The organism is Pseudomonas sp. P4_B3, assembly GCF_056402295.1.
This window is the reverse complement of the sequence record NZ_JBFUHR010000007.1, coordinates 464894-517691: the sequence shown is the minus strand read 5'-3', so window position 1 is coordinate 517691 and position 52798 is coordinate 464894. Positions and strand designations below refer to the sequence as shown.

The following is a 52798-nucleotide window of genomic DNA, read 5'->3' as shown; positions in this document are numbered from 1 at the left end:
GGCCTGCTGTTGTGCAGGGCTGCGTTGCTCGAAGCTTATTTGGAATGACCAAACCACGCTTCTCGCGCCTTGCCCTGCACAACAGCAGGCCCGGCGCGGCGTGAAAACTAATTGAGAACGCCCCCTAACTCAATAGCGGTTTGGCTCCATTTCCAGATCGACATGGAAACGCTCGAAAATGTCTTTCTGGATGCGCTGCGCCAGGTTCAGCAATTGCAGGCCCGTTGCGCCGCCATAGTTGACCAGCACCAGCGCCTGCAATTTATGCACGCCAGCGTCAGCCTCACGGAAACCCTTCCACCCTGCCCGCTCGATCAACCAACCGGCGGCCAGCTTCATCTGCCCGTCGGGTTGCGCATAGGCCACCAGGTCCGGGTATTCGCCCTTGAGCCGTGCAGCCAGCGCCGCCGACACCAGAGGGTTTTTGAAGAAGCTGCCGGCATTGCCGAGTACGGCCGGGTCCGGGAGTTTTTCATTGCGGATGCTGCAAATGGCCTGACTGACATCGCTGGCGGTTGGATGCTCGATGCCTTGTTCGGTCAGGCGTTGACGTACCGGACCGTACTCCAGATGCAAATGCGCAGCACGGTCGAGGGCGAAACGCACACGCAGGATCAACCAACGCCCCGGCTCCTGCTTGAACAGGCTGTCGCGGTAAGCGAAGTTGCACTCCGCCAGGCTGAAATCGCGCAGTTCGCCGCTCTGGCGATCGAGGGCGGTCAGGCCGGCGAACACGTCCTTGATCTCGACCCCATAGGCGCCGATGTTCTGCATCGGTGCCGCGCCGACGGTGCCGGGAATCAGGCTGAGGTTTTCCAGGCCGGACAACCCCAGGGACAGTGTGTGTTGCACAAAGGGATGCCAAGGCTCGCCCGCCTCGGCCTCAATCACCACTTTGCTGCCGTCATCGCTCAGCACGCGAATTCCGCGAGTGGCCATGCGCAGCACCAGCGAATCGATATCCGCCGTCAGCAGCAGGTTGCTGCCACCGCCGATCACCAGCACCGGAACCTCGTGTTCCAGACCATAGGCCAGGGCTTCGCGCACATCGGTGTCGCTATGGGCCTCGGCAAACAGCCGAGCCTCAACGTCCACACCAAAGCTGTTGAACGGCTTGAGCGAAACCTGCGATTGAACCTGCAAACTCATAACCGTCCCTTCAATTCGATCACCAGTAAATCACTGGCGTGCTCGATCAGGTCAAGCACCTGCTCGAAGCCTTGCTCGCCGTCGTAGTACGGGTCCGGCACTTCTTCGACTGGCGACTGGTAACGGCGCAGGAACAGGTCGAGTTCGGCCTTGCCCTTGGCCGGCTGCAAGGCCTTGAGGTTGCGCAGGTTGCTGTTGTCCATCGCCAGGATCAGGTCGTAGGTGGCGAAATCGGCGCGGCTGACTTGCCGGGCACGCTGGGTGGACAAGTCATAACCACGCAGCTTAGCCGCGGCCTGACTGCGCTTGTCCGGCGCCTTGCCGATATGCCAGTCACCGGTGCCGGCGGAAGCGACTTCGACCCGATCAGCCAGACCCGCTTCACGCAATTTGTGCCGCAGCACGCCTTCGGCCGTGGGTGAACGGCAGATGTTGCCCAGGCAGACAAACAGAACCCGCATCACGCCTCCAGCAGGCGACGAACGCGCTCGAGGTCTTCAACGGTATCGACACCGGCTGGCGGTGCGATCAGTGCGTCGGCCACATGGATCCGCACGCCGTGCCACAGGGCACGCAGCTGTTCCAGGCACTCGGTGTTTTCCAGCCAGCATGGACCCCAGCTGACGAAATCCTGCAGGAAACCGGCGCGGTAGGCGTAGATGCCGATATGACGGCGGTACGGCACACCTTCGGGCAACTGCTCACGGTTCACGGCGAACGCATCCCGCGCCCAGGGCAAGGTGGAGCGACTGAACGTCAGCGCCAGGCCATTGAGGTCGCTGACGACCTTGACCACGTTGGGATTGAACAAGGTGTCCGCGTCTTCGATCGGCTCGGCCAAGGTAGCCATGCGCGCTTCGGTATGAGCAGCCAGGTTGGCGGCGACCTGATCGATCACACTCGGCGGGATCAGCGGTTCGTCGCCCTGGACATTGACCACGATGGCGTCGGGCGCCAGGCCCAGCTTCGTCGCCACTTCGGCCAGGCGATCGGTACCGGAATTGTGATCTTCACGGGTCATCACCACTTCGGCGCCGAAGCCCTTGCAGGCCTCGATAATGCGCGCGTCGTCGGTGGCGACTACCACTCGCTCGGCACTGCTTTTGCTCGCCTGTTCCCAGACGTGCTGGATCATCGGCTTGCCGGCGATCAGCAACAGCGGCTTGCCCGGCAGGCGGGTGGAGGCAAAACGCGACGGAATGACGACGGTAAAGGCTGTGGTCATTTATCCAGGCGCTCGTCGGTGGTCAGGGTGCGCGCTTCGGATTCGAGCATCACCGGGATGCCGTCGCGAATCGGGTAGGCCAGGCCTGCGCCCTTGCTGATCAGCTCGGTCTTGTCGGCGCTGAGCTTGAGCGGGCCTTTGCAGACCGGGCAAGCGAGGATATCGAGCAATTTGGTGTCCATGAGCATTCCCTGGAAAAATGGAGTTAAGGCAACAAACGAGCCGGTAACAGGCGCATCAGCTGTGTGTCGAACCATGCCACGAAGGCCGGCGACGGCACGGCATCGACCGCCAGGTACCACCAGTCGGCGGCGGCAAAGGCACGGCATTTCACCGCGTCTTTTTCCGTCATCACCAACGGCAATGACGGCGTGAAATTCAAAGCCTCCACGCTGTATTCGGCGTGGTCGGCAAACGCATGTGGAACCGGCTGCCAGTGTAGCGTTTCGAGGGTCTTGAAGAAACGTTGCGGATTGCCGATGCCGGCCACCGCGTGCAGGGCCTGGCCGCCGGGGAAGTGGTCGAGGGGACGTCGTTCGCCGCTGCGCAGATTGACCAGCGCGGTGGATTGCAATTGAAAGGCAAATCCATCATCGCGGTCGGCCACAGCACCGTTGTAGAGCACCGCGTCGACGCTTTGCAGGCGCTCGACCGGTTCACGCAATGGCCCGGCAGGCAGGCAACGGCGGTTGCCCAGGCCGCGAGCGGCGTCGATCAACACCAGTTCCAGGTCGCGGGCCATGCGGTAGTGCTGCATGCCGTCGTCAGACAGGATCAGGTCCAGCGGCTCACTGGCCAGCAACGCTTTGACAGCGTTGCTGCGATTGGGATCGATCATCAGCGGCACACCCGTGCGCTGGACGATCAACAACGGCTCGTCACCCGCGATGTCGGCGCTTTGTTCGGCTTCAACTCGCCATGGCAATTGCGGCGGTTTGGCGCCGTAGCCGCGGCTGACCACGCCGACCCGCAGGCCGCTGCGCTGGCAATGCTCGATCATCCATAGAATCAGCGGCGTCTTGCCGGTGCCACCCACGGTGATGTTGCCGACCACGATCAGCGGCACCGGCGGCTGATAGATCTCGCCCTCACCCGCCAAAAAGCGCTTGCGCTTGTTCATGACCACGCGCCGGTACAGCCACTCCAGTGGCTGCAACAGCTTCAGGGCCGGATGACCTGCGTACCACGCGGCGAGCAATCGATCGGACATGGCCATCAGGACGCGGGGGGCGCCGCTTCGATGGTGGTCATGCGCAAGTGACTGAAACCGAGTTTGCCGGCCGCATCCATGGCAGTCACCACGGACTGATGCTGAGTCTTGCCGTCAGCGCTGATGGACAGCGGTCGGTTAGTGTCGCCGTTGGCTGCTTTTTGCAGCGCGTCCATCAACGAGGCCAGGTCACTTTTGGGCAGGATCTGGTTGTTCACCGAGTACACACCGTCGGCGCTGATGGCGATCTCCAAAGGCTTGCTCTGATCGTCGGCGGGTGTGCCGCTGACGGCTTCCGGCAGATCGACGCGCAACTGGGTTTCACGGGTAAAGGTGGTGGTCACCACGAAAAACAGCAGCAGGACAAACACCACGTCAATCAGCGACACGAGGTTGATGTCCACGTTCTCCCGTTGCTTGCGGCGGAATTTCACGCTTTGCCCTCAGCCAGATCAACGTCACGGTCGCCCTGCACCACTTCAACCAGCTTGATGGCTTCCTGCTCCATGCCCACGACGAGCTCATCAATGCGCCGTTGCAGAAACCGGTGGAAGAACACCGAGGGGATACCGACAATCAGGCCCGAAGCCGTGGTAATCAAGGCTTTGGAAATACCGCCGGCCAGCACTGCGGCGTTGGTCGTCATGCCCGTGCCCATGAACGAACTGAAGATATCGATCATGCCCAACACGGTACCCAGTAGACCCAGCAATGGCGCCATGGCGGCGATGGTGCCCAGCGCGTTGATGTAGTGCTCCAGCTCGTGGATCACCCGGGCAGCGGCCTCTTCGATGCACTCCTTCATGATCTCGCGACCATGTCTGGAGTTGGCCAGGCCGGCCGCCAGGATCTCGCCCAACGGGGAGTTGGCGCGCAGTTCCTTGAGTTTTTCCTTATTGAGCTGTTTGTCCTTGATCCAGACCCAGACCTGCCCGAGCAAATGCTCCGGGGTCACGCGGCTGGCGCGCAGGGTCCAGAGACGCTCGGCGACGATCGCCATGGCCGCGATGGAACTCAGAATGATCGGCAGCATCATCCAGCCGCCGGATTTGACCAATTCCCACACAGTGACAGTCCCCTCGAAAAAGTGCGCCACTCTAACATAGGGGGGGCAAGCACCGAAGACCGTGGTGACGCAACCGGTCGGGCTTTGATAATGCCCGGTCATTGGTCCGAGGGCGGCGGATCGCGCCAGAAACGCCGTTCCTGGCGCATTGACCACGGCGGCTCGGAGCGCCCCAGTTGCAGACGAATGGCACCCTGTTCGACGCTGTCGTAGATCGCCATTCCACGTTTTTGATAACGCGCGATGACCGTGGGATGCGGATGGCCAAACGAATTGCCCTGCCCGCGGGAGATCAGCGCACCTTTAGGTTGCAGGACATCCAGCAGGGCCCTGGACGACGAACTGCGACTGCCATGGTGTGGCGCCTGCAGCCAGTCGATAGGCAGGGCCAATGGACTGTCCAGCAGGGCTCTCTCGGCGGCGGCATCAATGTCGCCACTCAACAGCAACCGTTCGCCATTGGCCTCGATCAGCAAGACACAGGAGTTCTGGTTGCTGTCGCCGGCCAATGGCCAGTGCCAAAGCTGGAAATAGACGCCGTCCCAGGTCCATTGCCGACCGCTCTCACAACGCTCGGCCTGCAACTCCACCGGCAAGTCTGACGGTTCACCACTGACCACCTGTTTCACCGGCAAGCCCTTGGCAACTGCCCGGGCACCGCCGGCATGATCGGCATGGGCGTGGCTGATCAGCATCAGGTCGAGGCCCGTCACCCCCAGTTTGCGCAACGCCGGCAGCACCACCCGCTCCCCTTGGTCGAGTTCACCGAAACGCGGTCCGGCGTCATACAGCATCGTGTGATGCCGAGTGCGCACCAGGATCGCCAGGCCCTGACCGACATCCAGTTGCCAGACTTCGGCCATGCGTTCCTGCAACATCGGCCTGGGCGAAAAAACCAGCATCAACAGCATGGGCCACCCTAACGGGCGCATCGGTACGCCTCGCGGCAGCAATAGCAAGAAGGCGCCAATGGCACCGATTACCCAGGCCCATAGCGGGACTGTTGCGGGCACCCACGCGGGAACCTGACCGGAGACGAGTTCCAATCCCCTGAACCACCCGTCGATCAGGCCGCCCGCCAGCCACAGCAATTTCTCACCCACGTAAGGCACCGGCAGCAACAGCGTCCCGAGCAACGCCGGTGGCAGTACCACCAGACTGATCCAGGGTACCGCGAACAAATTGGCCAGCGGCCCACTGAGACTGATTGGCAACCCCAAAGCCAGTAACAACGGACAAAGGCCGATTGCAATCAGCCACTGGGCACGGGTCCAGGTCTGCCACCAGCGCCACGGTCCCAATCGGCCGCCGAAGGTCAATATCAAGACTGCCACGGCCGCGAAAGACAGCCAGAAACCAGGCTGAAGACTCGCCAGCGGCGCCAGCAGCAATATGCCGTTGAGTGCCAGCAACAGCGGCCACCATGCACCGAGATGTCGGAACCGTAGACGCCACAACAACACCAGACCAATCATCACGCAGGCCCGTCGCACCGGCACCCCGAAACCGGCCAGCATCCCGTAACCGAGCGCAGCGGCGAATGCCAGGCCACACGCCCAGGGCAACCATGGCAGACGGTTCGGCCATAGCCCAAAGCGGGCCAGGCCGGCGATCAGCAGATACACGACTCCCGCCAGCAATCCGATGTGCTGCCCGGAAATCACCAACAGATGCACCGTGCCGGTGTCCTGCAATACCTGCCAGTCTTCCCGACTCAGCCCGGCACCGTCCCCGAGCACCAACGCCGTCAACGCGCCGCTTCGCCCTTGGGCATCCACCGCCAGCAAACGCTGACGGATGGCATCGCGCCAGGCCCATCGGGCTGGCGCAAGGCGTTCGCCCTCCTTCACCGTCCCGGTCGCCCCGATGCGTTGTGCCAGCGACCAGGCCTGGTAGTCGAATGCCTGCGGGTTGAGGAGCCCGACCGGGCGCTTCAGCTTGACTGCCAGGCGCCAGCGTTCGCCACTGTTCACCGGCGCCCCGCCATACCAGGCCAGCCGCATTTGCCGCGGCAGCCGGGTACGTCGGGACTGGATGTCGGTCAATTCGAAACGCACGACACCGTCATCATGCCGGGGCAAGCCTGTGACCCGCCCTTCGACCCAGCGGGTTTCGCCGTCCAGGGCCGGCGGCAACCGGTCATCCAGCGCCCACTGCGCATTCGCGCAGGCCCAGCTCAAACCGAACAGGTAAAACGCCACCGGCCAGGTCCTGAACGGCAGCAACATCAAACCCGCCACCGGCATCGCCAGCCACAGCCAGACCGGCGGCAATGCCGGTAAAAAACGCAAGGTCAGCAGACCCAACGCCAGCGCCATCATCCCTGTGCGCATAAACCCGTCCTTGAGAGTATCCTCCAAGGCTTAGCCCGCCCGTCGCATGGGCGTCGTCAATAATTGTCACAAAGTCTGAATGGGCAGCTCATAGAATCCAGACATACTTGCCACCCTGACCGACCGAGAAGCCTTATGCCCCGGCGCTTATTCAAACGTTACATGCCAGACCCTATGAGCATCAGGGAACACAAGTCCTTACGCTTTCTCGGCACGCTGTTGCATGACCCGAACCTGTGGCACCTCAATCGCCACTCCGTTGCCCGCGCCATGGCCGTGGGTCTGTTCGCCGCGTTCCTGCCGATCCCGCTGCAGATGCTGCTGGCGGCCATCCTCGCCATCATCGTGCGCGGCAACATGCCGATTGCCGTGAGCCTGGTCTGGCTGACCAACCCGATCACCATGCCCGCCGTGTTCTTTTGCACCTACCAGACCGGCGCCTGGCTGATGGACGTCCCCGCCCGGCAGTTGCCGGACTCGCTGACCTGGGAATGGGTCAGGGGTGAAATCTCGACCTTGTGGCAACCGTTTCTGCTGGGTTCGGTGGTAACCGGGCTGGTACTCGGAGCACTGGCCTACTTCCTGGTAATGATGTATTGGCGCTGGTGGGTGGCCCGGCAATGGAAGCGGCGCAAGAAGAGCCGGATGTGAGAATGCAAAACGGCGCCCCAGGGCGCCGTTTTTCATATCTGCCATACAACCCCTGTAGGAGCTGGCGAAGCCTGCGATCTTTTCGCTTTTAACGGGCGTCTGACCAGTACCCAAATCAAGATCAAAAGATCGTCCGAACGCGGCCCGAGCCTGCGGCAGCTCCTACAGGGAAGGTCAGGTACGCATCCCGCGCCCGCTGACCAGCAACCGTGCACTGCCGAGATACAGCACCACGGTCGCGACCAGCATGAAGGCGATGGCCACGCTGATGCGGATATCCGACACGCCGAGAATGCCGTAGCGGAATGCGTTGACCATGTGCAGCACCGGGTTGGCCAGGGACACGGTCTGCCAGAACGGCGGCAGCAAGGTGATCGAGTAGAAGACCCCGCCCAGGTAGGTCAGTGGCGTCAGCACGAAGGTCGGAATGATCGAAATGTCATCGAAGTTGCGCGCAAACACGGCGTTGATGAAGCCCAGCAGCGAGAAAATCGTCGCGGTCAGCACCACCACCAGAATGGTCACGCTCAGGTGATGCACCTGCAAATGGGTGAAGAACAGCGACAGCAGGGTCACGATGATCCCCACCATCAAGCCACGCAGCACGCCGCCCAGGGTGTAGCCGATCAGAATGGTGTGCGGCGACAGCGGCGAGACCATCAGTTCCTCGATGGAACGCTGGAACTTGCTGCCGAAGAAACTCGACACCACGTTGCCGTAGGAGTTGGTGATCACCGACATCATGATCAGCCCCGGCACGATGTACTCCATGTAAGTGAAGCCACCCATGTCGCCGATTTGCCGACCGATCAGATTACCGAAGATCACGAAGTACAGGACCATGGTGATGGCCGGCGGCAGCAAGGTCTGCGGCCAGATCCGGGTGAAACGCCGGACTTCACGGTAAACGATGGTGTTGAGTGCTACGAGGTTGGGGCGCAGCTCGGAACTCATACCGCCACCTTCGACAGATTTTTCTCCACCAGGGACACGAACAACTCCTCGAGGCGATTGGTTTTGTTACGCAGGCTCAGCACTTCGATGTTCTGTTGCGCCAACTGGGTGAACAGCGCGGTGATGCCCATGGACTTGTCCACCTGGACTTCCAGGGTGTGACTATCGACCAGTCTGGCCGGGTAGCCGATCAACTGAGGCGCCACTTGCAACGTGTTCTTCATATCCAGCAGGAACGTTTCCACATGCAATTGGCTCAGCAACTGCTTCATGCTGGTGTTCTCGACGATGGTGCCGTGGTCGATGATGCCGATGTTACGGCACAACTGCTCAGCCTCTTCCAGGTAGTGGGTGGTGAGGATGATGGTGATGCCTTTCTGGTTCAGCTCGGTGAGGAAGCTCCACATCGAGCGACGCAGCTCGATGTCCACCCCGGCGGTCGGTTCGTCGAGGATCAGCAGACGCGGCTCATGAACCAGCGCGCGGGCGATCATCAGGCGCCGCTTCATGCCGCCGGACAGTGAACGCGACGGCACGTCCTTCTTGTCCCACAGGCCAAGCTGGGTCAGGTACTGTTCGGCGCGTTCCTTGGCGATTTTCGCCGGGATGCCGTAGTAGCCGGCCTGGGTCACGACGATGTCGAAGGTCTTTTCGAACTGGTTGAAGTTGAATTCCTGGGGCACCACGCCGATGCAGCGTTTGAGCTGCGCAGGATTTTTGTCCAGGTCGTGACCGAAGATATTCACCGTGCCGCTGGTCTTGTTCACCAGGGTCGAGAGAATCCCGATGGTCGTGGATTTGCCGGCGCCGTTCGGGCCGAGCAAAGCGAAAAAGTCACCTTCGGCGACATCCAGATCGATACCACTCAGGGCCTGGAAACCGTTGCCGTAGGTTTTGGTTAGCTGCCGGATGGACAGAGCGGAACTCATATCTGATTTACGCACCAAGAAGGGAAAAAAGGTCAGGTAAGGGCGGGCGGCGCGCATCGCAACCACGTCGCATCAGCGCAATGGTGCTTGTCGCCGCCACACAAGTACAGTCAAGTGTGTCGATAGTGAGTATTAAGTCAACGCGGTCATAACGGCTTTACGATACGCCGGACGCTGTTTCAACCGCGCATACCAGGCCTGCAGATGCGGCTGTGGCGCACGCTCGATCGGCATCTCGAACCAGGCATAAATGAAACTGCCCAGGGGAATATCGCCCATGCCGATTTCGTCTCCGGACAGGTAGGGCTTGTTCGTCAACGCCTGATCGGCCATCGCCAGCAGCGTGTCGCATTCCTTGATCGCCGCCTTGATGGCGGGCCAGTCCTGCTGGTCTGCCGGAGTACGCAGCACACCCCAGAACACGGTGCGGAACGGACCGGCAAAGCTCGAAGTGGTCCAGTCCATCCACTTATCGGCAGTGGCGCGGGCCTTAAGATTGTTCGGGTACCAGGCCGTGCCGTCGGCATGCAAGGCCATCAGGTAACGCACGATGGCGTTGGACTCCCACAGCACGAAGCCATCGTCTTCGATCACCGGCACCCGACCGTTGGGGTTCATCGCGCGGTACTCGGGCGTATCGACGACACCAAAGGCGCCACCGGCATCGATGGCCTCGTAGGCCAGTCCCAGTTCTTCGGCGGCCCACAATGGCTTTCTGACATTCGACGAGTTTTTCCGACCCCAGATCTTCAGCATGACCGCCTCTTTTTCGGTAAGTGGGCAGGCAGCATACGCCGGATCAGGCGCGACTCAAATCGCTCTGCATGTCGCCCAACAGCGGTTGCTGTTGCTCGCCGAACAGGTGCGGATAGCATTTTTCCAGGTGTTCGAAAAAGAACGTTTCAGGTACGTCGGCGAACTGGCCGTGATCGACGAGGTACTCCATCAGCTTCGCGCCATCGCGGTTGAAGGGATGAAAAACGCTGTCGTTGATCCCGTCGAATTCCAGCGGCGCCACATTGAACAGGTCGCAGAGTTTGCGGTTGAACGCTGGCGTCGCCTTGACCCAGCGATCCTGCAAATAGAACTCGGTGTAGCCGTGCATGGCGAACATATCGCTCTTGAGCAACTCAAGCAGCCGTGGCGTCGACAAATGATTGCGCACATCCGCCAGGCCGATCCGCGCGGGAATCGCGCAATGCCGCGCGGCACCTGCCAGCAGCGTGGCCTTGGGCACGCAGTAACTCTCTCCGGCCGCCAGCGCATAACTGCCGCGCAGGGTTTGCGGATCGCGACTGAACGTGTACGGGTTATAGCGCACCGCTTCGCGCACGGCGTAATAGAGACTGATCGCCTGCGCAAGCGGATCGCGACTGGCGCCACGGTGTTGTTCGGCGAACTCCACCACGGACGGGTGGTCACTATCGATGAAGCGGCCGGGACTCAGATACTCGTGCATGAGAATAATCTCCTGGGGAAGCCCCGAGTCTAGCGAGAGCTTCAGCACAGAGATAACGACGTTTCGGCCAAACATGGGCGCTTTGCCGCTCGCTCAATGAACGCTTTCCCACGATTCCAATCACATCGCTGTGACCTGCCTGTTTTGCGGATGCCGTCTAAGCTCTGTGGGCTGGTTCGCCCTGGTTTCACGGAGGAATGAATATGCTGCTGTTGTGGATACTGGTTCTGCTGGTCGGGATTGCTTATTTGGCCCACCGCCGCATCGCCCCGCTGCCCGCCCTGGTCATCGTGGCCGTCTATATCGTGGCAATGGGCGCGTTCAGCCGTGCGCCGGGCGGGTTGCTGCTGGTTTACTGGGTATTGATCGCCGCCGTCGCCGCGCCCTTGCTGCTGCCCGACCTGCGCCGCAAATTGCTCAGCGCGCCGATGTTCAACTGGTTCCAGAAAACCCTGCCGCCCATGTCGCAAACCGAACGCGACGCCATCGACGCCGGCACGGTCTGGTGGGACGGCGAACTGTTCAGTGGCCGTCCGGACTGGAGCAAACTGCTGTCCTATCCCAAAGCGCAATTGAATGAAGAGGAACAGGCTTTCATCGACGGGCCGACCGAAACACTCTGCACTATGGTCAATGAATGGCAGCTCGGTCAAACCATGGACCTGCCGCCCGAAGTCTGGACCTTCATCAAGGACAACGGCTTTTTCGCCCTGATCATCCCCAAGGAGTTTGGCGGCAAGGGCTTCTCCGCCTATGCCCACTCGCAAGTGGCGATGAAACTGGCGAGCCACAGTGGCGACCTCGTAACCACCGTAATGGTCCCCAACTCCCTCGGCCCGGCCGAACTGTTGCTGCATTACGGTACCGACGAACAACGCAATCATTACCTGCCACGCCTGGCACGCGGCGACGACATCCCGTGCTTTGCCCTGACCGGTCCGCTGGCCGGCTCCGACGCCGGCGGCATGCCGGACTCCGGAGTGATCTGCAAAGGTGATTGGCAGGGTCAGGAAGTCCTCGGCCTGCGCCTGAACTGGGAAAAGCGCTACATCACCCTCGGCCCGGTGGCCACCCTCCTCGGCCTGGCCTTCAAGGCCTACGACCCGGATCACCTGCTGGGCGACAAGGAAGACCTGGGTATCAGCCTGGCACTGATTCCGACCGACATCGCCGGTGTCGAGATCGGCCGCCGGCATCTGCCCTTGGGCGCCGCATTCATGAACGGCCCGAATTCAGGCAAGGACGTGTTCATCCCGCTGGAGTTCCTCATCGGCGGCCAGGAGATGCTCGGCAAAGGCTGGATGATGCTGATGAATTGCCTGTCGGTCGGGCGTTCGATTTCCCTGCCGGCGGTGGGCACCGGCATGGCCAAGTTCACCAGTCTGGTGACGGGCCAATACGCTCAGGTTCGCGAGCAGTTCAATGTGCCGATTGCCGCGTTCGAAGGCATTCAGGAAGCCATGGCGCGCATTGGCGGCAACACCTGGATGATGGACGCCGCCCGCATGCTGACCGCCAACGCGGTCGACCTGGGCGAGAAACCGTCGGTGCTGTCGGCGATTCTCAAGTACCACCTGACCGAGCGCGGCCGCGACTGCCTCAGCGATGCGATGGACGTGCACGGCGGCAAGGCAATCATCTTGGGGCCAAACAACTACCTCGGTCGCAAATGGAACTGCGTGCCGATTTTCATCACCGTCGAAGGCGCGAATATTCTCTCGCGCAACCTGATGATCTTCGGCCAGGGCGCAATTCGCTGCCATCCCTTCGTGCTCAAGGAAATGGCCCTCGCCGGCCGTGAAGACAAGGATCAGGCGCTCAGAGAATTCGATGACCTGCTGCTCAAGCACATCGGTTTTGCCGTGAGCAACGCCGCCAGCACACTGGTGCTCAATCTCGGTTTCGGCCACCTCGAACACACCCCGGGCGACAAGCTCAGCCAGGGTTATTTCCGCGCACTCAATCGTCAGGCCGCTGCTTTCGCCCTGCTCGCCGACCTCAGCATGATGCTGCTGGGAGGGGAACTGAAACGCCGCGAACGCCTGTCCGCACGGCTGGGTGACGTGCTGAGCAACCTTTACCTGGCCTCTGCCGCGCTCAAGCGCTACCACGATCTCGACTCACCGCAGTACATGGCGCCGCTGCTGGCCTGGGCCATGGAAGAAAGCCTGGGCCAGGCGGAACGGGCCATGGATGAGCTGTTGAATAACTTCCCGAACAAAGTCGTCGGCTGCCTGTTGCGGGTGATCGTGTTCCCGTTCGGTCGCCGGCACAAAGGGCCATCGGACAAACTCGGTGCCGAAGTCGCTGCATTGATTGGCCGCGCCAAGGGCGACCCGGCCCTGGAGGAATTGCTCCTGGGTTGCTATCGCCCACAAGCGAGCGACGATCCGGTCGGTGCATTGCAACACGCCTGCAATCTGTTGAGCGCCGCACAGCCATTGCAGAAAAAGCTGCATGTGGCACTCAAGAGTGGTCAGGTCAAACCGCTGGCCGGCGAGTCGGTGATCGATGCCGCCCTCGAGGCCGGCGTGTTGCAGCCGGTGGAAGCCCAAACCCTGCGTGAAGCCGAAGCAGCCCGGCGCAAGGTGATCGATGTCGATGACTTTGACCAAAAGGCTTTGGCACTGGCCAAGGGAAAAGTCCGCTGATCCCCTCAAGCATGTAAAAACGGGCGCTGGCGCTTTATACTCCCGCGCCCGTTTTGCTCTTGAGGACTTATCTCGTGTCCAACATCGTTGCCGATCATCTCGTTTTACTCGACCACCTGCGCAGCATCCTGGTCGCTGTAGGTGAGGCCGAGCAGGTTCCCGAAGAAAGCCATGCCTTGTTCCTTGAGCGCTTCGACGAATTGCTGGCGTCACTGCCGATCGATCCGATCGAAAGCCAATACCTGGGCCAGGACATCCTGACTCAAGTCATTTCCCGTTATCCGCAAATCGCCCACCTGATTCCACGGGATCTGCTGTGGTATTTCGCCGGTGATTGCCTGCACTACTTGTCCGATGAAGAAATCGACCTGTATCAGGCACTGGAAGAGCGCCGCTTCGAAGCCGAACAGAACGACGAACCTTTCGACTGGAACCAGGAAAAACAGCTGCTGGCGTTGTCGAACCAGGACAGCAAGCACTGATCTTCTATCAGTGATGCCAAAGGCCCGCATGCTTGAGCATGCGGGCCTTTTTGTTTATTGCCTTCAGCGCACCCCGTCAACATCAGGCAACCGCACTGCGCTGCGACTCTGCCCACCCGCCTATCTCCAGCCTTTGCACCAATGCTTTTCTTTAAATTCATGGCACTTTGGTTTGATTGAACTACCTTCAAACAATAAGAAGTCATGACGGCTTGATTTTCCACGTCAGCTTCAGTGATCAGACAGCGGATTGGCAAAAGGAGTTACCTCACCATGATCCTGGCAGGCGCTTTTCGGCTCTGTACCTTCAGTGCCGATGACTTTCCGGGGGAACCAGGTCGACCCATAGGCGCAAGTATCGCTCTGGCGGGCAGTCCAGGTATCCGGATCACTAAAAACCGTTTCAGCAAAGGTAGCTCGCTGTCCCGCCAGATCAGCGAATCGCGCCCGCTCGTGTGTAGCACGCAAGGAATAGCGCCAGGGCCATAGATGAGTGGGGGGATAGCCCGATCCCCGTGAAGTGATCCGAGACAACTCAGTCCGCCTAAAGACGGTCTATCCAGTGAGGATGTACTTAATGAGCCTTCGTACCGAGCCCGCTTTCAAGCGAATTATCCATGGCCTGTTCTGGATGGGCCTCAGCGTGGATGCGGCTCAGGCCGCGCCAGCCAATTGCCCGCAACTGGACAATTGGCCGACAACGTACGAGGTCGGTCAGGGGCTGCAGAGTGAACTGCGCAGCCCCGTTCCGGTAACGCAACTGGCGGTGGGTGACCCGAAAATTGCCGACGTGCAACCCAGCGGCAGCAGCGCGTTCATACTCACGGGCCTTGCACCGGGGACCACCAGCCTGATGGTCTGGACCGCCTGTTCGAAAACGCCGCGCCAGAGCATGGTGTTCGTCAAGGGCAAGGCCACGTCGGCGCTGACCAGCGTGCCGTCGGTGCCTTCCGACGACCCGTTGCTGCCGAGCCAGGTGCAGACCGATATCCGCTTCGTTGAAGTCAGCCGGACCAAACTCAAGGAAGCCTCCGCGTCGATTTTCGGCATCCGCGGCAACTTCCTGTTCGGCTCGCCGAGAACCTTGCCCACCATCGGCGGCATTGTCACGCCGTCGGTACCGGTGAACAACAACAACTTCAACCTCACTTTTGCTACCGGCAATACCCTGGTGGCGCTCAACGCGCTGGAAGGCAGTGGTTTCGCCTACACCCTGGCGCGGCCAAGCCTGGTAGCGCTCAGCGGGCAGAGTGCGAGCTTCCTGGCCGGCGGTGAAATACCGATTCCGGTGCCCAGTTCAGGCAGCGATAACGTGTTCATCGAGTACAAGGAGTTCGGTATCCGCCTGACCCTGACGCCGACCATCATCGGGAAAAACCGTATCGCGCTGAAGGTGGCGCCGGAAGTCAGTGAACTGGACTTCACCAACGCCGTGAGCATCGCCGGCACAGTAGTCCCGGCCCTGACCGTGCGCCGTACCGATACCAGCATCTCCCTGGCCGACGGCGAAAGCTTCGTCATCAGCGGCCTGATCAGCTCCCGCAACAATTCCCAGGTGAACAAGTTTCCGGGGCTGGGCGATATCCCGGTTCTGGGCGCGTTTTTCCGCGACAACACCATCAACCGTGAAGAGCGCGAACTGCTGATGATCGTCACCCCCCATCTGGTCCAGCCACTGGCGGCCAATGCACAACTGCCGTCATTGCCTGGCGAGCAGCTGCGCAATTACGACCCGAACTTCTACCGCATGTTTTTCCTGGAAAATGGCGACTTCGACAGTCGCATGGGGCTCTCGCAATGAACCGGAGCCTGAACCAGACTGGCCTCGCCCTCACGCCTGACGGTGACTTTGAACGCTTGCCGGGCCAGCCTTATTGCCATTGGCCAGGCGTTCAACCTGTTGTAGCCAGGGGACCTTCGATGAAAGCAGTCATTGCCATAGCGGCGACCTTAATGCTCGCAGGTTGTGCCAGCAATGGCCTGTCTTCACGACCGGCCAGCTGTGCCAAGCCCGGTTCGGAGCAAGAACTGGCCCTGAACCTGGCCGACAGCATGGCCGAAGAAGGCCGTTTGTATGCCAGCCTGGCGAATCTGGAAGGATTGCCCGATAGCCTGGTCCAGGTTCGCCTGCGCAAGGCTCGGGTGCTGCGCTTGATGGGGCGTAGCGGCGACGCGCAGCCGTTGTACGAAAGCTTGCTCGGCACCTGTCTGGCGGCTGAAGGGGAACATGGCCTGGGCCAGTTGGCCGCCGCCAAAAATGATAACGCCAACGCTGCCACTCACCTTGAGCGTGCGGTGCAGATGGCCCCCACCGACGACAGGATGCGCAATGACTTGGGGGTCGTCTACCTCAATCAGCACCGGATCCCTGAAGCACGCTTTGAGTTCATGACCGCCATGGAGCTCAAGCAGGCAAACACACTGGCGGCACTCAATATGGTGACGTTGCTGATCTACCAGGATAACTGGAAAGCGGCTGCCGACCTCGTGACCCGCGCCGACTTGAGCCCCAAGCAAGTCGTAGAGGCTCAAACCCGCGCGGAAAAACTCAAGGCCTCCGCCAATAAAGTGGTGGCTACCGATGGCAATCGCAAGACTGAGGTAGCCGATGCCTCTACCAGTGCGAACAAGTAGAACGTACGAGGAGTCGAGATGAATACCAAAAGGCTGTTGATCCTGTGCATGGCTTGCCTGTCCACCACTGCCTGGGCTATCGAGCCGGGCCCCTCTTCGCCGTATCAACAAGGCACCGAACAGTGGTTGCAGCTGCAGATTCGCGGTGTGGTTGCCTCCACTAAACTGCAAACCGCTTCGGCCACCGAACGTGACCTGGCCATGCAGCGCTGGCTGAATAGCTTCAACTTCCCGATTCCGCAATATTTTGACCAGGATGCAGCGGGACAAATGACCATCGGCAACTGAGGCAGATCGATGGGTGATCAGCCTCTGGCGTAGTCCAGAGTGGCCTGGCTGCAAAGCCGGGCTTGATGTCGTGTGCAGGAAAGCAGTGGTATCTACGCATTATCCTACCCTGGCAGGATTACTCCGGAACACAGGTGTAGATCCATGGCAGAAATTACAGATCCGGCTCGGGTGGCAAAGCCATCGCACTCGATAGCCTCCGACCGTTTGACCTCACCCGAATGCTCTGATTACCCTGATCAGAGGGGGGCCAATGGCTACCAGAAAGAAGCTCGGCCACAGGCAGAAAATCAGTGGAAATACCAGCTTTGTGCCGATTTTCGCCCCCATCTCTTCGGCGGCCTGCGTACGCCGGTCACGGAACTCGTCGGCATAGATGCGCAGGGTGTCGGCCACGCTGGTGCCGAAGCGGATACTCTGCGCCAACAGGCTGACTAATCCTTGCACATCTTCCAGCCCGGTGCGCACAGCCAGTTGCTTGAGCGCTTCGGTACTGGGAATGCCGGCGCGGATTTGCGCGTTGACCAGCGCCAGCTCCTCAGCCAAATCAACCTGGCTGACCGACATTTCCTCTGCCACCCGCTCGATGGTCTGCGGCAATGCCAGACCCGACTCCACGCACACCACCATCAGGTCCAGGGCATCCGGAAAGGCGGCACGCAGGCTGCCCTGCCTGGCCTGCTTGCGCTTATCGACATACACCGCGGGCAGCAACCACCCGGCAGCAGCAGTCGTTGACACCAGCAACAACCCCATATTCAGAGAAAGCTTGGAGAACATCGGCAACAACAACAGCGCAAGGCCAACCGATATCAGTGGCAACAGCAAGCGCACCGCCCAGTACATCTGTACCGCCGAGGGCGAGCGGTAACCGGCGTGCATCAACAGGATTTGGGTGGCAGACGCCTGAGCCGCTTCAGTCGAGCCAAAGCGTTGACCAACCCGCTCCAGCAATAACTGCAGATTACTCGGTGCGTCCTGCCCGGCGATACTCCCCGAATGACCGCGTTTGATAAGCGCCAGACGACGCTGTACCGGGTCCTGTAGCCCCAATACCAGCAACATCACGGTGACGGCCGCGAGCACCGCACTCAAACCGATGGCACTGACGAACAAAATACGCGCCAGCTGCGCATTGCCCACCAGCTGACTGAACAACCCGAGCAAAAAGTCCATGACCTGCACCTCTGCGAAACGAATACCACTCAAACCTGAATCCGGATGATTTTGCGGATCCAGAGAATCCCGAGCAACATGGCGCCGAAAGCCCCGATGATCAGCTTTTGACCTGTGGGATCATTGAACAGCACAGGCAAGTAACTGGGGGTTGTGACCAGGATCGCCGCAGCCAACACGAAGGGAATGGCCACCAGTATCCAGGCCGACATCCTCCCTTCGGCCGACAGGGTCTTGACCTTGCGCTGGAAGCGGAAACGCCCGCGGATCAGGCGACTCAGACGCTCCAGCACTTCGGTCAAATTGCCGCCGGTCTCGCGATGGATAAGGATCGAGGTCACCAGCATCATCACCGTCATGCTTGGCACCCGCTCCAGCAGGCCGAGCATGGCCCGGCGCACATCGTTGCCATAGTTGATATCGGCGAAGGTCAGGCCGAACTCCTGAGCCACCGGCCCCTTGTGCTCCTCGGCCACCAGGCGCAGGGTTTCGTTGAATGGGTGCCCGGCGCGCAGAGCGCGGCACATGGCATCCAGCGCGTCCGGCAGGCCTTCCTCGAACGCCGCGAAACGCTTGCCACGGTCGCGAGAGATTTTCAGTATGGGTAACCAGAAGACCGCGAAACCCGCCACCAGCGCCATCCACCAGACTGGCGAGACCATCCAGATCAAGATACCCGCCCAGACACCCAGCACCAGCCCGAGCAGCAATACCCGATAGGCCCGGTACTCGTGCCCGGACTGCTCAATCATTTGCGTCAATGCTTCCATAAAGGGCAGTTGCTCAAGCCTGGCCTCCAGGGGCGACAAGCGCGTCAGGTACTTCTGCCTCAGTACCGTTTGCATGTTGGGCAAATTATTGGCTTTCTCCATTACGTGCAGGCGGCCACGGATGCGCTTGCGCATCTTGCCGGCCTCGCCGAATACCGGCACCGCCACGCCCTGGGACAGGAGGAAGACGGCGATAAACACCATACCGAGGAACATCAGAATGAATTCACCGGGAACCTGATTCATGATTGCCGAGCCTCCATCCACTCGGGCCTGAACATCGTCAGCGGCAACTCGATACCGCGCTTGGCCAGCACATCGCGGAAGGCGGGGATCATGCCGCTGGGCCGATAATCACCCAGCACTTCGCCGTTTTCGCCCATGCCATGGCGCGCGAAGGAGAAGATTTCGGTCATGGTGATGATCTCGCCCTCCATGCCGTTGATTTCCTGCACACTGATCAGGCGGCGCTTGCCGTCCTCCTGACGTTCCAGCTGGATCACCACATCGATGGCCGAAGCGATCTGCTGACGCATGGCCTTGATCGGGAAGGTCGCCCCGGTCATCGACACCATGTTCTCGACCCGCCCCAACGCATCGCGCGCGGTGTTGGCGTGGATCGTAGTCAACGAGCCGTCGTGGCCGGTGTTCATCGCGGTCAGCATGTCCAGCGCCTCGACGCCGCGCACTTCGCCGATCACGATACGGTCCGGACGCATCCGCAGGCTGTTGCGCACCAACTCCCGCTGGCTCACCTCGCCACGTCCCTCGATGTTCGAAGGCCGGGTTTCCAGGCGCACCACGTGGGGTTGCTGCAGTTGCAGTTCGGCCGAATCTTCGATGGTGACGATCCGCTCGTTGTGCGGAATGAAACTGGACAGCACATTGAGCATAGTGGTCTTGCCGCTGCCGGTACCGCCGGAAATCAGCACGTTCAAGCGCCCACGGACAATCGCCTTGAGCAGCAGGGCAATGGCCGGGGTCAATGTCCCCACCTGGATCAGGCTGTCGGTATTGAGCAGGTCCACCGCAAAGCGCCGGATCGACATGCTCGGGCCGTCGATGGCCAGCGGCGGGATAATCGCGTTGACCCGCGAACCGTCCTTGAGCCGGGCATCTACCAACGGCGAGGACTCATCGATACGCCGACCCAGGCTGGAGACGATGCGATCGATGATGTTCAGCAAATGCTGATCATCGCGAAAGCGCACATCGGTGCGTTGCAGTTTGCCAAAGCGCTCGACATAGACCGAGGCATGGCCATTGACCAGAATGTCGGACACGCTGTGGTCAGCCAGCAACGGTTCCAGAGGGCCAAGACCGAGCACCTCGTCGGTGATCTGCTTGATGATCAACTGGCGGCTGGAAGTACTCACCGGTGCCGAGTGTTCATCGAGCAGGCGTTGGCAAATATCGCGAATCTGCCGCGTAGCTTCAGCCTGTTCAAGGGAGTCCAGCAAGGACAGGTCCATGACCTTGAGCAACTGCTGGTAGATTTTTTCTCGCCACTCGGCCTCCACCGGGGTGACCTGACTTCTGGTTTCGTAAAGAACGTCCGGCGTTGCACGTTCCCACGCCATTACTTCCTCTGCCGGATCCAGCGGGTCGTCACCCGGCTGGTTAGCCTGCGATGAGGCGGATTTAGCGGCCTGTTTGCGCAAGCGGTTACGAAAGTCACTGATCATGGGTCACCCCCCGAAAAAACGGTTGAAGGCGCGTTTGAGCACACCTTTTTTTCCAACCACCTGGTTGCCGACCAAGTCATCGGCCACGTTGCGCAGGGCAGCGGTGATCGCCGCCTTCGGCGCATGCAGACCCAACGGCACGCCAGTGTTCTGACTCTGGCTGACCACGTTGAAGTCGTTGGGTAATTTCGACAGGTTCGTGCAGCGCAGCGCTTCGCCGATATCTTTGAGGCTGACCGCCGCCGACTTGTCATAGCGGTTGACCACTATCTGCAGTTGATCCCCACGCACACCCAGGTCTTCGCGAAGCATCCGTACCAGGGAGCTGGCATCGCGCAGATGGCTGACGCTCTGCTGCACCACCACGTACACCCGATCCACCTGTTCCAGCACGGAGCCGGTGAGGTGGTCGATTTGCCGTGGCAGGTCGATCACCACCCAGTCATAGCTGGCGCGGGCCAACTGCAACAGGGTGTCAAGTTGTTCGGGTTGGGCATCCTGCGGCAGACACAACTCGCCGGCCCGGCCACCCAGCACATGCAAGGTCGGACTGTAGTGGCTGCAGAAACCGCGTAACGCGACGCTGTCCATACCGTCGATCTGATGCAACACCTCCAGATGGCTGTGCGCCAGCGCCACATCCAGGTAATGCGTCACGCTGCCAAATTGCAGGTCCATGTCCAGCAACAGGGTACTGCCACCCTTCATGCTGAGCTGCTGAGCCAGGTTGCAGGCCAGCAAGGTTCCACCGGAACCGCCCTTGGCATTCATCACGGCGATCAATTTCCCTACTGTCCCACTGCCGGTCCGAACCTCCATAACCAGCCGATTCAAGGCGACGACCAGTTCTGTCTCGGCGACGGGCTCCGGCAGCACGTCACGGGCCCCGGCCTGCATCGCCAGGCGCATGCCTTCCTGTTCGCTCAGCAGCCCGCACACCAACATCGGCGGACGCTCATGGGCCGGGCGCTGCAACAGTGCCGCGAGCTCTTCACGCCACAGGTGGCTGACGCGCAACAGCAGCAGATCGGGCATCCGGTCCAGACCATAGAGCGGGTCGACATGCCCATTGCTCACCAGGCGAGTACTCACCTCCAGGCCGGGCATGCGTTGGCAGACACTCTGCAGGTCGCGCAACGACGTGGCATCACGGCTGCTGATCAGCAACCTGAGCCCGGCTTTGCCGGTCGAACTGGAGAGAGGAGTGTCCTTGGTATTCAGCATGGCGTGATCTCCCCGGAATCGGAATGACGCCCGAGGCTTTCACGTGGCAACGTTGCCCTGAATGCGGGCAAGGTAATGGGCACGCCAAACCCGGGAATGAACAGATTGAAAACGAAGTTTTGCAGACTCAACCGGACATAGCGGATGGCACGAAAACCATTGACGCTGACCAGGTCAGCGGGGTTGGCCACCAGAGCACCGTTTACGTCCAGATAGGTCAACGTCAGGTTGGTGGTGGCCAGATTGCCGATTAGCTGGCTCGTACCTGCGTCGGTCGCGGCATTGAAAATTGCCCGCCGCAGAACCACCGGATCGCTGATATTGCACACCGCCGCCAGGCGCGTACCGCGGCGTACGGCTTCATCCAGCGCATTGACCGTGAAGTACAGGCGGCCTATTTCCAACACGCCGAACAACAACGTGAACATCAGCAGACCAATGAAGGCGAACTCCACCGTATAGGTGCCGCGCATGTGTTTTCTGTTCATCACAGGGCCCTCATCACGGTAGTGGCGACCAGCGGAATGCTCAGCGCAATCCGATTTCCAAAAAAACCGGGAAGCGATCCGGTGCAATTGCCACTGCCAATCACCGGGCAGAACGTGTAAGTGATGGTGACCCGCACATGGTCGGTGCCCACTGCGGCGACGACCACGTTGCCAGTCGTCAGCCCTGACACCACAGCGGTCCCGGTGTTGGCCGGCACGCCATACACCGCAACGTTTTTCGTCTGGGTCTGCAGCGTATTGCTCAGAGCGACCGCACCCAGCGTCGAGTTCCAGGCCTGACTGGCGACGAAACGGTCGGCATCGCGGCTGGCCTGCAGCAGCACGTTATACTGATAGAGCATGCGGCCGAACTCACCGAAGGCCAGCATCAGCAACAGCAACACCGGCAGGACCAGGGTGAATTCCACCATGGCCAGGCCTTGCTGGCGCTGCCGATGTTTAAATCCGTGAAGTCTCATGACGCCTCCTACGAGTCAGTGCTCGGAGTGCCGCTGCCGTTGAGATAGGTTTTGTAGAGCTGAATGATCTGCGGGCCGGAAGAGGTTGACGGCGAGGGGCCGGCCACGTTGTCGCCTTCACACTCCTTCACGAACTGGCCAAAGATCTGCGAGTCGCCGCCACCGCCACTCATGGGCTGCACCACGAAATAACAACCAAAACCGAGGACCGGGATCGAGGTTGAACCGCCCTGTTTGCCGGTGCAGTTGCCCACCACGATTTTCAGCATCCGGCGCTCGAACACCCCATTGCCCTGACAGCCACTGCCGGACCCTGCCACACACGCGGCAGTGCTCGCACGCCAGTCGTTGTAGTCAAAAATCGCATTGCCGCCCGCGGTGAGATTGCCGTTGTTCGAGGTGACGGTTTGCCCCTGGTACTTCGGGCCTGTGCCGTTGTCAGTGATTGCGGGGTTACTGGACGTGGTCACCAGATCCGGTGGATAGGCCGAGGCACTGATCTGGCCGCCGTTGTAGATACCGAAGCGCGTATTCAGGCCTTGAGAGGTGGGGCCGGCCGTGTTGCCAGGAGCGGTCTGGACATTGTCCCCGACATTGCGACAGACTGTGCCGCCTCCGGCCAGATCCTCCCTGACTTGACTGCCGCCCGAGCCAAAATCGAGCAGCTGAAAGTTGCCTGGACCAATGGGCGACGAACTGCCGGCAGCCGTCTTCAGTACTTTCAAATCACCAAACCGGAAGCCCCAGAACATGCCGGCAGCCGGGTTGTATTGAGTCGGGTCGCCACAGACCATCAAAGGTGCGAGATCGCAGGGGCTGGTAGGGCTGGGGCCAGCGGTGGCAATCGCCGCCACCGCTTTGGCTCCCAGGCCGCCAGGGCCGAATGCCTGGGCGAAATTCCAGAAAAATCCCGTCAGGTTATAGCTCGGTACCGATACCCGAACATACTTGGCATCCGCCGGCCCGGGATAGGAGAACGGGCCATAGACGCTGCTTGCCAGTTCCACCGCTGCAAATGCACCGGCGTTGCCGCCGACAGCCGTGGCCAATTCGTTGTTGCCCGTGGCATTGGCATTCTGTGTCAGCGTATTGAGCGCTGCGGTACGCGTCGTGCTGGCGCTGTTGATACCACCCGCCACCTGGCTCAGGGTCTTGGCGCCACTCAGGGCGGCGGCGTCCACTGCATTCTGCAGGCGCGTTTTGTTCAGCATCATATGCCCGCCGTCCAAAGCCAACGCCGCCATCATGGCCATCGCCGCCAACGCGATCACCATCAATGCACTCACCGATCCTACCTGGCGCCTTGGCGTCGAAGTGAACGGCCGCTGAATACGAAGATTCATCATCAAGCCCTCGATTGCCGATACCGATCCGGATCGACTCCGCCAATACCGTGGTGCCCAGGCACCTATTGCGCCCTGTCAGCGAATTTTGACTACATTGGCTTCGACCCCACGGATAATGGTGACGGCTCTACCACCCTCTCCATTACCACGCGGCACTACGCGTTTTGGCTCTGTGGCGGTAGCCACCGCCATGACCGGTGCGGCAGGCGCAACGGCCGCGGTTTTCTTCTCGAGGTTCAGAGGGTTACGCAACGCCAGCTGCAACTTGCCTTCTGTCTGCGCCGTGACCAGGGCTTCCGCTTCAGCGGCCGACATCTCCAGCGTCACGGCGCGCACCACGACTGGTTGGGTCTTGTCGGTACCCGCGGTCTGATCCACCGCCAACACCCGCAAGTTCTCGAGGATGGTCCTGGACGAGGCGCTGTTACTGCCGGCATTGGTGGTTTTGGTCGCCAGTACATCGACCCGATTACCCGGCAACAGGAACCCGCCGACGCCGACCACATCGTCCACCCGTACTGATATGGCGCGTTTGTCGGGGGCAATCAAAGAGGCCAGGGTGCTGCCGCCGAGGTGCTCGCTCAGACGCGCACCACGCACGATGTCGCCCCGCAGTATGTCGAACGTTGCGATCTTGCCCACGGCTTTTTCGCTGGCATCGAAGGCATCGTCCGGGATCGTATCCATGGGCATGCGTACGGTCGTGACCTGCTGGGACTCGACCATCTGCCCGAATGGAATCTCTACCGTGGCGACCACCACGCTTCGCAGGTGGTCGTCCGGGCTGGCATTGAGCCGCGCGCTCAGCCAGGAGTCGGCCATCCATGCAGCGCCAAGGCCCATGACCAGGGAGGCGCCTATCAGGGTAAGCGTACGAGAGCTCATGTCAGTTTCTCCGTATCAAAGAAAGTCGAGCTGGACGAAGTAGTTGTGCCAGGCCCATTCCAACTCTTTCGGTGACAGTGGTCCGGAACCGCCGATATAACGCTGGCGATCGAGCGCCATGTTCAGGAGATCGCGGGGATGGCAGGGCACCAGGGGCATGCCTTCACTTGCATAAAGCCTTTGCAGCACATAACGCACCAGCAGCGGGTCATAGGAAATGCCCAGGCGCTCGCTTTCCATACGCCAGATCTTTTCGTACTGCTCGGGCTTCAGGTAACCGAACTGCAGCTTGTAGCCAATTCGGCGCAGGAAGGCCTCATCGGCCAGTTCCAGGGGATTGAGGTTGGTGGAAAACACCAGAATCAGATCGAACGGCAGTTCGCAATGCCGACCGCCGCCCAGGTTGAGGAAATCGCGTTTCTCTTCCATCGGGACGATCCAGCGATTGAACAGTTCGGCGGGGGCCATGCGCTGGCGCCCCATGTCGTCGATGATGAACAGGCCATTGCTGGCCTTGAGCTGCAAGGCGGCCTGGTATTGACGGGTGAAGGGGTCATAGCGAACGTCCAGCTGCTCCATGCTCAACTCACCGCCCGTGATGACGATCGGGCGTTTGCAGCGCAGCAGTCGACGGTCGATCCCTTCGTTGAGCATCAGATTGTTCTGTTGAGCATTTTCATCGAGCCGCTGATGCACCTGCGGGTCATAGATCTCGATTACCGACTCGTTGATGACGATGGCATGAGGGACCCAGATGGCCTCGGCGAACAGACGGATCAGCCGACTGCTGACATAAGTCTTGCCGGTACCCGCGGGGCCATAAATCATGATCGCGCGCCCGGAGTTCAGCGCCACACCCAGCTGATCGAGCATCTCCTCCGTGAGCACTACACCAGCCAGGGCATTGCGCATATCGTTGGCGTTGATGCGACCATGGTGAATGGTCTGCAGTTTGATCAGGGAACGGTAGGTGCTCACCGGGAAGGGTGCCGCACCGATATAGCCACTGCGCGACAGGGCATCGCGGGCGGCACTGCGACCACGTTCGGTCAGGCCATAACGCAGCATCTGCCCGCCCGTCTGACTCGCCTGGCCCAGCACTTCGACACGGCCATCCTTGCGCAGAAACGCCAGGACCTCTTCAAGTACCGCTCCGGTCAGCGCCAGGCGTTCCACCAGCCGCGACATGTCCAGCACGCCGACATCAAACAAATGCTTGCACACCAACTCGCCGAGAAAACTGTCGGTCAGGCCGGTTTCACGGATAGTGCAGGGCTGAGGAGCCAGTCGCTGCACCGCTTCCCGCTCGTTGGGGAAGGCATCAGTATCAACCATGACGTGCATGACTAATCTCCCAACCCACTGGCAACGAGTTGCCAGTAGATGCTGCCCAGCGTGCCGAGCAAGATTGCAACTGCGTAAGGAAAGGGCTTGCCGGCCGCCTCGTCCGCACTCGGCGCCAGGTAGGCCCGAGCCTTCAGAATCAGCCAATAACGCCCCAGGGTTTGCAACATCTGACCGTGCACCAGCACAATCAGAAAACCGCACAGGCTGCCGAATACCAGGCTGTATAGTGCAGCCCACAGCGCGTAATGAACCGGCAGGAAGCTGCCAACCATGGCCATCAACTTGACGTCGCCAGCGGCCATGCCCCCCACGGCATACATGGGCAGAAACACGGCAAAACAGATCAGGATGCCCAACAGGCCGTCACCCAACCCGCTTAACCCGCCTGAAAAAGTCTGGCCGGCTAATCCCAAGGCCAGGCCCACGAGGATCAGCAAGTTGGGAATGCGGTGGCGACGAATATCGCTCACCACCGCTACGCCCAGCAGCCCGATCAGCATAACTGTAGCCACCAGCTGCTCCATGGACATCACCGCATCTCCCTAACGGAATTATCGTTACACGCAGGCAGCACCACCACCAACGGCATTGCACACCGCCTGGATTCGGGTATGTACGTTCGCCCCGAGATCGGTGAATGCGAGGGCAACAGCTGCCGTAATCAACCCTCCCGCTACCGCATACTCAACAATGGTCAGGCCATCTTCGTCTTTGATGAACTTCAGTACCGAAGCCTTGATTGTTTGCATGATCATTTTGCCCACCTCACTCGAATGTTGTTTTTTCTGAGGCAGTACTTTCTGCGCTGCCTGATGCAACCCTAGTCAGTGGCAAGGCATAGGCGTTAGGAAGATTTTGCACATCGCTAGGACTTTTTTGCGGGGCGGCCAAATACGGGTTATTGGCCTTTGCAGAAGTAACGGGAGGGGTAAACAAGGCGTTGAAAAGCAAAGGCAATTGTCATTGATTCACAAGCGACAAACGGTTCGAGCCGGGTTCGTCGATAACACACCAACAAACACTCACCCGGGGCAGCCTTCCAGGCAACCTATAGAGCGAATAGAACTAAAAATCGTCTTTCCTATCAGGATTAAATCTGCAAAGTGATGGCACCTTGGCAATACTCCTTAGCTAAGAGAGTCACCCAGAACCCCAGAGTAGAGACATGACGTCCAATTTGACCAAAAGGCCATCGCTCCTGTGGTTCGATCTGACTCATGATCGGTCCACGAAAGAACTCATCGCGCAGTTCGAGAGTACCTGCGACTGCAGACTGGCGAAAAACTCCGTGTTGCCCATCGCGGAACCGGCAGACATGATCTGCATCCATTTTGATCGCCCCGACACTCCAGGTTTGAGGCTATTGCTGGAGATCAAACACACCACCCCCAGCATCCCGATCACCATGTTCACCGTGCAGCACTCGGAGGAACTGGCTGTATGGGCCATGCGCTCCAGCGTCTGGGAATACATGGTGCTCCCGCTCTCGAGCACCGAGAGGAAGCGTTACCTGACGGCGGTGGTGCAGCTCTGCGAGCTGCGCCGAAATGCCCAGGGCCGGGGCAAGTCATCGCAGATCGACCACTCCCCGACCCTGCCGGACAGCATCCGTCGGACCTCAGGACACCAAAAACACCAGGCGCTGAGCAATGTCATGCTGTACATCGAACAGCACTTTCGAGACAGCATCGATCAGAGGGAATTGGCGCAGCGCTGCGGCATGACGACATTTCGCTTCAGCCGCCTGTTCAAGGAAGCCAATGGGCTTGGCTTCACGGATTACATCCTGGACAAGCGCATGAACTTCGCCAAAGATCTGCTCGACAACAGCCAGATGCCGATTACCAGCATCGGCTATGAGGCCGGCTTCAAGGATCCTTCCTACTTCGCTCGTGCCTTCAAGCAGTTCGCCAACTGTACGCCCAGCGAATACCGCCTGGCACGCCAAATCAAAGCGGCTGCCGCTGCGCTACCGGTGCAGGATGAAAAAACCATTGAAGCGCTCGAAAACCTGGTGCAGAGCCTCAGCGGTTGATCCGGTTTTTTACGCGCACACAAAAACGCCGCTCAATGAGCGGCGTTTTCGTTAAATATGGAGCGGGAAACGAGACTCGAACTCGCGACCCCGACCTTGGCAAGGTCGTGCTCTACCAACTGAGCTATTCCCGCAAATGGCGTCCCCTAGGGGACTCGAACCCCTGTTACCGCCGTGAAAGGGCGGTGTCCTAGGCCACTAGACGAAGGGGACACGCTACCCGGAACACATGGTGTGTGTTTCGGTGTCCAGAGCCGCATCCGAAGACTTGGTTCTGGTTTCACTCAGCCCTGCCCGAAAGCAACGCTGTTTAAAATTGGAGCGGGAAACGAGACTCGAACTCGCGACCCCGACCTTGGCAAGGTCGTGCTCTACCAACTGAGCTATTCCCGCATTGGCGTCCCCTAGGGGACTCGAACCCCTGTTACCGCCGTGAAAGGGCGGTGTCCTAGGCCACTAGACGAAGGGGACACACGTACTGCATTCACTCCCTGCTTCGTTTCGCTGTGTGCTTTACGCTGCAAGTGGCGCGCATTCTATGGATGGATTGAGAGGTCGTCAACCCCCTGATATAAATTTATTTAAATCAATGACTTCGCCCTGCTTTTGGGAGCCGTTGCGGTTTTTCCGCGACCCGGCGTTTGACGCTTATATTCTGGCACCCGCCAAGACGTTATAGTCCACCCAATGATGGCACTCTGCGAATCGAGTGCCATCATTCATAGAAACGGGGCTGCGGCCGATATAAGCACAAGCATGTCCGATCCAACCCGTCGTGCGGGCCAGGGCGCTCAAATGCCAAGCCACCCGACTCGCATGCGTAACCTATAAAGAGGTCTTACCGGTGACGCCACTCATGATCACCCTGCTAATCGTAGCCGGGATCGCCCTGTTGATCGCCATTGGCTACATGAACCATGTGGTGGAAAACAACAAGCTGGAAAAGGCCCGTACCAAGATCGAGCTCAACGATCGCCTGCGACGCTGCGGCGAGATCACCGAGACGTTCCCCGGCCAGCTGATGACCCCGGCACTCAAGCTGCTGTTGGCCCGCCTGGAACTGAACGTCTGCCAGCGCCTGCTTAACCTGGAAAAATCCAGCGCCAACCTCAAGGCACGGATCGCCGAGCTGGAAGCCCTTGTCGGCCAGGGTGAATCCATCCCGGTCAACAATCCGCCAGCACCGATCCAGACCGAAGCCAAGGCCAAGGATGTACGCTTCCTGCTCGAAGCCCTGCACGGCCAGATTACCCGCGCGGCACAGGACGGCTTCCTGGCCCCCAACGAGGCCAAGCGCTGGATCCGTGAAGTGCGCCACATCCTCGTGTTGCTGCACATCGAGTTCTTCAACAACCTCGGCCAGCACTCCCTGCAGCAGAACCAGCCCGGGCAGGCTCGCCTGGCATTCGAGCGCGGTGTGCAATACCTGCGCAAACAACAGGAACCACAGGTCTACGCCGAGCAACTGGAATACCTGGAAAAACTCCTGGCCCGCGCCAATGACCAGGTCATGGATCGCATCGCGCCGGTCGAAGGCGAGGTCAACCAGTTGACCGAAGGCTTAAAAGACGTCGAGGCCGACGCGGACTGGAAAAAGAAAGCGATCTACGACTGATCAGCGAAAGCCACTGTAGGAGCGAGCTTGCTCCGGGCGGCGTTCCGACGATGGTCGTAAAGGAGAACGCGTGTTTACTGGCTATACACGTCGTTCTTGCGTCCATCGCGAGCAAGCTCGCTCCTACAGCCTGAAATGCCCCACCATCCCCTTCAGTTCAACCCCCAGTTGCGCCAATTGAATACTGGACGCTGCATTGCCCTGCATCGCCAGCGATGACTGATCTGCACTGGCGCGAATGCTAGTGACACTGCGGTTGATCTCTTCGGCCACCGAGCTCTGTTCCTCGGCCGCCGCGGCGATCTGCTGGTTCATCTGCTGGATCAACGATACCGCCGCCGCAATACTTCCCAGCGCACTCTCGGTCTGCAAGGCATCGCTGACCGCCAGCTTCACCAACTCGCCACTGCTCTGGATCTGCTGCACCGACGACTGCGCCGCCGAGCGCAAAGCGCTGACCAGGCGTTCGATTTCCTCGGTCGATTGCTGGGTTCGCTTGGCCAACGCGCGCACTTCATCGGCCACCACCGCAAAACCCCTGCCCTGCTCGCCGGCCCGGGCCGCCTCGATCGCCGCGTTCAATGCCAGCAGGTTGGTCTGCTCCGCCACGCTTTTGATCACACTCAACACCGTGCCGATATTGTGGATTTCCGCACTCAGGCTTTCGATGCTCGAACTGGCGGAAGTGGCCGAATCTGCCAACTGCTCGATCCGTGCCATGCTCTGGCGCACCACCTGCTGACCGCTTTCAACCTTGCCGTCAGCCGTTTGCGCAGCCAGGGCCGCTTCCTCTGCATTGCGCGCGACATCATGCACCGTGGCGGTCATCTGATTCATCGCGGTGGCGACCTGCTCGGTTTCCTCCTTCTGTGTGCTGACTTCGAGGTTGGTCTGCTCGGTCACCGCCGACAGCGACTGGGCGGAAGTCGCCAACTGTTCGATACCCGACTGCAAGCCGCTGACGATATGACTGAGCCCCGCGCCCATTTGCTGCATTGCCTGCATCAACTGACCGATTTCGTCGCGGCGGGTCACGTCAATGGTCGCACTCAAATCCCCCGAGGCAATCTGCTGCGCCACCTGAATCACGCTACGCAGCGGTGCCACGATCAATCGGGTGATGAACCACGCGGCAACCAGCCCAACCAGCAAGGCCAGGGCGGAGGAGCCAATGATCAGCAGCGAGTTCTTTTTCAGTTCAGCCTGCATCGCCTGGTCTTGCGCGACATAAGCCTGATCCACCCGCTCGACCACTTGGGCTGCGCGTTGGTGCAATTGCTGATAGACGGTTTTTTCCTGTTCCAGCAGGTCGGTGTACTCGGCGAGCTTGTCACTGAAACTGGCGATATGACCCGTCACCTCATTGAGGACGGTCTGGTAACCCTCATCCTTGATCGTGGTCTTGAGCTGCTCGGCCTGGGTCAATGCCTGGCTGGCCTGTTCGATCTTGCCCTGCCCGGCGCTGTCGTCGCCTTTGCGGCTTTGATCCAGACGCACGCGCGCTTCATTCATGGCTTGCAGCATCAAGCGTGAAACCTGGCTGACCTGGCTGGCCTGCTCGATGAATTGCGCACCGTCCTTGCCTTCGGAATCTTTCAGGGTATAGGCACCGTCATCGGCGAGCCCGGACTGCAATACGTCAAGATTATTGGCCACGCTGGACACCGACCAACTGGCCATTTCCAGCGCCAGGTCCTTGGCCTGGGTGAGCGAGACAAACTCGTCGAAGGCCTTGCGATAGGCGCCCAAAGACTGTTCGACATCATTCATCACCGGCATGTTGGCCGCAGACGCGGCCTTGAGCTGGCCGGCCAGGGCGATCAGGCCATCGACGCCCTCGTGCAGGGCATCGACGGTTTTCGGATTGCCGTGCAAGGCGTATTCCTGCTCCAGCAGCCGCACCTTGAGCAAACCGCTGTTGAGCGATGACATTTGCTTGAGCCCGTCGAAGCGCTGGCTGATGGTTTGCAGGGACCACACGCCAATGCCCGCCACCAGCGCAGTCAACAACAGCACCAGGACAAACCCGATACCCAGTTTTTTTGCCATACCGAGGTTGGCAAAACGTCCTTGCACGCCCGAATTCATTGCACTTAGTCCCCTGCCAAAGTCTGTAGACGCAGATTCGCAACGGGCCAGTAGCAACACAAGACTCTGGCACCGGAATAATGGCAAAAAGCTACATCAACGTCGCTTTCAGAACGCTGGAGGTCGATACCGGGCAGTGGCCTGAAAGAACGCACGGGCACGCGGGTCGCAGGCATAGGCCACGTTGATACGCTGCCAGTCACTGGCCTCACCCGAGGGGTTGAAGGCGGTCTTCGATGACAGCAGTACACCCAGGCGCCGTGCCTGGGTCCGCACCTGATCGTAATCGGACATTCCTGATCGCGCCCAGATGAACAGGCCTCCCGCCGGTTTGCCGAAAATCTCCCATTCGGTATCTTCGAGCAATTGCAACACCGCCAACCGGTCGCTGTTCAAGCGTTGGCGCTGACGCTGCACCAGTTTGCCGTAGGCACCGTTAGCCAACAGGCACGCCAGCACCGACTCGCAAAATCGTGAGGCGCCCATGCCACTGATCATCTTGACTTCGGCCAGACGCGTAATGACTTCAGAGCCGGCCACCACGAAACCGACCCGCAAGGAACTGCTGAGGGTCTTGGAATAGCTGCCGACGTAGATCACGTTGTCGTCCAGCGCAGCCAGTCGCGTAGCGCAACCGCTGCGCAAATCCGCATAAACGTCGTCTTCGATCACCTGCACGCCAAAGGTCCTGGCCAGCTGCAGCACGCGGCGCGCTACCGCCGGTGCAAGGCTGCTGCCCGTCGGGTTGTGATAGAAGCTATTGATGACCAGCCCCTGAGGCCGGTGTTTGACCAGCACCGATTCGAGCATGTCCACGTCCGGCCCCCGCGGTGTTCGCGGCACCTCGACCATGTGGATGCCGTGCAGCCTGAGCAGATCGAACAGCACCGGATAACCGGGACTCTCCACGACCACACAGTCACCGGCCTTGAACAGTGTCCGCACAATCAGGTCGAGCCCCTGACTGGCCCCCGCCGTGGTCATGATCCGGTTGTCCTGCACCGGGATATCCAGCTGCCTGAGGCGCTTGAATATCTGTTGTCGCAAGGCTGGCAATCCCAGCGGCGTGCTGTAGTTGAACAGGCTGGCCGTATCGGTACGACTGACTTGCCGAATCGCATAAATCAGATCGTCCGTCTCGCGCCAGCTTTCAGGCAGCCCGCCACAGCCCAGCCTCAACTCACTCGAATAAGGCCCGTTCTCGGGCTCAGCCCCCTCGAACCACACAGGCTCGTGCCTTGCACCCGTAGTCAATGCCGGGTCGGCAACCCTATAGCCGGCCCCATGGCCTGACACCAGCATCCCCTGCGTCACCAGCCGTTCGCAGGCCTGGGCAACGCTTGACTGACTGAGCAAATTGATCCACGCAATCTGTCGCACCGAAGGCAGGCGCGTACCGGGCGATACCCCGCTGGAACGAAGCCAACAGGTCAGCGCGTCAACAATTTGCTGTACGACGGGCACCAGCGCCTGTCGGTCGATTCTCAATTCCATGAGCAAGCAAACTCCTGTTGATTTTGCGAGCAACAGTTAATCACAGGAGTGTTCGAATACATGTGCGACAACGCCGCCAAAACCCATTGCTCTAATCATTTGAAACACATTGCCCGGTGCCTTTGTGAAACCAAAAAACCTGTGGGAGCTTGCTCGCTCCCACAGGTTCCGGGTGTACTCGGTATCGGCGCGTCGCTTAAAACGCGGTAACGCCACCGTCCACGGCCAATGAGTGACCCGTAGTGAACGCCGCGCCATCGCTGCACAGGTACAGCACCGCGCTGGCGATCTCTTCGACTTTGCCGATGCGACCGACCGGATGCATGGCGTTGGCGAACTCGCCTTTTTTCGGGTCGGTTTCATAAGCGCGACGGAACATATCCGTGTCGATCACCGCCGGGCACACCGCGTTGACCCGGATCTTTTTCTTGGCGTACTCGATGGCCGCCGACTTGGTCAGGCCGATCACCGCATGCTTGGAGGCGGCGTAGATGCTCATTTTCGGCGCGGCCCCAAGGCCGGCCACCGATGCCGTATTGACGATCGCACCGCCCCCTTGCGCCAGCAGCCGCGGCAATTGGTATTTCATGCACAACCAGACGCCTTTGACGTTGACACCCATGATCGCGTCGAACTCGTCGAGCGTACCTTCGGCCAGCTTGCCTTTCTCTATTTCGATGCCGGCATTGTTGAAGGCATAGTCGAGACGACCGTAAGTATTGATCACCTCATCCATCAAATTTTTTACATCGCTTTCCAGGGTAACGTTGCAGCGTACGAAGGTCGCTTCGCCACCGGCTGTACGAATCAGCGCCACCGTGCCCTCACCGCCCGCCGTATCCATATCGGCCACCACTACCTTCAGGCCCTCGGCGGCAAATGCCTGGGCGGTCGCGCGGCCGATACCGGCCGCCCCGCCTGTCACCACAACCACCTGGCCGGAAAACGTCATGCTCATTGTTATGTCCTCGAAGAGAAGAATGCGCTAGGGCCAGTCTAGTCATGAAGGTCTTGAACACGGCAGCACTATCAAGGCTCCGGTTGGGCGCCCATGATTTGCAGTGATGGAACTGCCGTACCAACTATCACTGCACTGGATCAACCTGCATTCGCCGCATCAGCCGAACTTGCGGCATCGTCGCTGACCGGCTATCAACAAGGCTTCATTCATCTTGAGTGCCTGCCATGACCTCCCAGACCAATCGCCAATTCCTGCTCGCCAAACGCCCGGTTGGCGCGGCGACCCGTGAGACATTCACTTATCAGCAAGTGCCGGTCGGCGAACCGGAGGCGGGTCAGATCCTGGTTCAAAACGAATACCTGTCCCTGGACCCGGCCATGCGTGGCTGGATGAATGAGGGCAAGTCCTACATCCCGCCGGTCGGGCTCGGCGAAGTCATGCGCGCCTTGGGTGTGGGCAAAGTCATTGCCTCGAACAACCCGGGGTTCGCGGTCGGGGATTACGTCAACGGCGCCCTGGGCGTGCAGGATTTCTTCCTCGGCGAGCCGCGAGGCTTCTACAAGGTCGATCCGAAACTGGCACCTCTGCCACGTTACTTGTCGGCACTGGGGATGACCGGGATGACGGCGTACTTCGCCCTGCTCGACGTCGGCGCTCCGAAGGCCGGTGACACCGTGGTGCTGTCGGGTGCGGCTGGCGCCGTGGGCAGCATCGCCGGGCAGATTGCCAAGATCAAAGGCTGCCGTGTGGTGGGCATCGCCGGCGGCGCGGACAAGTGCAAGTTCCTGATCGATGAACTGGGTTTCGATGGTGCTATCGACTACAAGAGCGAAGACGTCCTTGCCGGCCTCAAGCGCGAGTGCCCGAAAGGCGTCGACGTGTATTTCGATAACGTCGGTGGCGACATTCTCGACGCGGTGTTGAGCCGCCTGAACATGAAGGCGCGGGTGGTGATTTGCGGTGCCATCAGCCAGTACAACAACAAGGAGGCGGTCAAGGGCCCGGCTAATTACCTGTCGCTGCTGGTCAACCGCGCGCGCATGGAAGGTTTTGTGGTGATGGACTACGCCGCCCAATACGCCAGCGCCGCACAGGAAATGGCCGGCTGGATGGCCAAGGGGCAGCTCAAGAGCAAGGAAGACATCGTCGAAGGACTGGAGACTTTCCCGGAGACGCTGATGAAATTGTTCAGCGGGGAGAATTTCGGGAAGTTGGTGTTGAAGGTTTGACGCAGCCCTTGTAGGAGCTGGCTTGCCAGCGATGCAGGCACCGCGGTTACTCAGGTAAACCGTGGTGTTGCAATCGCCGGCAAGCCGGCTCCTACAGGTTTGGTGGTTAAGCCAGTTCAGCCACGACCGAAGCCAGTGCCTTGGCCGGATCCGCCGCCTGGCTGATCGGACGACCGATCACCAGATAGTCGGAACCGGCATCCAGCGCCTGGCGTGGCGTCAGAATACGGCGCTGATCGTCCTGGGCGCTGCCCGCCGGGCGAATCCCCGGGGTCACCAGTTGCAGCGACGGATGCGCCGTTTTCAGGGCCTGGGCTTCCAGGGCCGAGCACACCAGGCCGTCCATCCCGGCTTTTTCCGCCAGGGCGGCCAGGCGCAGGACCTGCTCTTGCGGCTCAATGTCCAGACCGATACCCGCCAGGTCTTCACGCTCCATGCTGGTCAACACGGTCACGCCGATCAGCAGCGGTTTCGGACCGCTGCGCTGATCCAGCACTTCACGGCACGCGGCCATCATGCGCAGACCGCCGGAGCAATGCACGTTGACCATCCACACGCCCATTTCCGCAGCTGCCTTGACGGCCATCGCGGTGGTGTTCGGGATGTCGTGGAACTTGAGGTCCAGGAACACTTCGAAACCCTTGTCACGCAGGGTACCGACGATTTCCGAAGCGCAGCTGGTGAACAGCTCCTTGCCGACTTTGACCCGGCACAGCTTCGGGTCCAACTGATCGGCCAGCTTCAGTGCGGCGTCACGGGTAGGGAAATCCAGGGCGACGATGATAGGAGTCTGGCAGGCGGACATGAGTGGGCTCTCAGGCAAGTCGAAATCGGCGCGCATTGTAGCGGAACCAGCGCCGCTGCGGGACCCGATGATCGGTAAATCGTCGCGACGGCTCAGGCAAGACTAGCCCTTGAGGCCATTGTGTCGAGTCCGATACATACACGACACGCCCGCAACACCCGGGCCCGCTACCCTCGGCAACCGCAACAGGTCCTTGCAACAGCACTTCCGGTGGCGTTGGCCTGGGCATGACCATTGCCTGTTCCGACTAAGAGGCCCTAAGCAGAATACAAATCTCAGGGCCGGCGATCTTCAACCCGTGCCTGGGTCTTGCTCCAGTCGATCAACAGGCTGTAGGCCACCGCCAGCAATGTCGGGCCAATGAACAGGCCGATAAAGCCAAAGGCAATCAACCCGCCAAACACCCCAAGCAGCACAATGACCAGCGGCAGATTACCGCCACGGCTGATCAGGTACGGTTTGAGCACGTTGTCGACACCGCTGATGACGAATGTGCCCCAGATCCCGAGGAATATGGCCATCCCGTACTCGCCTTTCCAGGCCAGCCACGCGGTCGCTGGAATCCATACCAACGGCGGGCCCATCGGAATCAGGCTGAGCATGAACGTCACGATACCGAGCACCAATGCACCCGGTACACCGGCAATCAGGAACCCGATCAGCGCCAGGGTCGCCTGGGCCGCCGCGGTGCCGATCACACCGTTCACCACCCGCTGTACCGTGCCCGCCACCAGTTCAATGTAGTAGCCGGCCCGTTGACCGATCAGCCGCTCCAGCAACGTGTGGACAAACGCCGCCAGGCGCGGCCCGTCACGATAGAAAAAGAATACGAAGACGATGCTCAGGGTCAATTCGAGAATACCGCCGCCGATCTGCGCGCTGCGCGCCAGCAACCAGTTACCCACCTGCCCCAGATAAGGCTTGAGCGACATCATCATCGCCGCGCCTTGCTCATCGATGCTGTTCCAGATCCCGACCAGCCGCTCGCCCACCAGGGGAATCGAACCCAGCCACACCGGCGCTTCGGGTAGCCCCTCGACCTGCGCATCCTTGATGAATGCCGTGGCATCTCGCACATGATCGGCAAGGTTGAAACCCAGCCACACCAGCGGTGCCGCTACCAGCACCATCCACCCCAGCGTCAACAATGCCGCCGCCAGCGACTCGCGGCCATTGAGCCAACGGGTCAGCAAGCGCATCAGCGGCCAACTGGCAAATGCCAGGACCGCCCCCCAGAACATCGCCGACCAGAACGGCGCCATCACCCAGAAACTCGCGCCGAACAACACCACGAGCAGGATCTGCACCAACAGGCGATCATTATTGATCATCAAAAGTCTCGAAAAAATCAGTCCGCAAAAGAGTAGGCGAACGCGGCGTACACGTTCGCCCGGTACAGCCTAGCGCAATAACTCGATGTGCAGGCCAGAGCCTTCGGCACTGCCGGTTTCCATCCGCGCGGCACGCACGCCCTGGCCAATCAGGGCCTGACGCCAGGCTTCGGCGTTCGCTCCGGAAATACTGACCCGCAAGGTGGTGTCCAGATTCAGTCCGCGAGAAATCAGGCGTAGCCAGGTCTCGTCAGGCGCGTCGCTCAATGTGGGAAAGTCGAGTTCACTGGTGCTCTTGAGTTCACGCAGCAAGGTCGCGGAGGTCGGCAATAACTCGCCCAGCGGCGCCGAAGCGTCGAACTGTTCGACATGCAGGTAGGCTTTGCGATTACCGCGGGTGATGCTGTACAGCGCAACGAGCGTGTTGTCCCGTGGAGCGGCAAGCCGTAGCAGCAAATAGGCTTGTTGATCGTCGGCACCGTACAGCTTGGCGTTGCCGAAGACTTGATTGGCCCAGAGGCTGCTTTCACCGCAATCGCGCGCCTGGCACCAAAAGAGCAACCCGGCGCCCTGTTGTTGCAAGGCCTCGCGGGCAGCGGTGAACGCCTCGATGGATGGATGCTCCGATGGCAACTCGTAGGTCACCGAAGTGACGTTGCCACGGGCACTGACCTGACCGTCGAAACGTAACTGGCCACTGATCTTGCGGATCGAACCCAAGGGATAGATCCGCTCCAGTTCGGCTGCGGGGCGATAGTCGACAATCTGGGCGTCGGTCATGCGCGGCACTATTGGCAGGTCCTGACTGCCCGGAATATCAGCGGCGAATAACAAGGGACTGACACTGCACAGCACCAGCAAACTGAATGAACGCATGGATAGACTCATCGGATCAGCATGGCCTGGGCACCCTTGATGACACTGGCTTCATCGGCGCGTTCCGGTACCTGCAAACCACGCTGCACCGCCGGCCGGTCCTCCAGGGTTGCCATCCAGCGTTGCAGCGCCGTCAAGCCCTCCACCGAGACGCCCGACCACTCGTAGCCGCGCACCCATGGAAAGGTGGCGATGTCGGCAATGCTGTACTGATCGGCGAGGAACTCCACGCTTTGCAGCCGCGTGTCGAGCACTTCGTAGAGGCGACGGGTTTCATGCTGATAGCGGTCGATGGCGCCCTGGAGTTTTTCCGGAAAGTAGCGGAAGAACACGTTGGCCTGGCCCTGCATCGGGCCGATGCCGCCCATCTGGAACATCAGCCACTGCAATACCAGCGAACGTCCCTTCGGGTCGCTCGGCAGCAGTTTTCCGGTCTGTTCAGCGAGGTAAATCAGGATGGCGCCGGATTCGAACACGGCGAAATCGCCGTTGGCGCGATCGACAATCGCCGGAATCCGGCCATTGGGGTTGATCTTGAGGAAGTCCGCAGACTTCTGTTCCTTGTTGTCGAAACTCAGGGCATGCACCGTGTAGGGCAGGCCGAGTTCCTCGAGCACGATAGAGACCTTGTGGCCATTCGGGGTCGCAGCGGTGTAGAGATCTATCATGGTTGTCTCCCTTTTCAACCCGCCAAGCCTCGACAGTTGCCCGACGCAAGTCAAGGAATGGTGAAAAACCGATTGAAACAGTCTGCGACAAGATCGGCACCGGACTCGTCATTGAGGTGCAAATGGTGGCCGCCTGGCAGCTGTTCCCGGCTAAAGGGTAGACGCTCCAGCAATTCCGGGTGTTTGGCGAGCATGCCGTCGGCAGCAACCACCAGCTTTGCGGGACACCCTATACGCTGGACGAAGGCCATGGCCTGTTCGGTGGTAAGACGTAGCGGCGATGGCAACGTGAGGCGATTGTCGGTGCGCCAGGTGTAACCGCCCGGTACCGGCATCAAGCCCCGCTGGGCCAGCAACTCGGCGGCTTCGCGGCTGACCGCGACCAAACCCTTCATGCGCGCTTCGATGGCTCGGTCGAGGGTGTCGTAGACCGGTTTGCGCTTTTCCCGCAGATCCAGTTGCGCCTGCAGGGCCAAGCCCATGCGCTCGGCAGCGTTTTCACCTTTGTCTGTAGGAGGAATGATGCCGTCGATCAACGCCAGGTGGGTGACCCGCTCGGGCATCGACCCGGCGATGATCAGCGAAGCAATGGCGCCCATCGAATGCCCCATCAGCGCAAATTTGCGCAGTCCAAGCTGTTCGGCGACCTGCAGCACATCGTGGGCGTAGTCCCACATGGCGTAACCGGCGCCCGGCGGGCGATGCCCGGAATGACCGTGACCGGCCATGTCCAGGGCGATGATGCGCAGGCCTTTGAGTTTGGGCGCCAGACGGGCAAAGCTGTTGGCGTTGTCCAGCCAGCCATGCAAGGCAATGACCGGCAAACCGTCTTCAGGACCAAACAGGTGCGCCGCCAGTTCGATGTGCGGCAGGCTCAGGCGGACTTCTTCGACGGCGTGGCTCATGCGCAATCCTGTTGTCGACGGCCGTCCCAGCGGTAGAACAGGCCTTTGAGCATTTCAGCGGTATCAAGGGGACGTTCAAGCGGAAACATGTGGCCACCGGGCATGGTCAACGACTCGCCCAACGGCAGGCGGTCGACCGAACTGGCGTGATGGCGCATCACCACGCGGCTGTTGTGCCCGCGAACCACCGCCAGCGGCACTTGCAACTGCCGGGTGCTGCCCGGGCTGGTGTGCGGCACGCCGCGATAGATGCTGATTTCCGTGGCCGGGTCGAACCGCAGGCGCAGCTTGTCATCGACCTGGTGCAAGCCATGTTGCAGGTAGGCATCGAAGCATTCCGGGTCGAAGCCGCGAAACAGGGTTTTACCGGCGAAATACCTGCGCGCGCTTTCCAGGTCGGCGAACTCTTCACGACGACCGAGGGTCCGCCCGGCCGGGGTCAAGCGGTCGATGAAACCGAAGCGTTTGGCCGCGCGTATGACCCATCGATCGGTTCGGGTCAGCACTGGCGAGTCGAGCATCACCACCCCGCGATACAACTCAGGACAGCGCAAGGCCGCATGCAGGTGCAACACGCCACCGAAGGAGTGACCGACGCCCCACACGGGCTCGGCCTGTTGTTGCAGGTGATGGATCAGCTCATCCACCAGGTTGTACCAGTTGTCGTCCGCCGGAAAACGCGGGTCGTGGGCGTGCTGCTCCAGATGCGTCACCTGAAACTCGGGTGCCAGCGCCGCAAACAACTTGCCGTAGGTCCCCGAAGGAAAACCATTGGCGTGGGCGAAAAAGATCTGTTGCGACATACCTGCAAATCCATGAGCGAGAACAGGCATTGATTGTCCGCAAGAGCGCGTCCTGCGGCAATGACCGTAACTGCCAGGAATGATGACAGACCTGCCGTGGCTATGACGTCACTGCGGGCGGCACCTGTTATTTCTGACAGTTGACTGCCAACCAGCATCCAGTGGATAAGAAGGGCTGTCCCGCCGAATCATGGGCAAACTCACGATGCCCCATGCCAATACTCCGACCATCCAGGTATTTGACCCGCGCGGGCTGAGCGTGCGCGGTGTGGCGTATCACCGGCGCGAGCGCGCGTCGGCACCGGAGCCTTGCATTACCCAGCAGGAATATGACGGCGCCGGTCGCGCTGTGCTGATTCGTGATCCACGTCTGTTCCGTTTGCATCAAGACGGTCAGACGGCAGCCAATCAGCAAAACGTCTTCAGTTTGTCGGGCGCTGTGGTGTTTTCGCAAAACAGCGACGCCGGCTGGCGCCTGGGATTGCTCGGCGCGCACGGGCAAAGTGTTGAAGGCTGGGATCAGAAGCTAAGCCAGAGCCGCGTGGACTATGACCCTCAGTGCCGCCCGATCGCTACGTTCGAGCGCGCATGGCAAGGCTCGGAACGCTGTATCGCACGATTCACCTATGCCGATACCGACGCCGATGCCGGTCAAAACCTGCGCGGTCGGTTGACTCGGCACGACGACACCGCCGGCACCCTACGCTTCACCGAGTTCAGTCTGAACGCTACACCGCTGCAGCACGGCCGCACCTTCATCGCCGATCCGCAATGGCTGGTGGACTGGCCCGAGTCAGAGCCTGAACGCGACGCCTTGCTGGAGAACGGGCCAGCCATCACTCGCCTTCACTGCAACGCCGCCAGTGAGACCGTCAGCCAGACCGACGCATTGGGCAACCGCCAGACGTTCATTCATACCTGTGCAGCCGAGCTGCGTGAGGTTCGTCTGAAACTCGCCGGGCAGGCCGAGGAAAAAACCCTGGTCCGAGACATTCACTACAACGCCTTCGGCCAGATCGAACAACAATGTGCGGGAAACGGTGTTGTTTCATGTGCGACTTATAGGCCCGACGATGGCCGACTGGAGCACCTGAAAGCCTATGTAACAGGTCAACCGGCCCTGCAAGATCTGACTTATGAATACGACGCGGCGGGCAATGCCACCTGCATCACCGACGCTGCTCAAGCAACTCAATTTCACCGTAACCAGCGCATCGAGCCAGTTAGTCGCTACCGCTACGACAGCCTCTACCGCCTGATCGAGGCCAGCGGTCGGCAATGGCGCAACGCGCCGGGTGGACCACAACTACCGGAGTTCCAGTCCACCGCCGACCCCGGACAACTGGAAAATTACACGCGTTTCTACCGCTACGATGAAGCCGGCAACCTGACGGTCATGCAGCATCAGGCCGACAGCGCCAGCCGTACCGAACGCACAGCCGTCGCCCGGTTCAGTAATCGCAGTCTGCCCGAAAAGCCTGATGGCGAGCTGCCCGACGAACAGGAAATTACCGTCGGTCATGACCTCAACGGCAACCGTATCGGGCTTCAACCGGGGCAAACCCTGCAATGGGATCTGCGCAACCAACTGCGGCAGGTCGACCAGGTAGTGCGTGAAGATGAACCGGACGATTGCGAGTTTTATGTGTACGACGGCAGTGGCCTGCGTCAGCGAAAAATCCGTCAGGCCTACACCGGCACATTGATCCGCACCCACGAAACCCGCTATTTGCCAGGTGTGGAAGTCCGCACTTCTGCCGACGAGACCTTGCATGTCGTGACGATCAAGGCCGGACGCAGCACGGTGCAAATCCTGCACTGGCAGACTGAGCCGCCAGCCGGCATTCCCCAGAACCAGCATCGCTACAGTTTTTCCGATCATTTGGGCTCCAGCGCCCTGGAGCTGGACGAAGCGGCCTTGCTCATCTCCCGGGAAAGTTACTACCCCTACGGCGCAACTTGCTGGTGGGCCGGTCGCAACAAGCTCGAAGCCGGCTACAAGACGCTGCGCTATTGCGGCCAGGAACGGGATGCCACCGGGTTGTACTACTACGGGTTGCGCTACTACGTACCCTGGTGCCAACGCTGGCTGAACGCGGACCCTGGAGGCACCGCGGACGGGTTGAATCTGTATGCGATGGTGCATGGCAATCCGATCGGACACGTGGATTTTCAGGGGCTGATCACCGTGGAAAAAGTGTTCAGCGCAGCCCTCGCGACGATTGGCCGTGACGGTGTGAGTGCCCTGGCTGGTGGCGCTGTGCGGTACTTTGCGGGGCAAGGACTGACACACTTGGCAAGCACACCCACGGATGATCCGGATATCCAGATGATTGACCCCGGCGTCAATCTGGCGCTGAGCGTAACAGGTGCGACGGTCGGGGCATTGGCGGGCGGATCCATGGGGATGGGCGCGGGAAGCAATATCGTTTCCCGATACAGCGAAAACCGCGCTGCGCAGTGGATCGGCGCGGCCATGGGTGGACTGGTGGGCGCGGCAGCAGGTGCCGCTGCCCCGCTCTATGCCTATCTGAGCAACCCTGAAGGGTTAAATGAAGTGGCCATCAGCCTCATCACCAGCGTGGCCGGCAATCTGACAAGGGAAACAGGGCAACGCATCAGCGCAGAACTGGGCCCCAGGCTTACGCTCGCGCCCTCAGGTGTCGCGACTGCCCTGCGCACAGGCGCCTATGGAGGATTGCTGTTCGCCGGCGGAATGATTCGCGCGCAGCTTGCGCCTCTGGCCGGCGTCGCCATCAATGCCGCCGTCGAAGGTCTTGATGGCGCATCCATCGTCATGATCAACGCCTGGCGTGGAGGAACCTTCACCCAGGGCACTAATGAGTTGAGCAGACCGAATGCCATGGAAGTGCTGTATGGCTGGGCTACGCGCACGGCCGGGTCAGGCTTGACCGCCTCGCTGACACTCCTGTCCACCCCGCTGACCGACGCCATTGCAAACCCCAATCTGCGGACGGGAGCCATTGGTGCAATGGCTACTCCCACAGAAGCCCGAACCTATTTGGGACAACATGTGCAGCGCGGCACCGCCCAGTTGTTCAGATATGACGATGCGGACTTCACCCTGGACCACTTCACCCAACCAAACAGGGAGTGGACGGGGCACCCGGACATGCCCACTGGCAACAGCATTGAAATGACAACGTTCCGTCGCCATGCTTCGAGTACCCCTTAACGCGCCGGCGGATTCTCACCCAACGGCACCACTGCCATGGTCAGCCGCGACACGCAACTGGCCTTGCCCTCATCGCTGGTCAGCCGAATGTCCCAGACATGGGTCGTGCGGCCGATGTGGATTGGCCTGGCCACCGCCGTCACCCGCCCGCTGCGCAGGCCGCGCAAATGGTTGGCGTTGATTTCCAGGCCCACGCAATAGAACTTGCTGGCATCGATGCACAGGTAACTGGCCATGGAGCCGACCGACTCGGCCAACACCACCGAGGCACCGCCGTGCAGCAAGCCGTAAGGCTGGTGAGTGCGATGGTCAATGACCATGCTGGCAGTCAGGGACTCAGCGTCAAAGGCCTCGAAACGGATGTCCAGCACTTCACCGATGGTGTTTTTCTGGATAGCGTTCAACTGTTCGATGTTGGGAGTGGTGCGCCACAGGCTCATCGCAGAGTTTCCTTGTTGGTTTTGTTCGTGGATCAATCCTGCCACAGCACCGCTTCGCTGCGCTCGCTCCATTCTTCAAAGCGCTCACCGTAAGCCGCTTCGATCACATTGCGCTTGATCTTCAGGGTCGGGGTGAGAAAACCGTTTTCCACGGCCCAACTGTCCTTGACCACCACCAGGCGCCGCAGCCGTTCATGTTTGTCGAGGGCAGCATTGACCTCTTCCAGCAGTTTTTCCAGGCTGGAATGCAAGCCGGCGCGCGCGGCCCCGCCGGCATCCTGCTGGCCGACCGCCGACAACACGCACAAGCCCAACGGCGCACCCAAGCCATCGCCCACCACACAGACCTGTTCGATGCGCGAGTGCACGGCCAGACGATTTTCAATCGGCGCCGGAGCCACGTATTTGCCTTTGCTGGTCTTGAAGATTTCCTTCAGGCGCCCGGTCAGGCGCAGATTGCCTTCGGCGTCCTCCTCGCCCTTGTCACCGGTGCGCAGGAAGCCGTCCCCGGTAATGGTGTCGGCGGTTTTTTCCGGTTCCTTGTAATACCCGAGCATGGTCGCGCCACTGCGCACCATGACCTCCCCTGTCTCGGCGATCCGCACTTCGACTTCCGGGCACGGCTTGCCGATCCAGCCCGGTTTGTTCTGGCCCGGCATGCCGATGTGGGAATAGCCGCAACTCTCGGTCATGCCGTAGACCTCCAGCACATCCAACCCCAATTTGCGATACCACTGCAACAAGGTCTGCGGCACCGGTGCAGCACCGGACAGCGCAATGCGCAACGCATCCAGGCCCAACCCGGCGAGGACTTTATGCCCGACCCGTTTGCCGATGATCGGCAGGCCGAGCAGAAAGTCGAGGCGTTTTGCCGGGATCTTGCTGTACACGCCCATCTGGAATTTGGTCCAGATACGCGGCACGCCAAACAGTGCGGTCGGGCGCGCACGTTGCAGGTCGGTGAGAAAGGTGTCCAGGCTCTCGGCGAAAAATACCGTTTGGCCGGTGTAAATCGATGCCAGTTCGACGAACATCCGTTCGGCAACGTGGCACAGCGGCAAATAGGACAGCAGTCGGTCCGACTCGTTGAGGCCGAACAACGAAGTGCCACGAGTGGTGGCGAACCCCAGGGTGCCAAAACTGTGCATCACGCCTTTGGGCATGCCAGTAGTGCCGGATGTGTAAATGATGGTCGCCAGTTGATCGGCGGCAGGTTTGGGATCGTCCTGGATCGGCGAGCTGCGTTGCAGGTCGGCCCAACTGAAATCGAACGTACCGGGTGGATGTAGCGGCAGGCTGATGGTCGGCAGATCGGGGCTGACGCCACGGGACATGCCCGGCCAGTCGTCGAGCTTGCCGATGAATGCCAGCGTCGCTTGCGAATGTTCGAGTACCTGGGCAACGGTCTCGGCGGTGAGGTTGGGGTACAACGGCACCGAGACATGCCCGGCCATCCAGATCGCCAGGTCGGCAATGATCCAGTGCGCACAGTTCTTCGAGATCAGGGCGATATGGCTGCCCTGCGGCAGTTCCTGTGCCCGCAACCAATGGGCCGCGCAACGGGCCTGGTGACCGACGTCCGCCCAGGTCAAGGTCTCGACCTGGGCGCCTGCGACAGGCTGGACCAGAAAGCGCTGGCGGGGATGACGGGCCTCACGCTCGTAGAAAACGTCCAGCGGCAAACGAAAAGCAGCAGACATGACTCGCTCCTGTTTTTTGGTCTGGAGCAAGCGTAGTCAACCAAGCAAGTGCTTGGTCGATTATTTAACAGAAAAACAAAATCAAAAGATCGCAGCCTGCGGCAGCTCCTACATGGAAATGGCGTGCATCTTGTAGGAGCTGCCGCAGGCTGCGATCTTTGCTTTTATGGGTGCTTGATGCTGTCAAGCTTCATTGACCCGACCAGCAGCTCATCACCCTTGAGCTCCGCCAGACCGGCAGTGCTGACCTTTTCCGGCGGATGTCCGGCACCATGTTGCAGGTAGCTCAGCAGATTCCCCACCAGCGGATTGTGACTGACCAGCAACACGTTGCTTACTGCGACCATCTGTTCGGCCACCTTGTCCGGCTCCGTGTCCGGTGTCAGCCACTCGACGGTGCGGATTTCCGGTTCGAAACCCAATGCATCTCGTACCAGTTGCGCTGTTTGCTGCGCTCGCAGGTACGGGCTGGCGTAAATGCCGGTCAGCGGCTGACCCACTAGCTCTGCGGCGACTTTCAATACTTCCTTACGACCGTTATCCGTCAGTTCCCGCTCCGAATCGTGGGGACGGGAGCCGTGTGGCACGGCTTCACCATGACGTAATACCCAGAGTTTCATAGCTTGGGTTCCTCATCTCGAGCCGAATGCGGTGCCGGTGCCACGACATGCGGCGCTTCACCTTCCGGCGTACGCGGCGTCGGCCAATCGGCGAACGGCCAAGGCTTCTGGTCGCTGTGAAAGCTGCCGAAACGACCGATCTGCGCCAGAAACTGGCTCAGGCTGTCGCCGAAATTCATCAAACTGGCGTTCGGGGCGCCATAGAACAAACGATAGATCAACTGCACCAACACGACGGCGCCGAGGATGAACTGCGCTACTTGCCACACCAGCACGAAGACCATCATCCACAACACACGCAGCAGGATGGACTCGTATTTGGCTTCTACTTTTGGATCGTTCATGCGCAACTCCCTGCTTTTCTGGCAAGCGTGATTAGTTGAAACCACTGGTGGAAATAAAATCGACGTCGGTTTTCGGCTCTCCACGCATTAGCAGACCGATGACCTGCTCCAGCGTGCGCCCCTCGAACAGGATCGCGTGCAGCCCGGCGACCAGCGGCATGTACACGCCAACCTCCTGGGCCTTGGCCTTGAGCACTTTAAGGGTGTTGACCCCTTCGGCGACTTCGCCCAGGCGCGTGACGGCCTCGTCCAGGCTCAGGCCCTGGCCGAGGGCGAAGCCGACCTGATAGTTGCGGCTCTTGGGCGATGAACAGGTCACGATCAGATCGCCCACGCCCGCAAGCCCCAGGAAGGTCATCGGGTTGGCGCCCTGATTCACCGCAAAGCGGGTCATTTCCGCCAATGCCCGGGTGATCAGCATGCTCTTGGTATTTTCCCCCATGCCCAGCGCCACCGCCATGCCGGCGATGATCGCGTAAACGTTTTTCAACGCCCCGCCCAGCTCCACACCGAAACGGTCGGCGCTGGCGTAAACACGAAAGGTGCGGCCGTGCAGCGCGGCCTGAACCCGCTGGCAGAGTTCTTCGTCTTCACTGGCGACCACCGTGGCGGTCAGTGCATGTTCGGCGATTTCACGGGCCAGGTTGGGTCCGGACAGGACGCCGATGCGGGCCTGCGGGGCGATCTCTTCGAGGATCTCGCTCATCAGTTTGAATGTGTGGGCTTCGATGCCTTTGGTCAGGCTCACCAGTAATTTACCGGTCAACCGTTCGGCGTGCGGCACCAGCACCGAGCGCAGCGCGCTGGAGGGCAATGCGACAAAACACAGGTCACAGGCGTCCAGGGTGGCTTGCAGGTCGGTGACCGGTGTGACGCCGGGCAGAATCTTGATGCCTTTGAGGTAACGCGGGTTTTCGCGATTGACCCGCATGGCCTCGGCCTGTTCGGGGTCACGCATCCACTGAAGGACCTGAAGCCCATTTTCGGCCAGCAGATTGGCCACGGCGGTTCCAAAACTTCCGCCTCCCAGGACCGCAATCGGGCGCTGTTCAGTCATATGCAATCCGTTAATCCATACCAGTGGCGATGTCGGCATTATACGGGGCAGCCCATCGGCGGCCAGCCCCGGCGTCAAATACCAGCAGTTGTGGGAAGAAGAGCAATAAAACCGAGGAAAATGCGGACATCGTGAATGGAAAAGTCATTCGGCTCGGTTAACATGCGCGCCATCAATCACTGACTGGGATGTGTTGTGTCTCCGGGTGCTCCTTCACCGCATTCGCCTCAGGTACTGGCGCTGATTTTCAGCTCGCCGGGGCTGGAGCTTTAATATGTCGTATTGCCCAGCCTGGAAAACGCCGCCCCTGCGCCGGCTGCTGGCCGTGCTTTGTCTATTGTTCAGCAGCTTGTTCGGTAGCCTGCCGGGTAACGCGGCCGACATTTTGCTCACGGGTGCCGAAGACAGCCCCGACGCGCGGGCGTTTACCCAGGCCCTGAGCGAGTTGCGACCGAACGATAACGTACGCTTCCAGACACTGGCGAGTTTGCCGATTCCTGACAAACTGCCGGAAAACATCCGCTTGATACTGCTCGACCTGCCCAGCCTCGACTGGCGCCTGCAGGACACCCGGGGCCCGGCGACACTGGTGTTGCGCATCAGCCGCCTGCAAGCCCGGCAACGCTTGAACAACACGCTGCCTGCACACCTTTCCCTGCTATGGAGCGATCCACCACTGGACCGCCAGTTGCGCTTGACCCGCACCCTGTTGCCCGAAGCCAAACGCATCGGCGTGCTCTACCACAACCACAGTGAATTTCTGTTGACTGAGCTGCGTAATGCCGCCCTCCTCTTGGGTCTAGAGGTGGTCACCCAGCGCTGGGACAACATTCACGACAGTCATCCGTTACAGGCCCTGCTGAATAACAGCGACGTGTTGCTGGGCCTGGACGATGCCGACCTGTACAACCCGCAAACCGCAAAGAACCTGCTGCTGAGCAGCTACTCACGGCAAATGGCGCTGATCGGACCCAACGCAGGTTTCGTCAAGGCCGCAAGCCTGGCCAGCACCTACAGCGATCAGAGCGACTGGCTGGCGATCCTCGACGAGTTGCTCGACCGGCCACCGGCCACCTGGCCGCGCACGCACTATCCCCATCGATTCAAGGTCGCGAGCAATCCCCAGGTGGCGCGTTCATTGGGTATCGAACAGATAAACGAAGCGTCGGTCGCCACGTTGCTGGCTGAAGGAGAACGCCGTCCATGAACTTGCGCCGTCGCTGGGACATCAACACTCGCACCCAACTCATCAGCCTCGGCCCTGCACTGCTGCTGACCTTGTTGCTGATCAGCTTCTTCACGTTCGTGCGCATCCAGGATCTGCGTCAGGAAATCACCCACACCGGGCAGTTGATCGCCAATCAACTGGCCCCGGCCACCGAGTACGGAGTGATTTCGGGCAACATCGAAGTGCTCGAAACTTTGCTCAAGGCGACACTGGCCACGCCCAACGTGAGCTTTCTGGAAATCCAGGACAGCGCCAACCGGGTTCTGGTGTACGTCGAACAACCGAGCGAACACTACAATCGCGCGCAACAGCTCGAAGTGTTCCAGGCACCGATACGGCTCCAGCGCATCGCGTTGCACAATGATTTTTTCCAGAGCAGCAAAACCGCCAACGCGGCCCCCACCGAAGACTATCTCGGCCGGGTGATCGTCGGACTGTCCAACGATGCCTTCAGCCAACGCCAGCAGGAAATCGTGCTCAAGGCCGCCATTCTGGTGCTGTTTGCCCTGCTATTTACCTTCTTCGTGGCCCGGCGTCTGGCGGGCAGCCTGTCGCAACCAATCCGTGATATCGGCAATGCGGTCAAGGCGATCCAGGACGGCGACTACAAAACACCGCTGCCCATTGTCGACGACACCGAGCTGGGGGCGCTGTCGCAACACATCAACAACCTCGCCAGCGGCCTCGAGCAGGCCAGTCGCGAACAGCATCAGGCCATGGCGCAGTTGATCCAGACCCGCGAAGAAGCGGAAAAGGCCAACAACGCCAAATCCGACTTCCTCGCCATGATGAGCCATGAACTGCGCACACCGATGAATGGCGTGCTGGGCATGCTGCAGTTGCTGGAAACCACCGACATGACCGAGGAGCAGGTGGAATACGCGGCGCTGGCCTCGGAATCTACCGAGCACTTGCTCAAGGTCATCAACGACATTCTGGATTTCTCGCGGATCGAACGTTCAGAGCTGGAACTGGAGCACATTGCGTTCAATCTCGTCGAACTGATCGGCAGTTGCGCCCAGTCGTTCCAGCACAGCGCCGCGCAACGCGGCCTCGACCTGCAACTGATGGTCCCCGATGACATGCGCGGCTTGCAGGCCAAGGGCGACCCGACGCGGATCCGGCAGATACTGGTCAACCTGATCGGCAATGCGCTGAAGTTCACCGAGCAGGGCCGCATCACCATCGAGGCACAGTGGCAGTCGCTGGACCACGAGTTACTGTGGTTCACCTGCACCGTGCGCGACAGCGGCATCGGCATCCCGGCACCAAGCCTGGAGTTGATGTTCAACGCTTTCCAGCAGGCCGACAGCTCCATTTCAAGGCGCTACGGCGGCACCGGGCTAGGCCTGCCGATTGCCCGTACGCTCGCCGAACGCATGGGCGGCACCTTGCGCGCGCAGAGTGAGGAAGGCCGCGGTTCGGTGTTCACCCTGGAAATTCCCCTGGCACTGCACCAGCAGACTCAACCGCTGTCGCCCCCTCGCGCGCAATCGCGCAACAGCAACGGCGAAGGGCGCAATGTGCTGCTGGTCGAAGACAACCCGGTCAACCAGACGGTCATCGAAGCCATGTTGCGCAGCCTGGGCTTCAAGGTCAGTCTCGCGGCAGACGGCGCGCAGGCGGTTCGCAGTGCCGAGAGCCTGATTTTCGAAGCGATCCTGATGGATTGCCGCTTGCCGGTCATCGATGGCTATGAAGCCACCCGACAGATCCGCCAATTACCCGGTTGCACCGACCTGCCGATCATCGCGCTGACTGCCAACGCCCTGCAGGGTGACCGCGAAGCCTGTTTGTCGGCGGGGATGAACGATTACCTGGCCAAGCCGTTCAAACGGACTGATCTGCAGCAAATTCTGCAGCGATGGGTGCAGTAGTACAGGCCTTTCGAGCATCTGCGACTGGCGTGAAATGCGAAAGTGCGGCAGTCTTAGGCACCCGAACAGGCCCGAAAAGGGGCTTGAATAATAATTTCAGTGCACAAGTGTACATTCATGTCCTTGGTGCTGTGACTTTCACCACAACGCAATAGTCTATGAGTAGGCTGCCGGTTCGAGGCATGAACGCTTCGATCGGCCGGGAAGATTTGCCCCACCTGCCGCATGGGACTATTGAGGAGCTCGCATGACCAAACAAAACGCCTTTACCCGGGAAGACCTGCTGCGCTGCAGTCGCGGTGAGCTGTTCGGCCCTGGTAACGCGCAACTGCCCGCCCCGAACATGCTGATGGTTGATCGCATCACCCTGATCAGCGAAGAAGGTGGCAAGTACGGCAAAGGTGAATTGGTCGCCGAGCTGGATATCAATCCGGACCTGTGGTTCTTCGCCTGCCACTTCGAAGGTGATCCGGTGATGCCGGGCTGCCTGGGCCTCGACGCCATGTGGCAACTGGTCGGCTTCTTCCTGGGCTGGCAAGGCCTGCCGGGCCGCGGCCGTGCGCTGGGTTCGGGCGAAGTGAAATTCTTCGGCCAGGTCCTGCCGACCGCCAAAAAAGTCACCTATAACATTCATATCAAGCGCGTCCTCAAGGGTAAGCTGAACCTGGCCATCGCCGACGGTTCGGTCACTGTCGACGGTCGCGAAATCTACACCGCCGAAGGCCTCCGGGTCGGCGTGTTCACCTCCACTGACAACTTCTAAGGGTTATCCGCATGCGCCGCGTCGTTATCACTGGTCTGGGCATCGTTTCTTGCCTGGGCAATGACAAAGAGACCGTCTCCGCTAACCTGCGTGCAAGCCGCCCTGGCATCCGGTTCAACCCGGAATATGCCGAAATGGGTCTGCGTAGCCAGGTTTCCGGCTCCATTGACCTCAACCTTGAAGAACTGATCGATCGCAAGATCTATCGCTTCGTCGGCCACGCGGCAGCTTATGCCTACCTGGCCATGAAAGACGCCATCACCGACTCCGGCCTGACCGAAGAGCAGGTTTCCAACGTGCGTACCGGCCTGATCGCCGGCTCCGGTGGCGCG

General features: G+C 60.3%; 51 protein-coding genes, 4 tRNA genes and 1 pseudogene (1 of these 56 only partly in view). 14 read left to right on the top strand and 42 right to left on the bottom strand.

The genetic code is table 11. From position 1 onward, the window contains the following. Window positions 1–129 precede the first annotated feature (129 nt). The 8 genes from murB to AC1DWG_RS11180 all read right to left on the bottom strand — a co-directional run bounded on the left by murB (window position 130) and on the right by AC1DWG_RS11180 (window position 6983). A complete protein-coding gene (gene murB, locus AC1DWG_RS11215; protein WP_477764774.1) occupies window positions 130–1149 on the bottom strand; it encodes a UDP-N-acetylmuramate dehydrogenase in 1020 nt (339 codons plus the stop codon). Then, on the bottom strand, window positions 1146–1610 hold the full coding sequence (locus tag AC1DWG_RS11210) for a low molecular weight protein-tyrosine-phosphatase (RefSeq protein ID WP_477764775.1): 465 nt from the start codon (window positions 1608–1610) through the stop codon (window positions 1146–1148). Before AC1DWG_RS11210 ends, murB begins: the two co-directional genes overlap by 4 nt. After that, window positions 1610–2374: a 3-deoxy-manno-octulosonate cytidylyltransferase gene (gene kdsB / locus AC1DWG_RS11205; RefSeq protein ID WP_477764776.1), complete on the bottom strand. Its 765-nt coding sequence runs from the start codon at window positions 2372–2374 to the stop codon at window positions 1610–1612. Before kdsB ends, AC1DWG_RS11210 begins: the two co-directional genes overlap by 1 nt. Next, entirely contained in the window at window positions 2371–2556 is a 186-nt protein-coding gene (locus AC1DWG_RS11200) for a Trm112 family protein (protein WP_003179363.1), read from the bottom strand. The genes kdsB and AC1DWG_RS11200 overlap by 4 nt, the downstream gene beginning before the upstream one ends. Window positions 2557–2579: 23 nt before the next feature. Continuing rightward, on the bottom strand, window positions 2580–3590 hold the full coding sequence (lpxK, locus tag AC1DWG_RS11195) for a tetraacyldisaccharide 4'-kinase (RefSeq protein WP_477787801.1): 1011 nt from the start codon (window positions 3588–3590) through the stop codon (window positions 2580–2582). Further along, window positions 3590–4018 (bottom strand): ExbD/TolR family protein, encoded by a 429-nt coding sequence (locus tag AC1DWG_RS11190; RefSeq protein WP_477754721.1) that lies wholly within the window; start codon window positions 4016–4018, stop codon window positions 3590–3592. Before AC1DWG_RS11190 ends, lpxK begins: the two co-directional genes overlap by 1 nt. Further along, the gene (locus AC1DWG_RS11185) at window positions 4015–4650 is read right to left on the bottom strand and encodes a MotA/TolQ/ExbB proton channel family protein (protein WP_477754722.1); all 636 of its coding nucleotides are present in this window, start codon (window positions 4648–4650) and stop codon (window positions 4015–4017) included. The genes AC1DWG_RS11190 and AC1DWG_RS11185 overlap by 4 nt, the downstream gene beginning before the upstream one ends. Window positions 4651–4748: 98 nt before the next feature. Then, complete coding sequence (locus tag AC1DWG_RS11180; protein WP_477787800.1) at window positions 4749–6983, bottom strand: DNA internalization-related competence protein ComEC/Rec2; 2235 nt, start codon at window positions 6981–6983, stop codon at window positions 4749–4751. A 135-nt stretch (window positions 6984–7118) separates the two neighbouring features. On the opposite strand from AC1DWG_RS11180, the gene AC1DWG_RS11175 reads away from it, so the two are divergent. Next, window positions 7119–7634, top strand: a complete 516-nt coding sequence (locus tag AC1DWG_RS11175) for a DUF2062 domain-containing protein (protein ID WP_477787799.1) — start codon at window positions 7119–7121, stop codon at window positions 7632–7634. 174 nt (window positions 7635–7808) lie between these two features. Here AC1DWG_RS11175 and AC1DWG_RS11170 read toward each other — a convergent pair whose 3' ends face one another. The 4 genes from AC1DWG_RS11170 to AC1DWG_RS11155 all read right to left on the bottom strand — a co-directional run bounded on the left by AC1DWG_RS11170 (window position 7809) and on the right by AC1DWG_RS11155 (window position 10976). Continuing rightward, window positions 7809–8588 (bottom strand): ABC transporter permease, encoded by a 780-nt coding sequence (locus tag AC1DWG_RS11170; protein ID WP_477787798.1) that lies wholly within the window; start codon window positions 8586–8588, stop codon window positions 7809–7811. Continuing rightward, window positions 8585–9517: an ABC transporter ATP-binding protein gene (locus AC1DWG_RS11165; protein WP_477787797.1), complete on the bottom strand. Its 933-nt coding sequence runs from the start codon at window positions 9515–9517 to the stop codon at window positions 8585–8587. Before AC1DWG_RS11165 ends, AC1DWG_RS11170 begins: the two co-directional genes overlap by 4 nt. 132 nt (window positions 9518–9649) lie before the next feature. After that, window positions 9650–10273, bottom strand: a complete 624-nt coding sequence (locus tag AC1DWG_RS11160) for a glutathione S-transferase family protein (protein WP_477787796.1) — start codon at window positions 10271–10273, stop codon at window positions 9650–9652. A gap of 43 nt (window positions 10274–10316) precedes the next feature. Continuing rightward, window positions 10317–10976 carry a transglutaminase-like domain-containing protein gene (locus AC1DWG_RS11155; RefSeq protein WP_477764781.1) on the bottom strand — a complete coding sequence of 220 codons (660 nt, stop codon included), beginning with the start codon at window positions 10974–10976 and terminating at the stop codon, window positions 10317–10319. A 203-nt stretch (window positions 10977–11179) separates the two neighbouring features. Here AC1DWG_RS11155 and AC1DWG_RS11150 point away from each other — a divergent pair, with 203 nt between their 5' ends. From AC1DWG_RS11150 to AC1DWG_RS11130, 5 genes are all read left to right on the top strand, one after another. Beyond that, window positions 11180–13627, top strand: a complete 2448-nt coding sequence (locus tag AC1DWG_RS11150; protein WP_477787795.1) for an acyl-CoA dehydrogenase — start codon at window positions 11180–11182, stop codon at window positions 13625–13627. A 74-nt stretch (window positions 13628–13701) separates the two neighbouring features. After that, window positions 13702–14109: a PA2817 family protein gene (locus AC1DWG_RS11145; RefSeq protein ID WP_007991629.1), complete on the top strand. Its 408-nt coding sequence runs from the start codon at window positions 13702–13704 to the stop codon at window positions 14107–14109. Between the two features lie 577 nt (window positions 14110–14686). After that, entirely contained in the window at window positions 14687–15910 is a 1224-nt protein-coding gene (locus AC1DWG_RS11140; RefSeq protein WP_477787794.1) for a type II and III secretion system protein family protein, read from the top strand. A gap of 119 nt (window positions 15911–16029) precedes the next feature. Next, the gene (locus AC1DWG_RS11135) at window positions 16030–16743 is read left to right on the top strand and encodes a tetratricopeptide repeat protein (RefSeq protein ID WP_477787793.1); all 714 of its coding nucleotides are present in this window, start codon (window positions 16030–16032) and stop codon (window positions 16741–16743) included. A gap of 18 nt (window positions 16744–16761) precedes the next feature. Beyond that, entirely contained in the window at window positions 16762–17031 is a 270-nt protein-coding gene (locus AC1DWG_RS11130) for a DUF3613 domain-containing protein (protein ID WP_477787792.1), read from the top strand. Window positions 17032–17244: 213 nt separating this feature from the next. Here the strand turns inward: AC1DWG_RS11130 and AC1DWG_RS11125 are convergent, their stop codons facing one another. From AC1DWG_RS11125 to AC1DWG_RS11075, 11 genes are all read right to left on the bottom strand, one after another. Next, window positions 17245–18207 (bottom strand): type II secretion system F family protein, encoded by a 963-nt coding sequence (locus AC1DWG_RS11125; RefSeq protein ID WP_477787791.1) that lies wholly within the window; start codon window positions 18205–18207, stop codon window positions 17245–17247. A 29-nt stretch (window positions 18208–18236) separates the two neighbouring features. Continuing rightward, complete coding sequence (locus AC1DWG_RS11120; protein WP_477787790.1) at window positions 18237–19223, bottom strand: type II secretion system F family protein; 987 nt, start codon at window positions 19221–19223, stop codon at window positions 18237–18239. Beyond that, window positions 19220–20662, bottom strand: a complete 1443-nt coding sequence (locus AC1DWG_RS11115) for a CpaF family protein (protein ID WP_477787789.1) — start codon at window positions 20660–20662, stop codon at window positions 19220–19222. The genes AC1DWG_RS11120 and AC1DWG_RS11115 overlap by 4 nt, the downstream gene beginning before the upstream one ends. A 3-nt stretch (window positions 20663–20665) precedes the next feature. After that, entirely contained in the window at window positions 20666–21886 is a 1221-nt protein-coding gene (locus AC1DWG_RS11110) for an AAA family ATPase (RefSeq protein ID WP_477787788.1), read from the bottom strand. Beyond that, window positions 21880–22374 (bottom strand): TadE/TadG family type IV pilus assembly protein, encoded by a 495-nt coding sequence (locus AC1DWG_RS11105; RefSeq protein WP_477787787.1) that lies wholly within the window; start codon window positions 22372–22374, stop codon window positions 21880–21882. Before AC1DWG_RS11105 ends, AC1DWG_RS11110 begins: the two co-directional genes overlap by 7 nt. Continuing rightward, complete coding sequence (locus AC1DWG_RS11100) at window positions 22374–22853, bottom strand: TadE/TadG family type IV pilus assembly protein (protein ID WP_477787786.1); 480 nt, start codon at window positions 22851–22853, stop codon at window positions 22374–22376. The genes AC1DWG_RS11105 and AC1DWG_RS11100 overlap by 1 nt, the downstream gene beginning before the upstream one ends. An 8-nt stretch (window positions 22854–22861) precedes the next feature. Beyond that, the gene (locus AC1DWG_RS11095) at window positions 22862–24199 is read right to left on the bottom strand and encodes a Tad domain-containing protein (RefSeq protein ID WP_477787785.1); all 1338 of its coding nucleotides are present in this window, start codon (window positions 24197–24199) and stop codon (window positions 22862–22864) included. 75 nt (window positions 24200–24274) lie between these two features. Beyond that, on the bottom strand, window positions 24275–25084 hold the full coding sequence (gene cpaB, locus AC1DWG_RS11090; protein ID WP_477787784.1) for a Flp pilus assembly protein CpaB: 810 nt from the start codon (window positions 25082–25084) through the stop codon (window positions 24275–24277). A 15-nt stretch (window positions 25085–25099) separates the two neighbouring features. Then, window positions 25100–26428 carry a P-loop NTPase family protein gene (locus AC1DWG_RS11085; protein ID WP_477787783.1) on the bottom strand — a complete coding sequence of 443 codons (1329 nt, stop codon included), beginning with the start codon at window positions 26426–26428 and terminating at the stop codon, window positions 25100–25102. A gap of 2 nt (window positions 26429–26430) precedes the next feature. Further along, on the bottom strand, window positions 26431–26961 hold the full coding sequence (locus AC1DWG_RS11080; RefSeq protein ID WP_477787782.1) for an A24 family peptidase: 531 nt from the start codon (window positions 26959–26961) through the stop codon (window positions 26431–26433). 27 nt (window positions 26962–26988) lie between these two features. Beyond that, complete coding sequence (locus AC1DWG_RS11075) at window positions 26989–27186, bottom strand: Flp family type IVb pilin (protein ID WP_477787781.1); 198 nt, start codon at window positions 27184–27186, stop codon at window positions 26989–26991. Window positions 27187–27596: 410 nt separating this feature from the next. Between AC1DWG_RS11075 and AC1DWG_RS11070 the strand changes: the two genes are divergently transcribed. After that, window positions 27597–28466: an AraC family transcriptional regulator gene (locus tag AC1DWG_RS11070; RefSeq protein ID WP_477764796.1), complete on the top strand. Its 870-nt coding sequence runs from the start codon at window positions 27597–27599 to the stop codon at window positions 28464–28466. A gap of 58 nt (window positions 28467–28524) precedes the next feature. On the opposite strand, the gene AC1DWG_RS11065 is transcribed toward AC1DWG_RS11070, so the two are convergent. From AC1DWG_RS11065 to AC1DWG_RS11050, 4 genes are all read right to left on the bottom strand, one after another. After that, window positions 28525–28600, bottom strand: a tRNA-Gly gene (locus AC1DWG_RS11065). Between the two features lie 3 nt (window positions 28601–28603). Then, window positions 28604–28679, bottom strand: a tRNA-Glu gene (locus AC1DWG_RS11060). Between the two features lie 104 nt (window positions 28680–28783). Further along, window positions 28784–28859 (bottom strand) — tRNA-Gly (locus AC1DWG_RS11055). Window positions 28860–28861: 2 nt separating this feature from the next. Further along, window positions 28862–28937: transfer RNA gene (locus AC1DWG_RS11050), tRNA-Glu, on the bottom strand. A 385-nt stretch (window positions 28938–29322) separates the two neighbouring features. On the opposite strand from AC1DWG_RS11050, the gene AC1DWG_RS11045 reads away from it, so the two are divergent. Continuing rightward, on the top strand, window positions 29323–30081 hold the full coding sequence (locus tag AC1DWG_RS11045) for a hypothetical protein (protein WP_477764797.1): 759 nt from the start codon (window positions 29323–29325) through the stop codon (window positions 30079–30081). Between the two features lie 123 nt (window positions 30082–30204). Here the strand turns inward: AC1DWG_RS11045 and AC1DWG_RS11040 are convergent, their stop codons facing one another. From AC1DWG_RS11040 to AC1DWG_RS11025, 4 genes and pseudogenes are all read right to left on the bottom strand, one after another. Beyond that, window positions 30205–31068 carry a methyl-accepting chemotaxis protein gene (locus AC1DWG_RS11040; RefSeq protein ID WP_477754411.1) on the bottom strand — a complete coding sequence of 288 codons (864 nt, stop codon included), beginning with the start codon at window positions 31066–31068 and terminating at the stop codon, window positions 30205–30207. Further along, window positions 31066–31290: pseudogene (locus tag AC1DWG_RS11035) on the bottom strand (HAMP domain-containing protein); the annotation flags it as partial. The gene AC1DWG_RS11040 and the pseudogene AC1DWG_RS11035, both read right to left, overlap by 3 nt. 987 nt (window positions 31291–32277) lie before the next feature. Next, the gene (locus tag AC1DWG_RS11030; protein ID WP_477787780.1) at window positions 32278–33663 is read right to left on the bottom strand and encodes an aminotransferase-like domain-containing protein; all 1386 of its coding nucleotides are present in this window, start codon (window positions 33661–33663) and stop codon (window positions 32278–32280) included. Between the two features lie 196 nt (window positions 33664–33859). Next, on the bottom strand, window positions 33860–34621 hold the full coding sequence (locus tag AC1DWG_RS11025; protein ID WP_477764800.1) for an SDR family oxidoreductase: 762 nt from the start codon (window positions 34619–34621) through the stop codon (window positions 33860–33862). A 227-nt stretch (window positions 34622–34848) separates the two neighbouring features. Between AC1DWG_RS11025 and AC1DWG_RS11020 the strand changes: the two genes are divergently transcribed. Then, window positions 34849–35853: an NADP-dependent oxidoreductase gene (locus AC1DWG_RS11020; RefSeq protein ID WP_477764801.1), complete on the top strand. Its 1005-nt coding sequence runs from the start codon at window positions 34849–34851 to the stop codon at window positions 35851–35853. Window positions 35854–35959: 106 nt separating this feature from the next. Here AC1DWG_RS11020 and pyrF read toward each other — a convergent pair whose 3' ends face one another. From pyrF to AC1DWG_RS10990, 6 genes are all read right to left on the bottom strand, one after another. Beyond that, window positions 35960–36658: an orotidine-5'-phosphate decarboxylase gene (gene pyrF, locus AC1DWG_RS11015; RefSeq protein ID WP_477754395.1), complete on the bottom strand. Its 699-nt coding sequence runs from the start codon at window positions 36656–36658 to the stop codon at window positions 35960–35962. Between the two features lie 275 nt (window positions 36659–36933). Continuing rightward, window positions 36934–37989: an AI-2E family transporter gene (locus AC1DWG_RS11010; RefSeq protein WP_477764802.1), complete on the bottom strand. Its 1056-nt coding sequence runs from the start codon at window positions 37987–37989 to the stop codon at window positions 36934–36936. Between the two features lie 69 nt (window positions 37990–38058). Next, on the bottom strand, window positions 38059–38865 hold the full coding sequence (locus AC1DWG_RS11005; protein WP_477754393.1) for a DUF4892 domain-containing protein: 807 nt from the start codon (window positions 38863–38865) through the stop codon (window positions 38059–38061). Between the two features lie 8 nt (window positions 38866–38873). Continuing rightward, a complete protein-coding gene (locus AC1DWG_RS11000) occupies window positions 38874–39533 on the bottom strand; it encodes a glutathione S-transferase family protein (RefSeq protein ID WP_477754392.1) in 660 nt (219 codons plus the stop codon). A gap of 50 nt (window positions 39534–39583) precedes the next feature. Continuing rightward, window positions 39584–40438, bottom strand: a complete 855-nt coding sequence (locus tag AC1DWG_RS10995; protein ID WP_477764803.1) for an alpha/beta hydrolase — start codon at window positions 40436–40438, stop codon at window positions 39584–39586. Beyond that, window positions 40435–41241 (bottom strand): alpha/beta fold hydrolase, encoded by an 807-nt coding sequence (locus tag AC1DWG_RS10990; protein ID WP_477764804.1) that lies wholly within the window; start codon window positions 41239–41241, stop codon window positions 40435–40437. Before AC1DWG_RS10990 ends, AC1DWG_RS10995 begins: the two co-directional genes overlap by 4 nt. Before the next feature lie 190 nt (window positions 41242–41431). On the opposite strand from AC1DWG_RS10990, the gene AC1DWG_RS10985 reads away from it, so the two are divergent. After that, complete coding sequence (locus AC1DWG_RS10985) at window positions 41432–44437, top strand: RHS repeat-associated core domain-containing protein (protein WP_477787779.1); 3006 nt, start codon at window positions 41432–41434, stop codon at window positions 44435–44437. Here the strand turns inward: AC1DWG_RS10985 and AC1DWG_RS10980 are convergent. The 5 genes from AC1DWG_RS10980 to AC1DWG_RS10960 all read right to left on the bottom strand — a co-directional run bounded on the left by AC1DWG_RS10980 (window position 44434) and on the right by AC1DWG_RS10960 (window position 48598). Beyond that, window positions 44434–44877 (bottom strand): hotdog fold thioesterase, encoded by a 444-nt coding sequence (locus AC1DWG_RS10980; RefSeq protein WP_477754829.1) that lies wholly within the window; start codon window positions 44875–44877, stop codon window positions 44434–44436. The genes AC1DWG_RS10985 and AC1DWG_RS10980 overlap by 4 nt on opposite strands. Before the next feature lie 32 nt (window positions 44878–44909). Next, on the bottom strand, window positions 44910–46577 hold the full coding sequence (locus AC1DWG_RS10975) for an AMP-binding protein (RefSeq protein WP_477764806.1): 1668 nt from the start codon (window positions 46575–46577) through the stop codon (window positions 44910–44912). Between the two features lie 164 nt (window positions 46578–46741). Further along, on the bottom strand, window positions 46742–47197 hold the full coding sequence (sixA, locus tag AC1DWG_RS10970) for a phosphohistidine phosphatase SixA (RefSeq protein ID WP_477754827.1): 456 nt from the start codon (window positions 47195–47197) through the stop codon (window positions 46742–46744). After that, entirely contained in the window at window positions 47194–47541 is a 348-nt protein-coding gene (locus AC1DWG_RS10965; protein ID WP_477764807.1) for a DUF4389 domain-containing protein, read from the bottom strand. The genes sixA and AC1DWG_RS10965 overlap by 4 nt, the downstream gene beginning before the upstream one ends. 31 nt (window positions 47542–47572) lie before the next feature. Continuing rightward, window positions 47573–48598 (bottom strand): NAD(P)H-dependent glycerol-3-phosphate dehydrogenase, encoded by a 1026-nt coding sequence (locus AC1DWG_RS10960; protein ID WP_477764808.1) that lies wholly within the window; start codon window positions 48596–48598, stop codon window positions 47573–47575. A 274-nt stretch (window positions 48599–48872) separates the two neighbouring features. Between AC1DWG_RS10960 and AC1DWG_RS10955 the strand changes: the two genes are divergently transcribed. From AC1DWG_RS10955 to fabB, 4 genes are all read left to right on the top strand, one after another. Continuing rightward, window positions 48873–49805: an ABC transporter substrate-binding protein gene (locus AC1DWG_RS10955; protein ID WP_477764809.1), complete on the top strand. Its 933-nt coding sequence runs from the start codon at window positions 48873–48875 to the stop codon at window positions 49803–49805. Beyond that, window positions 49802–51703, top strand: a complete 1902-nt coding sequence (locus AC1DWG_RS10950; protein ID WP_477787778.1) for an ATP-binding protein — start codon at window positions 49802–49804, stop codon at window positions 51701–51703. Before AC1DWG_RS10955 ends, AC1DWG_RS10950 begins: the two co-directional genes overlap by 4 nt. Before the next feature lie 247 nt (window positions 51704–51950). Beyond that, the gene (fabA, locus tag AC1DWG_RS10945; RefSeq protein WP_003227150.1) at window positions 51951–52466 is read left to right on the top strand and encodes a 3-hydroxyacyl-[acyl-carrier-protein] dehydratase FabA; all 516 of its coding nucleotides are present in this window, start codon (window positions 51951–51953) and stop codon (window positions 52464–52466) included. Window positions 52467–52477: 11 nt separating this feature from the next. Continuing rightward, window positions 52478–52798, top strand: partial view of a beta-ketoacyl-ACP synthase I gene (gene fabB / locus AC1DWG_RS10940; protein WP_477764811.1) — the start only. It continues 900 nt past the right edge of the window; the window shows 321 of its 1221 coding nt (coding positions 1–321); it begins with the start codon at window positions 52478–52480; its stop codon lies off the right edge, out of view.

Coding starts and splice junctions, on each gene's coding strand:
- AC1DWG_RS11085 (WP_477787783.1), bottom strand. CDS start 26,428: ATGCACGTCATGGTTGATACTGATGCCTTCCCCAACGAGCGGGAAGCG.
- fabA (WP_003227150.1), top strand. CDS start 51,951: ATGACCAAACAAAACGCCTTTACCCGGGAAGACCTGCTGCGCTGCAGT.
- AC1DWG_RS11115 (WP_477787789.1), bottom strand. CDS start 20,662: ATGATCAGTGACTTTCGTAACCGCTTGCGCAAACAGGCCGCTAAATCC.
- AC1DWG_RS11100 (WP_477787786.1), bottom strand. CDS start 22,853: ATGAGACTTCACGGATTTAAACATCGGCAGCGCCAGCAAGGCCTGGCC.
- AC1DWG_RS11045 (WP_477764797.1), top strand. CDS start 29,323: ATGATCACCCTGCTAATCGTAGCCGGGATCGCCCTGTTGATCGCCATT.
- AC1DWG_RS11125 (WP_477787791.1), bottom strand. CDS start 18,207: ATGGACTTTTTGCTCGGGTTGTTCAGTCAGCTGGTGGGCAATGCGCAG.
- AC1DWG_RS11080 (WP_477787782.1), bottom strand. CDS start 26,961: ATGTCCATGGAGCAGCTGGTGGCTACAGTTATGCTGATCGGGCTGCTG.
- AC1DWG_RS11120 (WP_477787790.1), bottom strand. CDS start 19,223: ATGAATCAGGTTCCCGGTGAATTCATTCTGATGTTCCTCGGTATGGTG.
- AC1DWG_RS11165 (WP_477787797.1), bottom strand. CDS start 9,517: ATGAGTTCCGCTCTGTCCATCCGGCAGCTAACCAAAACCTACGGCAAC.
- AC1DWG_RS11150 (WP_477787795.1), top strand. CDS start 11,180: ATGCTGCTGTTGTGGATACTGGTTCTGCTGGTCGGGATTGCTTATTTG.
- AC1DWG_RS11155 (WP_477764781.1), bottom strand. CDS start 10,976: ATGCACGAGTATCTGAGTCCCGGCCGCTTCATCGATAGTGACCACCCG.
- AC1DWG_RS10985 (WP_477787779.1), top strand. CDS start 41,432: ATGGGCAAACTCACGATGCCCCATGCCAATACTCCGACCATCCAGGTA.
- AC1DWG_RS11010 (WP_477764802.1), bottom strand. CDS start 37,989: ATGATCAATAATGATCGCCTGTTGGTGCAGATCCTGCTCGTGGTGTTG.
- AC1DWG_RS11135 (WP_477787793.1), top strand. CDS start 16,030: ATGAAAGCAGTCATTGCCATAGCGGCGACCTTAATGCTCGCAGGTTGT.
- AC1DWG_RS11040 (WP_477754411.1), bottom strand. CDS start 31,068: ATGGGCGCGGGGCTCAGTCATATCGTCAGCGGCTTGCAGTCGGGTATC.
- AC1DWG_RS10995 (WP_477764803.1), bottom strand. CDS start 40,438: ATGAGCCACGCCGTCGAAGAAGTCCGCCTGAGCCTGCCGCACATCGAA.
- sixA (WP_477754827.1), bottom strand. CDS start 47,197: ATGAAACTCTGGGTATTACGTCATGGTGAAGCCGTGCCACACGGCTCC.
- AC1DWG_RS10990 (WP_477764804.1), bottom strand. CDS start 41,241: ATGTCGCAACAGATCTTTTTCGCCCACGCCAATGGTTTTCCTTCGGGG.
- AC1DWG_RS10965 (WP_477764807.1), bottom strand. CDS start 47,541: ATGAACGATCCAAAAGTAGAAGCCAAATACGAGTCCATCCTGCTGCGT.
- pyrF (WP_477754395.1), bottom strand. CDS start 36,658: ATGTCCGCCTGCCAGACTCCTATCATCGTCGCCCTGGATTTCCCTACC.
- AC1DWG_RS10955 (WP_477764809.1), top strand. CDS start 48,873: ATGTCGTATTGCCCAGCCTGGAAAACGCCGCCCCTGCGCCGGCTGCTG.
- AC1DWG_RS11110 (WP_477787788.1), bottom strand. CDS start 21,886: ATGCTGAATACCAAGGACACTCCTCTCTCCAGTTCGACCGGCAAAGCC.
- AC1DWG_RS11140 (WP_477787794.1), top strand. CDS start 14,687: ATGAGCCTTCGTACCGAGCCCGCTTTCAAGCGAATTATCCATGGCCTG.
- AC1DWG_RS11200 (WP_003179363.1), bottom strand. CDS start 2,556: ATGGACACCAAATTGCTCGATATCCTCGCTTGCCCGGTCTGCAAAGGC.
- AC1DWG_RS11210 (WP_477764775.1), bottom strand. CDS start 1,610: ATGCGGGTTCTGTTTGTCTGCCTGGGCAACATCTGCCGTTCACCCACG.
- AC1DWG_RS10950 (WP_477787778.1), top strand. CDS start 49,802: ATGAACTTGCGCCGTCGCTGGGACATCAACACTCGCACCCAACTCATC.
- AC1DWG_RS11180 (WP_477787800.1), bottom strand. CDS start 6,983: ATGCGCACAGGGATGATGGCGCTGGCGTTGGGTCTGCTGACCTTGCGT.
- AC1DWG_RS11130 (WP_477787792.1), top strand. CDS start 16,762: ATGAATACCAAAAGGCTGTTGATCCTGTGCATGGCTTGCCTGTCCACC.
- AC1DWG_RS11020 (WP_477764801.1), top strand. CDS start 34,849: ATGACCTCCCAGACCAATCGCCAATTCCTGCTCGCCAAACGCCCGGTT.
- lpxK (WP_477787801.1), bottom strand. CDS start 3,590: ATGGCCATGTCCGATCGATTGCTCGCCGCGTGGTACGCAGGTCATCCG.
- AC1DWG_RS11000 (WP_477754392.1), bottom strand. CDS start 39,533: ATGATAGATCTCTACACCGCTGCGACCCCGAATGGCCACAAGGTCTCT.
- kdsB (WP_477764776.1), bottom strand. CDS start 2,374: ATGACCACAGCCTTTACCGTCGTCATTCCGTCGCGTTTTGCCTCCACC.
- AC1DWG_RS11170 (WP_477787798.1), bottom strand. CDS start 8,588: ATGAGTTCCGAGCTGCGCCCCAACCTCGTAGCACTCAACACCATCGTT.
- AC1DWG_RS11095 (WP_477787785.1), bottom strand. CDS start 24,199: ATGATGAATCTTCGTATTCAGCGGCCGTTCACTTCGACGCCAAGGCGC.
- AC1DWG_RS11070 (WP_477764796.1), top strand. CDS start 27,597: ATGACGTCCAATTTGACCAAAAGGCCATCGCTCCTGTGGTTCGATCTG.
- AC1DWG_RS10980 (WP_477754829.1), bottom strand. CDS start 44,877: ATGAGCCTGTGGCGCACCACTCCCAACATCGAACAGTTGAACGCTATC.
- AC1DWG_RS11075 (WP_477787781.1), bottom strand. CDS start 27,186: ATGATCATGCAAACAATCAAGGCTTCGGTACTGAAGTTCATCAAAGAC.
- AC1DWG_RS10975 (WP_477764806.1), bottom strand. CDS start 46,577: ATGTCTGCTGCTTTTCGTTTGCCGCTGGACGTTTTCTACGAGCGTGAG.
- murB (WP_477764774.1), bottom strand. CDS start 1,149: ATGAGTTTGCAGGTTCAATCGCAGGTTTCGCTCAAGCCGTTCAACAGC.
- AC1DWG_RS11005 (WP_477754393.1), bottom strand. CDS start 38,865: ATGCGTTCATTCAGTTTGCTGGTGCTGTGCAGTGTCAGTCCCTTGTTA.
- AC1DWG_RS11030 (WP_477787780.1), bottom strand. CDS start 33,663: ATGGAATTGAGAATCGACCGACAGGCGCTGGTGCCCGTCGTACAGCAA.
- cpaB (WP_477787784.1), bottom strand. CDS start 25,084: ATGAGCTCTCGTACGCTTACCCTGATAGGCGCCTCCCTGGTCATGGGC.
- AC1DWG_RS11025 (WP_477764800.1), bottom strand. CDS start 34,621: ATGAGCATGACGTTTTCCGGCCAGGTGGTTGTGGTGACAGGCGGGGCG.
- AC1DWG_RS11160 (WP_477787796.1), bottom strand. CDS start 10,273: ATGCTGAAGATCTGGGGTCGGAAAAACTCGTCGAATGTCAGAAAGCCA.
- AC1DWG_RS11105 (WP_477787787.1), bottom strand. CDS start 22,374: ATGAACAGAAAACACATGCGCGGCACCTATACGGTGGAGTTCGCCTTC.
- AC1DWG_RS11175 (WP_477787799.1), top strand. CDS start 7,119: ATGCCCCGGCGCTTATTCAAACGTTACATGCCAGACCCTATGAGCATC.
- AC1DWG_RS10960 (WP_477764808.1), bottom strand. CDS start 48,598: ATGACTGAACAGCGCCCGATTGCGGTCCTGGGAGGCGGAAGTTTTGGA.